This window comes from Phaeovulum molybdatiresistens, from assembly GCF_023544865.1.
Lineage (GTDB): Bacteria > Pseudomonadota > Alphaproteobacteria > Rhodobacterales > Rhodobacteraceae > Pontitalea.
Map to the genome: position 1 here is coordinate 55,334 of NZ_JAMJFX010000008.1, position 55,455 is coordinate 110,788.

At 67.0% G+C, this 55,455-nt stretch carries 56 protein-coding genes and 1 tRNA gene (2 of these 57 only partly in view); 26 read left to right on the forward strand and 31 right to left on the reverse strand.

Going from position 1 to position 55,455, the window contains the following annotated elements:
* The 3 genes in view from MXB90_RS07685 to MXB90_RS07695 are tightly spaced (each overlapping or abutting the next) and all read right to left on the reverse strand, a layout consistent with a single transcriptional unit that may run on beyond the window.
* A protein-coding gene (locus MXB90_RS07685) for a TRAP transporter large permease (protein WP_250043186.1) crosses the window boundary here: on the reverse strand, positions 1-969 show its 5' portion. The gene continues 354 nt to the left of window position 1, outside the view; the window shows 969 of its 1,323 coding nt (coding positions 1-969); it begins with the start codon at positions 967-969; its stop codon lies off the left edge, out of view.
* Complete coding sequence (locus MXB90_RS07690) at positions 969-1,475, reverse strand: TRAP transporter small permease subunit (protein ID WP_250043189.1); 507 nt, start codon at positions 1,473-1,475, stop codon at positions 969-971. The genes MXB90_RS07685 and MXB90_RS07690 overlap by 1 nt, the downstream gene beginning before the upstream one ends.
* Entirely contained in the window at positions 1,475-2,221 is a 747-nt protein-coding gene (locus tag MXB90_RS07695) for an N-formylglutamate amidohydrolase (RefSeq protein ID WP_250043191.1), read from the reverse strand. The genes MXB90_RS07690 and MXB90_RS07695 overlap by 1 nt, the downstream gene beginning before the upstream one ends.
* 196 nt (positions 2,222-2,417) lie before the next feature.
* Between MXB90_RS07695 and MXB90_RS07700 the strand changes: the two genes are divergently transcribed.
* Positions 2,418-3,281: a MurR/RpiR family transcriptional regulator gene (locus MXB90_RS07700; protein ID WP_250043194.1), complete on the forward strand. Its 864-nt coding sequence runs from the start codon at positions 2,418-2,420 to the stop codon at positions 3,279-3,281.
* Positions 3,282-3,314: 33 nt separating this feature from the next.
* Here the strand turns inward: MXB90_RS07700 and MXB90_RS07705 are convergent, their stop codons facing one another.
* Both MXB90_RS07705 and MXB90_RS07710 read right to left on the reverse strand, forming a co-directional pair.
* Positions 3,315-4,274, reverse strand: a complete 960-nt coding sequence (locus MXB90_RS07705; RefSeq protein WP_250043197.1) for an alpha/beta fold hydrolase — start codon at positions 4,272-4,274, stop codon at positions 3,315-3,317.
* Entirely contained in the window at positions 4,274-4,561 is a 288-nt protein-coding gene (locus tag MXB90_RS07710) for an SCP2 sterol-binding domain-containing protein (protein WP_250043199.1), read from the reverse strand. The genes MXB90_RS07705 and MXB90_RS07710 overlap by 1 nt, the downstream gene beginning before the upstream one ends.
* 120 nt (positions 4,562-4,681) lie before the next feature.
* Here MXB90_RS07710 and MXB90_RS07715 point away from each other — a divergent pair, with 120 nt between their 5' ends.
* From MXB90_RS07715 to MXB90_RS07735, 5 genes are all read left to right on the forward strand, one after another.
* A complete protein-coding gene (locus MXB90_RS07715; protein WP_250043200.1) occupies positions 4,682-5,185 on the forward strand; it encodes a hypothetical protein in 504 nt (167 codons plus the stop codon).
* Positions 5,186-5,198: 13 nt separating this feature from the next.
* On the forward strand, positions 5,199-8,027 hold the full coding sequence (locus MXB90_RS07720) for a helicase-related protein (RefSeq protein ID WP_462982244.1): 2,829 nt from the start codon (positions 5,199-5,201) through the stop codon (positions 8,025-8,027).
* Between the two features lie 3 nt (positions 8,028-8,030).
* Complete coding sequence (locus tag MXB90_RS07725) at positions 8,031-8,363, forward strand: RNA-binding S4 domain-containing protein (RefSeq protein ID WP_250043204.1); 333 nt, start codon at positions 8,031-8,033, stop codon at positions 8,361-8,363.
* A gap of 106 nt (positions 8,364-8,469) precedes the next feature.
* Positions 8,470-8,808: a ferredoxin FdxA gene (fdxA, locus tag MXB90_RS07730; protein ID WP_250043206.1), complete on the forward strand. Its 339-nt coding sequence runs from the start codon at positions 8,470-8,472 to the stop codon at positions 8,806-8,808.
* 309 nt (positions 8,809-9,117) lie between these two features.
* The gene (locus tag MXB90_RS07735; RefSeq protein WP_250043208.1) at positions 9,118-9,627 is read left to right on the forward strand and encodes a CarD family transcriptional regulator; all 510 of its coding nucleotides are present in this window, start codon (positions 9,118-9,120) and stop codon (positions 9,625-9,627) included.
* Positions 9,628-9,687: 60 nt separating this feature from the next.
* Here the strand turns inward: MXB90_RS07735 and MXB90_RS07740 are convergent, their stop codons facing one another.
* The 5 genes from MXB90_RS07740 to MXB90_RS07760 form a co-directional block, all read right to left on the reverse strand.
* On the reverse strand, positions 9,688-11,556 hold the full coding sequence (locus MXB90_RS07740) for a monovalent cation:proton antiporter-2 (CPA2) family protein (RefSeq protein ID WP_250043210.1): 1,869 nt from the start codon (positions 11,554-11,556) through the stop codon (positions 9,688-9,690).
* Between the two features lie 62 nt (positions 11,557-11,618).
* A complete protein-coding gene (locus MXB90_RS07745) occupies positions 11,619-14,360 on the reverse strand; it encodes a hypothetical protein (RefSeq protein ID WP_250043213.1) in 2,742 nt (913 codons plus the stop codon).
* 190 nt (positions 14,361-14,550) lie between these two features.
* Positions 14,551-15,834, reverse strand: a complete 1,284-nt coding sequence (locus MXB90_RS07750) for an O-acetylhomoserine aminocarboxypropyltransferase/cysteine synthase family protein (RefSeq protein WP_250043216.1) — start codon at positions 15,832-15,834, stop codon at positions 14,551-14,553.
* Between the two features lie 86 nt (positions 15,835-15,920).
* Complete coding sequence (locus tag MXB90_RS07755) at positions 15,921-16,907, reverse strand: hypothetical protein (protein WP_250043219.1); 987 nt, start codon at positions 16,905-16,907, stop codon at positions 15,921-15,923.
* 173 nt (positions 16,908-17,080) lie between these two features.
* Positions 17,081-17,164: transfer RNA gene (locus MXB90_RS07760), tRNA-Tyr, on the reverse strand.
* A gap of 121 nt (positions 17,165-17,285) precedes the next feature.
* On the opposite strand from MXB90_RS07760, the gene rlmB reads away from it, so the two are divergent.
* The 3 genes from rlmB (at position 17,286) to MXB90_RS07775 (ending at position 19,306) form a co-directional block, all read left to right on the forward strand.
* Positions 17,286-18,095, forward strand: a complete 810-nt coding sequence (gene rlmB, locus MXB90_RS07765; protein WP_250043223.1) for a 23S rRNA (guanosine(2251)-2'-O)-methyltransferase RlmB — start codon at positions 17,286-17,288, stop codon at positions 18,093-18,095.
* Positions 18,096-18,206: 111 nt separating this feature from the next.
* Positions 18,207-18,647, forward strand: coding sequence for a YHS domain-containing (seleno)protein (locus tag MXB90_RS07770; protein WP_250043226.1), 441 nt, complete (start codon positions 18,207-18,209; stop codon positions 18,645-18,647).
* A 227-nt stretch (positions 18,648-18,874) separates the two neighbouring features.
* Positions 18,875-19,306 carry a CoA-binding protein gene (locus MXB90_RS07775; protein WP_250043228.1) on the forward strand — a complete coding sequence of 144 codons (432 nt, stop codon included), beginning with the start codon at positions 18,875-18,877 and terminating at the stop codon, positions 19,304-19,306.
* 21 nt (positions 19,307-19,327) lie between these two features.
* Here MXB90_RS07775 and MXB90_RS07780 read toward each other — a convergent pair whose 3' ends face one another.
* The 11 genes from MXB90_RS07780 to MXB90_RS07830 form a co-directional block, all read right to left on the reverse strand.
* Complete coding sequence (locus MXB90_RS07780) at positions 19,328-20,512, reverse strand: DegT/DnrJ/EryC1/StrS family aminotransferase (RefSeq protein ID WP_250043231.1); 1,185 nt, start codon at positions 20,510-20,512, stop codon at positions 19,328-19,330.
* Between the two features lie 92 nt (positions 20,513-20,604).
* Positions 20,605-21,921: an NAD(P)/FAD-dependent oxidoreductase gene (locus MXB90_RS07785; protein ID WP_250043234.1), complete on the reverse strand. Its 1,317-nt coding sequence runs from the start codon at positions 21,919-21,921 to the stop codon at positions 20,605-20,607.
* On the reverse strand, positions 21,918-23,273 hold the full coding sequence (locus MXB90_RS07790; RefSeq protein ID WP_250043237.1) for a glutamine synthetase family protein: 1,356 nt from the start codon (positions 23,271-23,273) through the stop codon (positions 21,918-21,920). The genes MXB90_RS07785 and MXB90_RS07790 overlap by 4 nt, the downstream gene beginning before the upstream one ends.
* Positions 23,274-23,296: 23 nt before the next feature.
* Positions 23,297-24,001 (reverse strand): type 1 glutamine amidotransferase, encoded by a 705-nt coding sequence (locus MXB90_RS07795; RefSeq protein WP_250043240.1) that lies wholly within the window; start codon positions 23,999-24,001, stop codon positions 23,297-23,299.
* A gap of 170 nt (positions 24,002-24,171) precedes the next feature.
* Positions 24,172-25,503, reverse strand: a complete 1,332-nt coding sequence (locus MXB90_RS07800) for a glutamine synthetase family protein (protein ID WP_250043243.1) — start codon at positions 25,501-25,503, stop codon at positions 24,172-24,174.
* Positions 25,504-25,507: 4 nt separating this feature from the next.
* Positions 25,508-26,335, reverse strand: a complete 828-nt coding sequence (locus MXB90_RS07805; RefSeq protein WP_250043245.1) for an ABC transporter permease — start codon at positions 26,333-26,335, stop codon at positions 25,508-25,510.
* Positions 26,332-27,213, reverse strand: coding sequence for an ABC transporter permease (locus MXB90_RS07810; RefSeq protein ID WP_250043247.1), 882 nt, complete (start codon positions 27,211-27,213; stop codon positions 26,332-26,334). Before MXB90_RS07810 ends, MXB90_RS07805 begins: the two co-directional genes overlap by 4 nt.
* A gap of 39 nt (positions 27,214-27,252) precedes the next feature.
* Positions 27,253-27,975: a transporter substrate-binding domain-containing protein gene (locus MXB90_RS07815; protein ID WP_250043251.1), complete on the reverse strand. Its 723-nt coding sequence runs from the start codon at positions 27,973-27,975 to the stop codon at positions 27,253-27,255.
* A 41-nt stretch (positions 27,976-28,016) separates the two neighbouring features.
* On the reverse strand, positions 28,017-28,793 hold the full coding sequence (locus MXB90_RS07820; protein ID WP_250043254.1) for an ABC transporter ATP-binding protein: 777 nt from the start codon (positions 28,791-28,793) through the stop codon (positions 28,017-28,019).
* Positions 28,794-28,924: 131 nt separating this feature from the next.
* Complete coding sequence (locus tag MXB90_RS07825) at positions 28,925-29,368, reverse strand: tellurite resistance TerB family protein (RefSeq protein ID WP_250043256.1); 444 nt, start codon at positions 29,366-29,368, stop codon at positions 28,925-28,927.
* Between the two features lie 57 nt (positions 29,369-29,425).
* Entirely contained in the window at positions 29,426-29,728 is a 303-nt protein-coding gene (locus MXB90_RS07830) for a DUF1330 domain-containing protein (RefSeq protein WP_250043258.1), read from the reverse strand.
* 115 nt (positions 29,729-29,843) lie between these two features.
* On the opposite strand from MXB90_RS07830, the gene MXB90_RS07835 reads away from it, so the two are divergent.
* Positions 29,844-30,161, forward strand: a complete 318-nt coding sequence (locus MXB90_RS07835) for an antibiotic biosynthesis monooxygenase family protein (RefSeq protein ID WP_250043261.1) — start codon at positions 29,844-29,846, stop codon at positions 30,159-30,161.
* Positions 30,162-30,277: 116 nt separating this feature from the next.
* On the opposite strand, the gene MXB90_RS07840 is transcribed toward MXB90_RS07835, so the two are convergent.
* Positions 30,278-30,997, reverse strand: coding sequence for a Bax inhibitor-1/YccA family protein (locus tag MXB90_RS07840; RefSeq protein ID WP_250043262.1), 720 nt, complete (start codon positions 30,995-30,997; stop codon positions 30,278-30,280).
* Positions 30,998-31,080: 83 nt separating this feature from the next.
* A complete protein-coding gene (locus MXB90_RS07845) occupies positions 31,081-32,097 on the reverse strand; it encodes an NADPH:quinone oxidoreductase family protein (RefSeq protein WP_250043264.1) in 1,017 nt (338 codons plus the stop codon).
* Between the two features lie 368 nt (positions 32,098-32,465).
* Here MXB90_RS07845 and MXB90_RS07850 point away from each other — a divergent pair, with 368 nt between their 5' ends.
* The gene (locus MXB90_RS07850) at positions 32,466-32,828 is read left to right on the forward strand and encodes a helix-turn-helix domain-containing protein (RefSeq protein ID WP_250043266.1); all 363 of its coding nucleotides are present in this window, start codon (positions 32,466-32,468) and stop codon (positions 32,826-32,828) included.
* A gap of 91 nt (positions 32,829-32,919) precedes the next feature.
* Positions 32,920-33,729, forward strand: coding sequence for a histidinol-phosphatase (gene hisN, locus MXB90_RS07855; protein ID WP_250043268.1), 810 nt, complete (start codon positions 32,920-32,922; stop codon positions 33,727-33,729).
* A gap of 134 nt (positions 33,730-33,863) precedes the next feature.
* Here the strand turns inward: hisN and guaD are convergent, their stop codons facing one another.
* On the reverse strand, positions 33,864-35,150 hold the full coding sequence (guaD, locus tag MXB90_RS07860; RefSeq protein ID WP_250043269.1) for a guanine deaminase: 1,287 nt from the start codon (positions 35,148-35,150) through the stop codon (positions 33,864-33,866).
* 143 nt (positions 35,151-35,293) lie between these two features.
* Here guaD and mgtE point away from each other — a divergent pair, with 143 nt between their 5' ends.
* The 6 genes from mgtE to MXB90_RS07890 all read left to right on the forward strand — a co-directional run bounded on the left by mgtE (position 35,294) and on the right by MXB90_RS07890 (position 41,253).
* Entirely contained in the window at positions 35,294-36,679 is a 1,386-nt protein-coding gene (gene mgtE, locus MXB90_RS07865; protein ID WP_250043270.1) for a magnesium transporter, read from the forward strand.
* Entirely contained in the window at positions 36,676-37,224 is a 549-nt protein-coding gene (locus MXB90_RS07870) for a 5-formyltetrahydrofolate cyclo-ligase (protein ID WP_250043271.1), read from the forward strand. The genes mgtE and MXB90_RS07870 overlap by 4 nt, the downstream gene beginning before the upstream one ends.
* 125 nt (positions 37,225-37,349) lie before the next feature.
* Positions 37,350-38,165: a TIGR00282 family metallophosphoesterase gene (locus MXB90_RS07875; RefSeq protein ID WP_250043272.1), complete on the forward strand. Its 816-nt coding sequence runs from the start codon at positions 37,350-37,352 to the stop codon at positions 38,163-38,165.
* A 96-nt stretch (positions 38,166-38,261) separates the two neighbouring features.
* A complete protein-coding gene (locus MXB90_RS07880; RefSeq protein ID WP_250043273.1) occupies positions 38,262-40,040 on the forward strand; it encodes an SLC13 family permease in 1,779 nt (592 codons plus the stop codon).
* 41 nt (positions 40,041-40,081) lie between these two features.
* On the forward strand, positions 40,082-40,426 hold the full coding sequence (locus tag MXB90_RS07885) for a hypothetical protein (RefSeq protein ID WP_250043274.1): 345 nt from the start codon (positions 40,082-40,084) through the stop codon (positions 40,424-40,426).
* An 86-nt stretch (positions 40,427-40,512) separates the two neighbouring features.
* On the forward strand, positions 40,513-41,253 hold the full coding sequence (locus tag MXB90_RS07890) for a YebC/PmpR family DNA-binding transcriptional regulator (RefSeq protein WP_250043278.1): 741 nt from the start codon (positions 40,513-40,515) through the stop codon (positions 41,251-41,253).
* A gap of 84 nt (positions 41,254-41,337) precedes the next feature.
* Here the strand turns inward: MXB90_RS07890 and MXB90_RS07895 are convergent, their stop codons facing one another.
* The gene (locus MXB90_RS07895; RefSeq protein WP_250043280.1) at positions 41,338-42,219 is read right to left on the reverse strand and encodes a LysR family transcriptional regulator ArgP; all 882 of its coding nucleotides are present in this window, start codon (positions 42,217-42,219) and stop codon (positions 41,338-41,340) included.
* A gap of 84 nt (positions 42,220-42,303) precedes the next feature.
* On the opposite strand from MXB90_RS07895, the gene MXB90_RS07900 reads away from it, so the two are divergent.
* Positions 42,304-42,924 (forward strand): LysE/ArgO family amino acid transporter, encoded by a 621-nt coding sequence (locus tag MXB90_RS07900; RefSeq protein WP_250043284.1) that lies wholly within the window; start codon positions 42,304-42,306, stop codon positions 42,922-42,924.
* A gap of 86 nt (positions 42,925-43,010) precedes the next feature.
* Positions 43,011-43,937 carry a DMT family transporter gene (locus MXB90_RS07905; protein WP_284040770.1) on the forward strand — a complete coding sequence of 309 codons (927 nt, stop codon included), beginning with the start codon at positions 43,011-43,013 and terminating at the stop codon, positions 43,935-43,937.
* A 16-nt stretch (positions 43,938-43,953) separates the two neighbouring features.
* Here MXB90_RS07905 and choV read toward each other — a convergent pair whose 3' ends face one another.
* The 3 genes from choV to choX form a co-directional block, all read right to left on the reverse strand.
* Positions 43,954-44,991 (reverse strand): choline ABC transporter ATP-binding protein, encoded by a 1,038-nt coding sequence (gene choV, locus MXB90_RS07910; protein WP_250043287.1) that lies wholly within the window; start codon positions 44,989-44,991, stop codon positions 43,954-43,956.
* Positions 44,988-45,824, reverse strand: coding sequence for a choline ABC transporter permease subunit (choW, locus tag MXB90_RS07915; RefSeq protein WP_250043290.1), 837 nt, complete (start codon positions 45,822-45,824; stop codon positions 44,988-44,990). The genes choV and choW overlap by 4 nt, the downstream gene beginning before the upstream one ends.
* Before the next feature lie 86 nt (positions 45,825-45,910).
* Positions 45,911-46,834, reverse strand: coding sequence for a choline ABC transporter substrate-binding protein (gene choX, locus MXB90_RS07920; RefSeq protein WP_250043307.1), 924 nt, complete (start codon positions 46,832-46,834; stop codon positions 45,911-45,913).
* A 113-nt stretch (positions 46,835-46,947) separates the two neighbouring features.
* Between choX and betI the strand changes: the two genes are divergently transcribed.
* From betI to MXB90_RS07945, 5 genes are all read left to right on the forward strand, one after another.
* A complete protein-coding gene (gene betI / locus MXB90_RS07925) occupies positions 46,948-47,553 on the forward strand; it encodes a choline-binding transcriptional repressor BetI (protein WP_250043309.1) in 606 nt (201 codons plus the stop codon).
* 46 nt (positions 47,554-47,599) lie between these two features.
* Positions 47,600-49,051: a betaine-aldehyde dehydrogenase gene (gene betB, locus MXB90_RS07930; RefSeq protein WP_250043418.1), complete on the forward strand. Its 1,452-nt coding sequence runs from the start codon at positions 47,600-47,602 to the stop codon at positions 49,049-49,051.
* Positions 49,052-49,122: 71 nt separating this feature from the next.
* Complete coding sequence (gene betA / locus MXB90_RS07935; RefSeq protein WP_250043321.1) at positions 49,123-50,784, forward strand: choline dehydrogenase; 1,662 nt, start codon at positions 49,123-49,125, stop codon at positions 50,782-50,784.
* A 54-nt stretch (positions 50,785-50,838) separates the two neighbouring features.
* The gene (locus MXB90_RS07940) at positions 50,839-51,489 is read left to right on the forward strand and encodes a thermonuclease family protein (protein ID WP_250043324.1); all 651 of its coding nucleotides are present in this window, start codon (positions 50,839-50,841) and stop codon (positions 51,487-51,489) included.
* Between the two features lie 83 nt (positions 51,490-51,572).
* Positions 51,573-51,809 carry a YdcH family protein gene (locus tag MXB90_RS07945; protein WP_250043326.1) on the forward strand — a complete coding sequence of 79 codons (237 nt, stop codon included), beginning with the start codon at positions 51,573-51,575 and terminating at the stop codon, positions 51,807-51,809.
* Between the two features lie 69 nt (positions 51,810-51,878).
* Here MXB90_RS07945 and MXB90_RS07950 read toward each other — a convergent pair whose 3' ends face one another.
* The 3 genes from MXB90_RS07950 to MXB90_RS07960 form a co-directional block, all read right to left on the reverse strand.
* Positions 51,879-53,273: a helix-turn-helix domain-containing protein gene (locus MXB90_RS07950; RefSeq protein ID WP_250043328.1), complete on the reverse strand. Its 1,395-nt coding sequence runs from the start codon at positions 53,271-53,273 to the stop codon at positions 51,879-51,881.
* 48 nt (positions 53,274-53,321) lie between these two features.
* A complete protein-coding gene (locus MXB90_RS07955; RefSeq protein ID WP_250043330.1) occupies positions 53,322-54,524 on the reverse strand; it encodes a multidrug effflux MFS transporter in 1,203 nt (400 codons plus the stop codon).
* 146 nt (positions 54,525-54,670) lie between these two features.
* Positions 54,671-55,021: a DMT family protein gene (locus MXB90_RS07960; RefSeq protein WP_250043332.1), complete on the reverse strand. Its 351-nt coding sequence runs from the start codon at positions 55,019-55,021 to the stop codon at positions 54,671-54,673.
* Between the two features lie 187 nt (positions 55,022-55,208).
* Here MXB90_RS07960 and MXB90_RS07965 point away from each other — a divergent pair, with 187 nt between their 5' ends.
* Positions 55,209-55,455: the beginning of an acyl-CoA carboxylase subunit beta gene (locus tag MXB90_RS07965; protein ID WP_250043334.1), read on the forward strand. Its footprint extends 1,286 nt past the window's final position; 247 of the gene's 1,533 nt are visible here — the first part of the coding sequence; its start codon is at positions 55,209-55,211; the stop codon falls past the right edge of the window.

Below are 55,455 nucleotides of genomic sequence, written 5' to 3' on the forward strand. Positions count from 1 at the left end.
GCCAAGGCCCAGGTCCTTCAGAAAGAAATTCTCGATCGCCCGGCCCGCGCCAAGCCCGTCGAAGACCGCGCCAAAGGACAGGGCGGCGGTGATGATCAGCATGAACATCACCGTGATCGCCAGCGTGTTGCGGGTGGCGGTTTCAAAGACCGCGCGGGTGAAGCGGCGCTTGATCACCGCCGCGATCACCGAGGCCAGCGCCCCGATCACCGAGGCCTCGGTCAGGCTGGCCCAGCCCTTCAGGAAGGGCACCATCATCGCCGCGAAAATGGCCAGCGGCAAAAGGCCCGCGCGCAGCAGACGGAACCGTTCGCCCCAGGTGACGGTGGCGCGTTCCTCGGCGCTCATGGCGGGGGCCAGCATCGGGTTCAGCCCGCAGCGCACCAGGACGTAGATCACGAACAGGCTGGCCATCAGCAGCCCCGGCATCAGGCCGGCCAGCCACAGCTGGCTGACCGGCTGGCGCGCGATCAGCGAAAACAGCACCAGCACCACCGAGGGCGGGATCAGGATGCCCAGGCTGGACCCCGCCTGAATGACGCCTGAAATCATGACCTTGTCATAGCCCCGGCGCACCAGTTCGGGCAGGGCAATCGTGGCCCCGATCGCCATGCCTGCCACCGACAGCCCGTTCATCACCGAGATCATCACCATCAGGAAGATCGTCCCGATCGCAAGCCCCCCGGGCAGCGGCCCGAACCAGACGTGGAACATGCGATACAGGTCCTCGGCCAGGCGGCTTTCGGACATGACATAGCCCATGAAGATGAACATCGGCAGCGTCAGCAGCGGCGTCCATTTCATCAGCTTCATCACCGATGAAAAGCCCATGTCCGCCCCGCCCGGCCCCCAAAGCGCAAGGGCGGCCAGAACAGCGACAAAGCCGATCGCGCCGAACACCCGCTGCCCGGTGATCATCATCAGCAGCATGGTGGAAAACATCAGGATGGCGATGGTTTCGTGGGCCATCAGATTTCTTCTCCGCGGATCACCGCGATATCGCGGATCAGAAGGGCGATGGCTTGCAGCAGCATCAGGAAAAAGGCGGCGGTTATGATCACCTTGATCGGCCACAGATAGGGGCGCCAGGCGGTCGGGTTCCGCTCGCCGGTTTCAAAGGAATAGACGGTGGACCCGAAGGCGCCATACAGCATCACCCCGATGTAGAAGATCAGGAAGAACACCGTGACCGCATCCCAGATCGCCTGGGTGCGCGGGTTGAAGCGCGCATAAAGCAGGTCCATCCGCACATTGGTGCCCAGCTGCAGCGAATAGGGCGCGCCCAGAAGGTAATAGGCGACCAGCGTGAACTGGGCCATTTCCAGCGTCCAAAGCGCGGGAACCCGGCCGATCTTGGTGATCGACGACCACAGCAGGATGCCCATGATCACGAACAGCAGATACATCGCGAACCGGCCCACGCGGTAATTCACCGCCTCGACCGTGCGCACATAGGCCCTGGCCCAGCCCGGCATCACGCCCCCCCGATCCGGCTCAGCGCGCCGGTCAGCACCGGGGCAAGCGTTTCCGCCATCGCGTCCTGCGCGGCCTGGGTCGCGATCAGGTCGTTGCGGATTTCCAGCATGACATTGGCCAGCCCCATCGGCGTGGCCTGCAGGGCAAGGGTATGGGTGACCTCATCCGCGGCGGAATAGGGCTCATTCAACCGTGTCTCCAGCGTGGTGCGCGCGACCGCCTCGACCAGCACGGCCTGGGCCAGGCGGGCATCGGCATCATGGATCACGCCGAATTCCACCGCACGCGGGACGCCGTTGTATACGGGGGTAAAGCTGTGCACCGTCACCAGAACCGGGCGCTGGCCGCGCGCCAGACGCCGCGCGATTTCGGCGCGCAGGCGGGCGTGAAAGGGCAGATAGACCGCTTCGGTCCGCGCGACCCGCTGCGCCGCGGTCAGGCCCGCATTGCCCGGGACCCGATGAATTTCCGACCGTTCTGCCATGGCGCCGGGCGAATGGGGTGGGCGGTTCAGATCATAGATCAGCCGCGACAGATTGGCCGCGATCAGCGGTGCATCCAGCCGCCGCGCCAGCCCCCGCGCCAGCCCCAGCGCGCCGGGATCCCAGGCGATATGGGCGCGCTGTTGCGCGCCATCCAGCCCCAGATCGCCCCAGGGCGCGGGAAAGGCATTGGCGGCATGTTCACAGACGATGAGGAACGGGCCCGGCGCATCCGCGCGTTCGACCGTGACCGCATCGGGCAAATTCGCACCTGAAGGCACAGGCCCTGGCGCGGGCCCGGTGGCTGGTTGATCCGTCATTTCCCTGTCGATTCTGTGTGTTCTTTTGACCGAAGGGTCCAACGCGGGTGGCGTTCTGTCAAGATCATTTCACAAACCGAAAAACTGTTACAATCTGTTCTTCGGGCCCGAATCACGGCGCCAGGGCGGATGGAAAGCCATGACCAAGACGATCGAGGAACGCCTGCGCGCGGGCATCGACGGGATGACGCGGGCCGAACGCCAGCTGGCCGGCCATCTGCTGCGCCATTACCCGGTGGCGGCGCTGGGCTCGGTCACGGCGCTGGCGCGGGGGGCGGCGGTGTCCTCGCCCACGGTGGTGCGGCTGGTGCAGAAGCTGGGGTTCAAGGGCTATCCCGATTTTCAGGCCGGCATCCGCGCCGAGGTCGAAGAGCGGCTGGTTTCGCCCCTGGTCAAGCATGACCGTTGGGCGGGCGGGGTGCCCGATACGCATATCCTGAACCGCTTTGCCGATGCAGTGCTGGGCAATCTGCAGGCCACGCTGGCGCAGATCGACCACGCCGAATTCGACGCGGTGGCAGCCCTGATGGCCGACCCCGGCCGTCAGGTCTATGCCACGGGCGGGCGGATCACCCATGCGATGGCGGATTATTTCGTCACCCATATGAAGGTGATCCGGCCCGGCGTGTCGCTGATATCGGAAATGTCGAACGCCTGGCCGCCCGCGCTGATCGAGATGCGCCCGGGCGATGTGCTGCTGGCCTTCGACATCCGGCGGTATGAGAACAACGTGCTGCAGCTGGTTGAAATGGCAGCCGAACAGGGGGCCGAGGTGGTGCTGATCACCGACCCCTGGGTCAGCCCCGCCGCGGCCCATGCGCGCTATCGATTTTCGGCGCAGATCGAGGTGCCCTCGGCCTGGGATTCGACGGTGGCGATCCAGGTGCTGGTGGAAACGCTGCTGGCGGCGGTGCAAAGCCTGACCTGGCAAGAGACGGCGGCGCGGATGAAGCGGTTGGAGGAACTTTACGCCCGGGCGCGATTCTTCCGGCGGATGAAATAGGGGGCTGTCTGCCCCCTCGGCGCGTGCCGCGCCTCACCCCCGAGGATATTTCGGCAAATCCGAAGGGGGGCGGGCGGCGTCGAACAGGGCGGCGCAGGCATCGTGAAAGCGGGTGCGGATGGTGGCGGTTTCCATCATCGGTTCGTGCCGTGCATCGGGCAGCAGGTCCAGCCGGGCACCGGGCCAGCGGGCCATGCGCGCGTGGATCGCGGCTGATTGCACGACGGCCTCGCGCGTGCCAAGCACGCAAAGCGCGGGCAGGGCGGGGGAGGCGAGGGGGGCCAGCGCCGCGCATTCGGCCAGCGCGGCGGCCAGCCAACCGCAGGTGGGGCCGGCCAGTGCCAGATCGGGCACGGCGGCAAGCTGGTCGATCAGGAAGGCCCAGCCGGCGGGATCACCGGTCAGCTGGTTGGCGGCGAAGCTTTCGGCGAAGACATAGGTTGTGGCCCCGGTCGAGGGCACATAGGCCTGGGCTGGCAGGATCCGGGCCAGTTGGCGCGCGATCGGGCGCAGGGGCTTGGGCAGATTGATGTTCCACATCGGCGCCGAAAAGGCCGCGGCGGCATAGGGATGGGGCGACATCAGCCGGCGCAGGCCGATGGTGCCGCCCATCGAATGGGCCAGCAGGACCCAGGGACGCGGCAGATCCAGCGCCGTTGCCGCCTGTTCCACCGCTGCCAGGTCAAGCTGATAATCGCTGAATCGGCCGACATGACCTTTCAGCGGATCATCCAGCAGCCGGTCGGCCAGGCCCTGCCCGCGCCAGTCGATTGCCAGCAACCCGTAGCCGCGGGCGGCGAAGGCGGCGGCGGTGGGGCCGTATTTTTCCACATATTCGGTGCGCCCGGGCAGCAGGAAAACCGTGCCGCGCGGCGCCGCGGGACCGGGCCAAACCCCGATGCGCAGGCGCAGGCCATCCGCCGCCTTCAGCCAAAAGGCCCGCCCCCCGTCCGGGGCGCGGGCAATCGCGTCGTGAAGCGGCGCGCCCTGCATCAGGACAGGGCAGAGCCCAGCTGCATCGCCAGCCCCATCGCGCCGTCGATTTTCAGCTTGCCGGTCATGAAGGCCATCGTCGGGTTCACATCGCCGTCCAGAATGCCGCGGAAGGTTTCGGCCGAGGCGATCAGGGTCACGTCGGCCTCTTCATCGCCGATGCGCACACCGTCGGCATCGGCCATGATCGCGCCTTCGCCGGTAATGACGAATTTCGCCGTGGATGAAAATCCGTCGGGCAGTTTCGCCTGCAGCGCGGTCAGGGCCTTGTTCAGCACATCGCTCATGAAATCCTCCGATTGTGATCGCCGGGCTATCGCATCCGGCCAGCTTCTGCTTACATCTGCGTTATGCGTGAGCGTTCCGCCATTTCCAAATGTATCGTCACGGCACTTTGCGCCGTTTTGATGACATCGCCCCCCGCCCTGGCGGAAACCGAGGGGTTGGAGACGTATTTCGAAGAGCTGGCCGATCCGGGGTCCGGGGCCTGGGCGCGGGCCGAGGCCGATATCCGCCGGGCCTGGTCGCGGTCGGGGTCGGCGGCGATGGACCTGTTGTTGAAGCGCGGCGAAGAGGCGCTGGATGCGGGTGATACCGCCGCCGCGATCGAACATCTGACCGCGCTGACCGATCATGCGCCAGATTTCGCCGAAGGCTGGAATGCGCGCGCCACCGCCTATTTCCTGGCGGGGCTTTACGGTCCGGCCCTGTCCGACATTGCCCGCACGCTGGAACTGGAACCGCGCCATTGGGGGGCGCTGGCCGGTCTGGGGGCGATTCTGGATGAGATGGGCGATGCGCAGGGTGCGCTGCGGGCGTTCCGCGCCTCTTACGCCTTGCACCCGCATCAGCAGGATGTGAAAGACGCGATCGACAGGCTGGAACGCCAGCTGGCGGGCGTGGCGCTCTGAAGCGGGGATGACGATGGCGGATGGGCGGATCACGGCGGTCCTTGGGCCGACGAACACGGGCAAGACGCATTATGCGATCGAACGGATGCTGGCGCATCGCACCGGCATCATCGGCCTGCCGCTGCGATTGCTGGCGCGTGAGGTCTATGACCGGATCGTCAAGGCGCGCGGCCCTTCGGTCGTGGCGCTGGTCACGGGCGAGGAACGTATCGTCCCCGAGCGCACCCAGTATTGGGTCTGCACCACCGAGGCGATGCCCGAGGGGATGGGCACCGATTTCCTGGCGATCGACGAAATCCAGCTTTGTGCCGATCCTGAACGCGGGCATATCTTCACCGACCGGCTGCTGCATGCGCGCGGCCTGCATGAGACGCTGTTCCTGGGATCGGAAACGATGAAGGGCGCGATCGCGGCGCTGGTGCCGCGTGTGCAGTTCACGCGCCGTGAACGGTTTTCGGAATTGCGCTGGGCAGGTTCGAAAAAGACAAGCCGGATGCCCCCGCGCAGCGCGATCGTGGGCTTTTCGGTCGATAATGTCTATGCCATCGCCGAGCTGATCCGCCGCCAGAAGGGGGGGGCCGCTGTGGTGATGGGCGCACTGTCGCCGCGCACGCGCAATGCGCAGGTGGCGATGTATCAAAATGGCGACGTGGATTATCTGGTCGCCACCGATGCCATCGGCATGGGGTTGAACCTGGATATCGACCACGTCGCCTTTTCCGCCACCGCCAAGTTCGACGGCCGCCGGATGCGCGCGCTGTTCCCGCATGAGCTGGGCCAGATCGCGGGCCGCGCCGGGCGGCACACCGCCGACGGCACCTTTGGCGTGACCGGCGAGGCCGGCCCCCCGCCGCCCGAGGTGATCGAGGCGGTCGAGGAACATCGCTTTGCCCCGATCCAGCGCCTGCAATGGCGCAATCCGCGGCTGGAATTCGGCACCCTGCCGCGCCTGATCCAGAGCCTGGAGGAAAGCCCGAAAGACCAGTGGCTGACCCGCGGGCGCGAGGCTGATGACCTGCGCGCGCTGAAGATGCTGGCCGATACCCCCGAGATCATCGACCGCGTCGTGCACCCGTCCGATGTGCGGCTGTTGTGGGATGTCTGCCGGATCCCCGATTTCCGCTCGATCTCGGCCAGTGAACACGCCACGCTTCTGGCGCGGATCTTCGGCTTCCTGCAGACCGGCAAGGGCGTGCCCACCGACTGGCTGGCCAAGCAGATCGAACGCATCGACCGCACCGACGGCGATATCGACGCGCTGTCCAAGCGGCTGGCCTTCATCCGCACCTGGACCTATGTCGCGCAGCGCAAAGGCTGGGTCGATGATGAAAGCCATTGGCGCGGGGAAACGCGCGCTGTAGAAGATCGGCTGTCGGATGCGTTGCATGGCGCGCTGACCCAACGATTTGTGGATCGGCGCACTTCGGTGCTGTTGCGCCGGCTCAAGCAGAAGGAGACCCTCGTGGCCGAGGTGAACGACAAGGGCGAAGTGATGGTCGAGGGCGAATTCGCCGGGCGGCTTGAGGGGTTCCGCTTCCGGCAGGACACGACGTCTTCGCCCGACGAGGCGAAGATGCTGGCTCGCGCCGCCTATGAGGCGCTGCGACCGGAATTCCATCTGCGGGCGGACCGGTTCTACAATGCCCCCGATACGGAAATGGATTTCACCGAACAGGGGGGCCTTATGTGGGGCGCCTCGGCGGTGGGCAAGCTGGTGAAGGGCGCGGACCCGCTGAAACCCGTGGTCGAGGCCTTTGTCGACGAAGAGGCGGGGGCGGATGTGGCCGAAAAGGTCAAGCGCCGGCTGCAGCATTTCATTGACCGCAAGATCGCCACCCTGTTCGAGCCGCTTCTGGCCATGAGCCGGGATGAGGCGCTGACGGGGCTGGCACGCGGCTTTGCCTTCCGTCTGGTCGAAAGCCTCGGCATCCTGCCGCGCGACGGCGTGGCCACCGAGGTCAAGGACCTGGATCAGGAAGCGCGCGGCGCGCTGCGCAAGCATGGTGTGCGCTTTGGCCAACACACGATCTTCCAGCAGGCCCTGCTGAAGCCCGCGCCGACGCGGCTGCGGCTGGTGCTGGCCTCGCTTTGGGACGGTCTGGCCGAATTCCCGGAAAGCCCGCCGCCCGGTCTGGTGACGATTCCCTACCTGCCCGAGGTGCCGGTGGCGCATTACACCCAGTCGGGCTATCGCCCGGCGGGCGCGCGCGCGATCCGCATCGACATGCTGGAACGTCTGGCCGATCTGCTGCGCGGGCAGGACAGCCGCGCGGGCTTTGAGGCGTCGCCCGACATGCTGTCGATCACCGGCATGACGCTGGAACAATTCGCCGATCTGATGGGTGGGCTGGGCTACAAGGCCGAGCGGGGCGAACGTGCCAAGGTCAAGCCCGCGCCCGAACCGCAGGCGCCGACCGAAGGTGCGGAAAACCCGATCCCCGAGGAAGCCTCGCCCCTGGCCGAGGCCGAGGCGCAGGCCGAATCGGCGGCGCCGGAAACCGAAGTGTTCTTTACCTTCACCTGGGCCCCGCGCCCGCGTGGCCAGCGCCCGGAACGGGGCGGGGACCGCGGTGAACGCGCTGAACGCGGGGATCGCCCCGAACGCGGCCCCCGCCGCGAGGGTGAGGGCAAGCGCCGCGACGGCGCCAAGCCCGAGGGCCGGCGCGATGGCAAGCCCGGTGGCAAGCCGCAAGGCAAGGGCAAGCCCGAACACAAGGGCGCCAAGGGCCCCCGGCGCGACGACCAGCCCCGCAACTTTGAGGCCCGTCCCCCGCGCAAGGAACGCCCGATCGACCCCGACAGCCCCTTTGCGGTGCTGGCCGCGCTGAAGGGCAAGTCCTGACCGATGGCGGAAGGGTCCGACCGGATCCGGATCGACAAATGGCTGTGGCAGGCGCGGTTCTGCAAGACCCGCGCCCTTGCCGCCGACCTGGTGGCGGCGGGCCGGGTGCGGGTGAACGGCCAGCGCATTGACAAGCCGGGCCGCAGCGTGCGGCCGGGCGATGTTCTGACACTGGTCTGGGCGGGGCAGGGGCGCGCGCTGCGCATCCTGGCCTGCGGCACAAGGCGCGGCCCCGCCACCGAGGCCGCCACCCTTTACCAGGACATGACCCCCGATCCGGCCCCCTGCGAAACCCCTGTTCCGCACCAGGCCGATCCCCCGGAACAGCCGTCCTGAGCCACGGCCAGATCGCCGCAGCCCGGCCTTTTGGCCGATGCGCGGCTTGAATGATCGCGCGGGCAAGGCTAGGTAACGGTCAAACGATCAGCCTTCGGGGTTCTTCATGACCTATGTCGTCACCGACAACTGCATCAACTGCAAATACACCGACTGTGTCGAAGTCTGCCCGGTGGACTGTTTCTACGAGGGTGAGAATACCCTGGTGATCCACCCCGACGAATGCATCGATTGCGGCGTCTGCGAACCCGAATGCCCCGCCGATGCGATCCGCCCCGATACCGAGCCGGGGATGGAGCCTTGGGTCGAATTCAACCGGAAATATTCCGAGCTGTGGCCGGTGATCACGCAGAAGAAAGATCCGATGCCCGAGGCCGAGAAATTTGACGGCGAAACCGGCAAGCTGGACAAATACTTTAGCGAAAAGCCCGGCGCAGGGGACTGATTCCCCTGATTCGGCAGTGATTCTGCCGTATCTGCATCGAAAATGGCATCGGAAATGGTGCCAAGTCCTTGATTTCAAAGGGCGCTTGCATTGCCTGATGGCGCCGCGCTTTGAAATGCCGCTTTTTCATGCTATATATATGTGACAAAGGTCCAAGACCCCCCGCGCCGCCGCAGGCCACTCACCTGTGGGGGCTTTTTCAACGACGTTTTGCATCTGTGCGGAAACCAAGGCTTCCGTGCGGTGTGGATTGTTCGCTGAACAGGGAAAGGGGCCTTGCCTGCGGTGCCCGCTGCTCAAGGAAGCGAAATGACCAAGACCAAGAAGACCGAATTCCACCCCAACGATTTCGTCGTTTATCCCGCGCATGGCGTGGGCAAGATCATCTCGATCGAGGAACAGGAAATCGCCGGGATGCGGCTGGAGATGTTCGTGATCTCCTTCGAGAAGGACAAGATGACGCTGCGCGTCCCGACCAACAAGGCCACCGATGTGGGCATGCGCTCGCTTTCGACGCCCGAGGTTGTGTCGAAGGCGCTGGAAACGCTGAAGGGCAAGGCCAAGGTCAAGCGCGCGATGTGGTCGCGCCGCGCCCAGGAATATGAACAGAAGATCAACTCGGGCGATCTGCTGTCGATCGCCGAGGTGGTGCGTGACCTGCACCGCAATGACGACCAGCGCGAACAGTCCTATTCCGAACGTCAGCTGTATGAAGCGGCGCTGGAACGGCTGACGCGTGAGGTTGCCGCCGTTTCCGGCACGGATGAGGCCGGGGCCGCGAAAACCGTCGATGACGTGCTTTTGGGCCGCGCCGCCTGATACGGGGCCGCCTAAGAACCAATATGAACCGCGCAGGCACCGGCCCGCGCGGTTTTTCGTTCAAAGCGGCTGGTCGGGCGCGGTCGCGTCGGGGGGCACGGCAAAGCGTTCCATCAGCGCGTTTTCCAGTTCGCGGTTCAGTTCGCGCGTGCGGGCGATGTATTCGGGGTTCTCATCCAGCGGCACGCCGGGCTTCCAGACCTCGGCCTGTTCGCGCAGGGCGACGCGGTCCAGCTTGTAGAAGATCTTTTCCAGCTCGGCCGCCTCGTATTCGGAAAGGCCCGCGTTTTCCAGCACATAGCGGGCCGCCCGCAGGCTGGAATCGAACAGTTCGCGGACGATGTCATTGGCGCCCGCACGATAGAGTTCGAAGACATGGCCACGGTCGCGGGCGCGGACGATGATGTGCAGATCGGGGCGGATGCGGCGGGCATAGCTGACCAGGCGGGTCGCCGCGGCGCGATCGTCAAGGCAGACCACCAGCACCCGCGCCTTGGTGATGCCGGCGGCGGCCAGAAGCTCGGGGCGGGTGGGGTCGCCGAAATAGCTTTTGACCCCGAACTTGCGCATCAGGTTGATCGTCTTCAGGTCATTGTCCAGCACCGTCGTGCGAAAGCCCGACATCGACACCATGCGGTTCACCACCTGCCCGAAACGACCGACCCCCGCGATGATGATCGGTTGCTGATCTTCGATCGTGTCGGCATCGGGGCCGGTGCCGGGGCGCGCATGGCGCCGGGCCAGCACATCGTGCAGGATGAACAACAGCGGCGTCAGCAGCATCGACAGCGCGATCACCACCAGCGTGGCCTGCGCCACAGCCTGCGGCAGGATGCGTTGCGCCACCGCGAAAGACACCAGCACAAAGCCGAATTCCCCCGCCTGCGCCAGGCCCAGCGTGAACAGCCACTTGTCGCGCCCCTGCAGGCGGAACAGCCGCGCCAGCGGATACAGGATCGCCGCCTTCACCGCGACCAGCCCCAGCACCAGCGCCAGGATCTGCACCGGCGCCCCGGTGATTACGGCAAAATCGATGCCCGCGCCGACGGTGATGAAGAACAGCCCCATCAACAAGCCTTTGAACGGCTCGATATCGCTTTCCAGTTCGTGCTTGAATTCGCTATCGGCCAGAACCACCCCGGCCAGGAAGGTGCCAAGTGCGGGCGACAGCCCCACCAGCAGCATCAGCGAGGCGATGCCCACCACGATGACCAGCGCCATCGCGGTGTTCACCTCGCGCAGCTTCGCGGCCTGGACAAAGCGAAATAGTGGATGGATCAGATAGCGCCCGGCCAGCACGATCGCCGCCACCGCCCCCAGTGTGATCAGCGTGACCCCCCAGGCGGGCAGCGAATCGATCAGATGCGCGGCCGGGTTGGCATCGCCCTGTTCCGCCTTGGCCAGCGCCCGCGCGCCCGGCAGTGCCAGCAGCGGCAGCAGCGCCAGCATCGGGATCACCGCGATGTCCTGCATCAGCAGCACCGAAAACGCCGATCGTCCCCCCGCCGTCTGCATCAGGCGCTTTTCGTTCAGCGTTTGCAGCACGATCGCGGTAGAGGACAACGAAAAGATCATCCCCAGCGCCAGCGCCACCTGCCAGCTCTGGCCGAACAGCATGGCCAGCACCGCCACCGCCGCGATGGTCAGCACCGTTTGCAACCCGCCCAGGCCCAGCAGCTTGTCGCGCATCGCCCAAAGCGCGCGCGGCTCCAGCTCCAGCCCGATCAGGAACAGCATCATCACCACGCCGAATTCGGCGAAATGCTGCAAATCGTTCATTTCGGAACCGACAAGCCCGAAGACCGGCCCGATCAGGATGCCCGCGATCAGATAGCCCAGAACCGATCCCAGCCCCACCCGTGTGGCCAGCGGCACCGCGACCACCATGGCAAACAGGAACAGCGTTGCCTGCAGCAGGAAACTTTCCATCCGGTCTTATTCCGCCTCTTTCGTCCGGCCAGTGGCGCGCGCGTCCCGCCGGCCCGGTGCCATCAGCTGCCCTTCAGCATTTCCAGCACGTAGTTGCGACCGTTCTTCTGATAGGTCAACTGGTTCGTACCGATGGCCGTGACGCGGCCACCGTCCAGCCGGTCCCCGATGCCGACCTTGACGAACTTGCCATTGGGCATCCGCACCAGGGCGCGGCGGTTCTTGTTGGCGCCATAAAGTCCGATCAGGTTGATCTTGCCTAGGTTCAGCGCATTGGCCTGGGTCGCCTGCTTCGCCACCGAGGCGCTGGTGGGCAGTTTCGGCGCGGGCGCTGTGACCTCGGGTTCGTCGAGTTCGTCTTCTTCCTCGGGGGGCGGTGCGGGCGCCTGTGCGGCGGCGGCGCGCGGGGCCGGTGCGGGGGCTGCTGCGGGTGCGGCAACCGGGGTTGCCACGGCGGCTGCCACAGCGGCCTCGACCGCGGCGGCCTGGATGCTGGCGGCGGCAGCGGCGGCGGCGACGATGGTGCCCGGCCGGTCTGCCGGGCGGCGGGCAACGGTCACCGCCTGTGGGCTGGCGGCGCGCAGGGCGTCTTCGGTTGCCTGTTGCGCGGCCCGCGCCTCGGCGGCGGCACTGGCGACGGTGGCCGGGCGCGCCCTTGGGGCCCGTGCGGCCAGGCGCGGATCAACCGGCACCTCGGGGGCAAGGGCCGCGCCATCATCCTCGGGCGCGGCGGGCGCTGCGGACTCGGTTTCGGCCTCGGGGGGCAGGTCAGGGGCGCGGTTGGCGATGGCGGCTGGGCGGCCTTGGGGCTTGAACCCGGCCAGCGCCGGATCGGCATAGGGCGCGGTTTCGGCTTCGGCGGGGGGCGCGGTGTCGGTTTCCGCTTCGGGGGCAAGCGCGGCGCGCTGGACCGCCTCGGGCCGGGGGGCTGACGTCACGGGCGGGCGGCCCGCGAACAGCGTGAAGCCACCGGGCATCGCCACGCCCTGGGGGGTGGGGATGATTTCGCCACCGGGGCCAAGCCGGGCCAGCTGGCCAAAGGGGGCGGGCGTGGGCAACGGGTCGGGCCGGGCATCCGGCGGGGGCGGCGTCAGCGCGGCCAGATCGCCGGTTTCTTCGCTGACGGGCCGGGGATCGGCGGTCGAAATCGCGGCCAGCCGCAAGGCGGGCTCGGGCGCGCCACGATCGCCCCAGACTTCATCCGGCGGGGCCGCAGCCGCGGCCGCGGCGGTTTCGGCCAAGACGGTAGCCGGGGCGGCCGCCGCCGGTTCCGGGGCAGGGGCGGCTGCGACGGGCGCGCCTTCATCATCTGCGTCCATCGTCGCGATGACCGTGGCCGCTTCGTCCGTGGCCGCTTCGGCCAGGTCTGTTTGCGCGGCGGGCGGGACGGCGATGGCCTGCGCCTCGGGCTGCGCGGGGTCGGGGGCGGTCTGGGGTTTGGGCGGCAGGCTGTCGGCGGCCTCGGCGACCGGGGTGGGCGCATCGGGGCGCGGGCCGCCCAGGAACATCGACCAGATCGCCACGATCAGCAGGAACAGCACCAGTCCCAGCGTCAGCATCAGCCCCAGGTGGCGGTTGCGCGCGGCGGGCGGGGCCAGGCGGCGCCCGCCAAAGACGGTGCGGTCCGAGGCGGCGGGCGGCACCTTGGCCGCCGTGGGGGGCGTGGCGGGGGTTGGCGTGGCGGGGCGCGGGGTCTTGTCGGTCGCCCCAGTCGCCCCAGTCGCCCCGGTCGCCGGGCGCGCGGCAGTTGCGGCCAGGCGCGGGGCGCTGGCGGGCGTTTCGGGTGGCAGGCCGGGCGCAGGCGCGGGATCGGGCAGATCGATCGCGGGTGCCAGCACGGTGGGGCTGCCCGTATCCAGGCGCAGGCGCGGCAGGGGGGCGTCGGCATCCGCGGCGGGGGGCCGGGTTGCCGCACCAAGGCGCGGCGCGGCGGGGGCGGCGCTCGCGTCACCCTCCGGCGCGGTGCGGCGCGAAGCGAAGGTGATCACCGGCGGGGCCGAAGGGCCCGGCGCGGCGACTGGTTCCTGCGGCTGTGGCGCGGGTTCTGGCGGTGTGGGGTCTGCTGGCGCGGTTTCGGGCAGTGCGGCTTCGGGCAAGGCCGTGTCGCGTGCGGCGCCGTGCGACCCAATCACGTCTACCTCGGCCGCCTGCACCGGCACGGGGTCCGCTTCCGCTTCCGCCTCGGCGGCGGGCGGGGGCGGCGGCACGGGATCGGGGCTGGCGGCCAGATCCGCATCCGGCGCGGCAGGGGCAAGCGGGGGCGCGGGCAGGCGCACGGGGTCTTGATCGCGGTCCAGCCGCGCGCCTTCGGGCAGATGCTGCGCCGCGCCCGTGGTCAGGCCAAAGAACGGCTCGCCGCCGAACTGCCCGGGATCAGGGCTTGCCACCAGGCAGAGCGGGCAAAAGCCATAGGTTTCGGCAAAGGCCTCGGCCTCGGCCAGGGTGTCGCGCGCGACGACGGCCACCTGCACCTCATCGCCGGTGCCGGACCAGTCAAAGACCAGATCGGCCACGGCATAGGGCGTCATGCCTTCCAGCGCCTGCGCGATCCGGCTGCGGCGGCTGGCGGCATCGGGGCCGGGGGCGTGAATGCGGGTGTAAAGGATCTGCGAGGCCGGAAGGATCAGCTTGCTGGTCATCCCCTTGGGTTCCAGCGCCCGCGCGCGGGCCCGCAGCCCCGCCATCGCCGCGGTCAGGTCGGGTTCGTCCAGCGATACCGTGCCCACCGTGACCCAGCCCGACCCGGCGCGATGCAGCAGGTCGATTCCGTCATGGGCAAGATTTAGCGCAAAACTGGGTTTCATTCCGGGGGTCTAGCACAAGCATCGGTGGCATCGAAGCGGCTGTGGCGCCTGACCCCTTGCTAAAGCAGTTTTCCGCGCATGGAAAGCGCGCAGACCCCCTCCCCGCCCGCAAGCGCGTCACGCTGGCGTGAAGGGGCAGGGGAAGGCCGGGGCCCGGGCGCGCGGCCCCGGCCCCGACGGTCAGCGCGGGTCAGGCCGTGGCCTTGGTCAGCGCCTGATCCAGATCGGCGATGATATCGCGGGCATCCTCGGTCCCGATCGACAGGCGCACCACATTGGGCGCAGCACCTGCCGCCACCTGCTGTTCGGGCGTCAGCTGGCGGTGCGTGGTCGAGGCCGAATGGATGATCAGCGACCGCGTATCGCCCAGGTTCGCCACATGGCTGAACAGCTTGAGGTTGTCGACCAGCTTCACGCAGGCCTCATAGCCGCCCTTGACGCCCACGGTGAACAGCGCGCCCGCCCCCTTGGGGCAGACCGTCGCCACCCGCCCATGCCAGGGCGATGAGGGCAGGCCCGCATATGTCACGAATTCGACGCGCGGGTCACGTTCCAGCCATTCGGCCACCGCGCGGGCGTTCTGGATATGGCGTTCCATGCGCAGCGACAGGGTTTCAATCCCCATCAAGGTGTAATGCGCGCCCTGCGGGTTCATCGTCATGCCCAGATCGCGCAGGCCCACGGCGATGGAATGGAAGGTAAAGGCCATCGGCCCCAGCGCCTCATGGAATTTCAACCCGTGGTAGGCGGGCTCGGGGTCCGACAGGCTGGGGAACTTGCCCGAGGCGGACCAGTCGAACTTGCCCGAATCCACGATCGCGCCGCCGGTCACGGTGCCGTTGCCGGTCATGTATTTGGTCAGCGAATGCACCACCAGCGTCGCGCCATGTTCGATCGGACGGCACAGATAGGGGGTGGCCAGCGTGTTGTCGACGATCAGCGGCAGGCCGACCTTGTCGGCGACCTTCGCCACCGCGGGCAGGTCGGTGATATAGCCGCCGGGGTTGGAAATCGATTCGCAAAAGATCGCGCGGGTGTTGTCGTCCACCGCCGCCTCAAGCGCGGCCAGGTCGTCGAAATCGACGAATTTGGCCGACCAGCCAAAGCGCTTGATGGTCTGGCTGAACTGGGTGATCGTGCCGCCGTAAAGCCGGGTCGAGGCGATGATGTTGCAGCCCGGCCCCATCAGCGGGAACAGCGCCATGATCTGCGCGGCATGCCCCGAGGAACAGCAGACAGCGCCCGCACCCCCTTCCAGCGCGGCCACACGGTTGGCCAGCGCCGCGACCGTGGGGTTGGTCAGGCGCGAATAGATGTAGCCCACCTCTTGCAGGTTGAACAGCCGCGCGGCGTGATCGGCATCTTTGAACACATAGGCGGTGGTCTGGTAGATCGGCACCTGACGCGCGCCGGTGGCGGGGTCGGGTTCGGCCCCGGCGTGGATCTGAAGCGTGTCGAAGGAATAGTCGGACATGGGCGGCTCCTGTCAAGAAATCGGGCGGAGCCTAGCGGCGGCCCGGGGGCGCTTCAAACATATTCGTTTCACCGCATGTGGCCCCACTAGCGCAGCCAAAGCCCCTCGCGCCGGATCGCGTTGCGCAGGGCCTGTTCGCGCCGGGGCAGGTTGGCGCGGTCGAACAGGCCGCGCAAGCGTTGGCCCTTGCCCTGATAGACCAGTTTGCGGATCGGCTCGTATCCTTTCAGCACCTTTTTCACCGGATTGGGCGCGCAGATCGCCTCCAGCATCGCCACCACCGCATCGCTTTCGCGCGCATAAAGCAGCGGCAGCGCGCGCCAGTGACAGCTGACATCGCCATCCAGCCCCGCCAGCCCCGGCCCCGGCCGCCCGCCGCCCATCGAATGGATCACCAGCGGCAGGGCGATCTGGTCCAGCCAGGGGGTCAGGCTTTGGCAAGCCAGCTCATCGGGCGTGTCGTCGCGGATCGACAGCGCAAAGCGCAGGAACCGCGCGCCGAATTCGGCCGGATCGGCGCCAAAGAACCAGCCGGCGTTGAAATACAGATAGCGTTCCCAATGTTCATCGGGCTGCGACAGGTCCAGCGAGCTTGCGAAATCCAGCCCGAAGCGATCGTAAAGCGCCTTCCAGATGCCGCCATAGCCGGGGCCGTAAAGCGGCGGCTCGGGCCAGGTGCCTTCGCGCCGCATCGAGGCTGCGGGGCGGGTGAAGTCGAAATCGACCGAGGACAGCAGGCCGGTGAACAGGGTGTCGGTGTCGAAAAAGACGAAAGGGTCCCCCGCGGGCAGGGCCGACAGAACCTCGATCTTGTTGCCATGGGGATAGGACTGGCCAAAATGGCGCGTGGCAAAGGGCAGGATTTCGGCGCCACAATCCACCAGCAGCGCCCGCACCGGCCCCGAAATGCGGGTTTCGTCCTGCCACAGCGGGCCGGGCTGGGGTTCTGCCACGATCAGGCGGCCGGAAAACTTGGGATTGCTGGCGCGCAGGGACAGGGCGAACAGCGCCGCTTCATATTCCAGCCGCCCGGCCTGGGCCACGCAGACCAGGTTGAACACTTGTGCCGACACCAACCATCCCCATCACACAAAACACCCCCCGCCGGCCCAGCGGCCTTGCGGGAACGGGCGCACCATAGCGGGGCCGGGACACAAGCGGAAGCGTCAGAATTGGGCCACGCCACGGGGGCGAAATGCCACGTCACAGGGCCGAAGCCCTTGATTAAACACCAACCTTGGGGGGATGGTGGGCGACCCTGGAATCGAACCAGGCATGGGTCTCCCCGGCGGAGTTACAGTCCGCTGCCGCACCTTGCAGCACGTCGCCCGACGCTGGCGGGTGGATACCGAAGGGGTCGGGGGGCGTCAAGCGGGAAAATGCCTCTGTGCCTGCTCTTGCCAAACTGCGATGCGCGGCGCAGGAAGGGGGGAACGAAAAAGGGACCTGCGATGAAGAAACCGGCCTGGGTGATCGACAAGGAACGCGCGCGCCGGGCGGCCGCGGCCGAAACGGTGTGGCTGTTCGGCCTGCATGCGGTGCGAGATGCGCTGATGAACCCCGCGCGGGTCAAGCTGCGGCTGGTGCTGACGCGCAATGCCGCCGACAAGCTGGCCGATGCGATCGCGGCGGGCGGCCTTGCGCCCGAAATCGCCGATCCGCGCAAATTCGACAGCATCGTGCCGCTGGCGCCCGATTCCGTCCATCAGGGCGCCGCGCTGGAGGTCAAGCCCCTGGCCTGGGGCAAGCTGGAAGATGTCTGCCTGACCGGCGCGGGGGCGCCGCTGGTGGTGCTGCTGGACCGGGTGACCGATCCGCATAACGTGGGCGCCATCCTGCGGTCGGCCGAGGTGTTCGGCGCGCGCGCCGTGATCGCGCCCGCGCGCCATTCCGCGCCCGAAACCGGGGCGCTTGCGAAAACCGCCAGCGGCGCGCTGGAACGCCAGCCCTATCTGCGCGTCGGCAATCTGTCCGAGGCGATGGAGGCGCTGCGCGACATGGGCTATGTGCTGCTGGGCCTTGCGGGCGAGGCCGATCTGACGCTGGACCAGGGGCTGGCGCAGGCGGGCACCCGGCCCGTGGGCCTGGTGCTGGGGGCCGAGGGGCCGGGCCTGCGCGAAAAGACGCGCGAAACCTGCGATGCGCTGGTGCGGATCCCCTTCGGGGGCGGCTTTGGGTCGCTGAACGTGTCCAATGCGGCGGCGGTGGCGCTTTATGCGGCAACCGCGCGCCCCGGTGGCGCAGGCCCCAAGGCGGGCTGAGGTCACAACTGCGCCAGCCGGGCCGGGGCGCACTGGCCCGGGGGATGCCTTTCTGGCAGGATCGGGGCTGGCTTGGCTGAAGCTTCACCGCGAAAGGTTTTCCCCGTCGTCATGGCTTTGCGTTTTCTTGGCCCCCTCGCGATCCTGCTGGCTGCGGCGCTGCCGCTGGCCGCCGATCCGCCGCCGCCCGCGCATGCAAATTGGGCGCTGGCGGGCCATGATGCGGTGGCCATCGCGCGTGATGGCGCGGCGCAGGCGGGGCGGGCCGATCAGGCGCTGAAATGGCGCGGCCAGGTCTGGCTGTTCACCACGCCGGAAAACCGCGCCGCGTTTGAGGCCGACCCGGCCCGGTTCGCCCCGCGCTTTCGCGGCTATTGCGTGATGGCCCTGGCCGAGGGGGAACTGGCCCCCGGTTCGCCCGGCGTCTTTGTCCTGCATCAGGGGCGGCTTTATCTGATGCGATCGACCCAGGCGCGCACGCGCTTTCTGGCCGATCCTGATGGCTGGATTGCGCGCGCCGAGGCGGGCTGGGCCGCGCTCACCGCGCGCTGACGCACTCTCACAAAGGCGCGAGCCTTGCGCGAGGGGGATGCAATCGCGCCCCCGCCTTCCTATCTTGAGTATCAGAGGCATGGCACCGGAACTGCCCTGCTTCCGTTCACTGTCCCTCGTTCCGCACTTATGCGCCCGGCCCTTGGCTCGGGCGCTTTTTTCTGCAAGCCTTGTCCGCCAGACGCCGAAGGCCCGAACGCCCCAGGCGCCAACCGAAGGACAAGGCCATGCCCGATATCACCGACACCGATCTGCGACAGATCCTTTCGACCACCCGGGTGATCGCCGTGGTGGGGATTTCGCCCAAGGCCGACCGCCCCTCGCATGAGGTGGCGGCGTATTTGCAGCGCAAGGGCTATCGGATCGTGCCGGTCAATCCCGGCCATGCAGGCGAAACGATCCTGGGCGAGACGGTCTTTGCCGATCTGGCCGCGATCCCGGGCGATATCGCGGTCGACATGGTCGATATCTTTCGCCGATCCGAGGCCGTGCCCGAGGTGGTCGCCGCCGCGCTGGACCATCTGCCCGGCCTGCGCACGATCTGGATGCAGCTGGGCGTGATCCATGCCGAGGCCGCCGCCACGGCGCGCGCGCACGGCGTGCGCGTGGTCATGGATCGCTGCCCCAAGATCGACTATCCGCGCGTGATGCCCGGCTAGGAAAGGGCAGATCGGGGCAGATCAGCCCTTGATCGCCTGCGCCGCCGCGATCAGCGCATCGGCGATAAAATCCAGATCGGGCCGCGTCAGCCGCGCGGGCAGGCGCAGATCGCAGGCCCGCATCAGCATGGCGCGCGTCTTGGGCAGGTCGGGCGGATCGCCCAGAAACTGCCAGTTCCAGAAGGCGCGGGCATTGTCCCGGCTTAGCCCGAATATCTGCACATTGACCCCGCGCGCCCCGGCCACCTGTTCAAAGCGGCGCGCCTCATCATCGGTCCAGCCGCCGGTCAGGTTGAACTGCAGCGAATCGGGGGCGCGTTCTTCGGGGGGCAGGGCGGGGGGCACGGCCATCCAGGGGCTTGTCGCAAGCCGCGCGGCCACATGGTCGTGATTGGCGCGCCCGTCGCGCACCCGGCGCGCGATTTCGGGCAACTGCGGCCGGATCACCGCCGCCGACAGGTTATTCATCCGCGTGTTGTAAAGCGGCAGGCGGTTTTGCCAGTGGACAAAGCTGTTCTGCAGGCCGGGATGCTTTTTCCAGTTGTGTTCATAGGCCCCCGACATGATCACCGCGCGCGCGGCGATTTCGGGGTCATCGGTGATCAGGATGCCGCCTTCGCCCGCGTTGACCAGCTTGTAGGACTGAAAGGAAAAACAGCCGATGCGCCCGATCGTGCCGATCTTGCGCCCGTTCCACAACGTGCCCAGCGAATGGGCCGCATCCTCGATCACCGGGATGGCGCGCGCATCGGCCAGCGCCATGATCCGGTCCATGTCGGATGTGTGCCCGCGCATGTGGCTGATCATCACCGCGGCGATGGTGTCATCCAGCTTTGCCGCGAAATCGGCCAGATCGATGCGGTAATCGGCCCCCACCTCGACCAGGACCGGGGTGCAATCGGCATGCAAGATGGCCGAGGGCACGGCCGCGAAGGTGAAGGCCGGCACCAGAACCCGCGCGCCGCGTGGCAGGTCCAGCGCCTTCAGCGCCAGGAACAGCGCCGCCGAACAGGACGCCACCGCCAGCGCATAGCGCGTGCCCATCAGGGCGGCGAATTCGGCCTCAAGCAGGGCGACGGGCGCATTGTCCGAGGTGTAGCGGAACAGATCCCCTGACGCGAGCAGCCGGTCAATCTCGGCCCGGGCGGCCGCGGGGATCGGCTCGGCATCATGGACATTCGGGGCGCTGTGGCCGTCACGGGGCATCGCGGCTATCCTGATCGTTATCGCATGACTTTGGGCCCGCGCAGGAACCGGGCCAAGTGAAAGTTTCGTGTCGCACCGCGGGCCGGGGGCAGTCAGATGCCGATCCGGTCACGCATGGCATACCACGTCATCGCCGCCACCAGAAGCGGCCAGCGCAGCAGGGCGCCGCCGGGAAAGCGCGGCTGCGGCAGGCCCGCCATCAGATCGAAGCGCTCGGCCTGACCCGCGACCGCCTCGGCCATGATCTTGCCCGCCAGCGTCGCCATCGCCACGCCATGCCCCGAAAACCCCGAGGCCGACCACAGGTTCGGCCGGGGGCGCACAAAGCAGGGCATGCGGTTCATGGTGATCGCCAGCGTGCCGCCCCAGGCGTAATCGATGCGAAGATCGGCCAGATCGGGATAGACCTGCAGCATCGGTTTGCGCACGGTCCGGACGATGTCGGGAAAGCGGTAGCCATAGCTTTCGCCGCCGCCGAACAGCAGCCGGCCATCCTCGGACAGGCGCCAGTAGTTCACGACGAATTTCGTATCGGCCACCGCCACGTTTTCACGCAGCACATCGCGGGCGCGTTCGCCCAAGGGTTCGGTGGCGATGATGAAATTGTTGATCGGCATGACGCGGGCCGCAACCTTGCCCTCCAGCCCGCCCAGATAGCCATTGGCGGCCAGGATCACATGGTCCGCCTCGATCGCGCCGTGGTCGGTCTGCACCACCGTTCTGGCCGTGGCGCCCGCAGCCGGATGGCGGATCGCATGGACAACCGATCCTTCATGCAGCCGCGCGCCCGCGGCCTCGGCGGCAAGGGCCAGGCCTTGGGCAAAGTTCAGCGGATGCAGATGGCCCGCGCCGCGGTCGATGTCGCCGCCGCGATAGACGGGGCTGGGCACGATGGCGGCCAGATCGTCGCGCGATAGCGGGGTGATCTGGTCATAGCCGTAATCGTGCGCCAGCTTTTCGGCATTGGCGCGGGCATGGGCGACCTCGGCATCCTTCCAGCAGGCATGGACGATGCCGGGGTGAAAGGTGACCGGCATCTGATGCGCCGCGATCAGATCACGCACCAGCGCCTTGGCCTCTTGCCCGAAATCCCACAGCTTGCGCGCAGTGTCGCGCCCGACCATGGCCTCCAGATCGTCCTGTTCCAGCCGCTGGCCCGACCCCACCTGTCCGCCATTGCGCCCCGAGGCGCCAAAGCCCATGCGATGCGCTTCCAGCAGCACCACATCCATCCCGCGCTGCGCCAGGTGCAGCGCCGCCGACAGCCCGGTAAAGCCGCCGCCGATGATGCAGACATCGGCCCGCCCGCGCCCCTTCAGCGCGGGCCAGCGCCGGTCGCTTGCGGCGGTGGCGGCATACCAGCTGGCGGCATGTTCGCCGGGGCGGTCGTTGGCAAACAGCAGGTTCATACGTTCAACAGCAGATGTTCGCGTTCCCAGGGGCTGATGACCTGCAGGAATTCCTTGTATTCATTGCGCTTCACCGCCTCATAGACGGTGCAGAATTCCGGGCCCAGAACGTCGCGCACCGGCGCGCTGTCGGCTAGAAGATCCAGCGCATCGCCCAGGTTGAAGGGCAGGTCGGTATCGCCCATATAGGCGTCCCCCAGGCATTCGGGGCGCGGCATCTTCTGTTCCTTCAGCCCCAGATAGGCACAGGCCAGCGACGCCGCCAGCCCCAGATAGGGGTTGCAATCCATCCCCGCCAGGCGGTTTTCGATCCGCCGCGCAGCCGGCCCCGAGATCGGCACCCGAAGCCCGGTGGTGCGGTTGTCGCGGCCCCATTCCAGGTTGATGGGGGCGGCGAAATCGGGAACGTAGCGGCGGTAGCTGTTCACATAGGGCGCCAGCAGCGCGATCACCGCCGGAAGGTGGTTCTGCAGCCCCGCGATGCAATGCAGGAAGGCGATGGATTCGCCGCCATCGGGTTCGGAAAAGATGTTGCGCCCCGTTTCCACATCCACCACCGATTGGTGGATGTGCATGGCGCTGCCCGGCTCGCCCTCGATCGGTTTGGCCATGAAGGTGGCGAAACAATCGTGGCGCAGGGCGGCCTCGCGGATCAGGCGCTTGAAGAAAAAGATCTCATCGGCCAGCTTCACCGGATCGCCATGGGCCAGGTTGATTTCCACCTGCCCCGCGCCGCCTTCTTGCAAGATGCCGTCGATTTCAAAGCCCTGCGCCTCGGCAAAGTCATAGATGTCGTCGATCACCTTGCCGTATTCATCGACCGCCGACATCGAATAGGCCTGTTTTCCGGCGGCGCGGCGGCCCGACCGGCCCATCGGCGGGATGATCGGCTGGTTCGGGTCCAGGTTGCGCGCGACCAGGAAGAATTCCATCTCGGGCGCGATGATCGGGCGCCAGCCCTCGGCCTCATAGAGGCTGATGATCCGTTTGAGCACGTTGCGCGGCGCGATCGGCACCGGGTTGCCCTGCTGGTCGTTCACGTCATGGATCACCTGCAGCGTCACATCCGCCGTCCAGGGCGCGGCGGTGGCGGTGCTGAAATCGGGGGTCAGGATCATGTCGGGTTCAGTAAACGCGCCCATCGGATTGTCGGCCCATTCGCCGGTGATTGTCTGCAGGAAGATCGAATTGGGCAGGAAGAAGCGGTCCTGAAATGCGAATTTCGAGGCGGGCATGGCCTTGCCGCGGGCCACGCCCGCGATGTCGGCGACGATGCATTCCACCTCATCCAGGCGCCGGCCCGCGATATAGTCGCGCGCGGCCTGGGGGATATGTTCCATCCATTGGGTCATGGGGCTTGCCATGGGTCAGCCTTTCAAAGGTCAGTGGCCGGGCGGCCGGTGCCGCGCGGTTGAAGAAAGAAATCCGCGATCCGGTTTGCGATCGCGGCTGCGGAATTGGTCTGGCCAAGGCGGGCGCGGGCATCTGCCATGATCGTGTCGGGCACCAGGCCCTTGCCACGCGTGCGCATCAGCCCGTCGATGAAATCGTCGTGGAATTCGGGATGGGCCTGAACGGTCAGGGCGCTGTCGCCATAGACCAGGGCGGCATTTTCGCAAAAATCGCTGCAGCCGATCACCGTGGCGCCTTCGGGGCGCTGGATGACCTGATCGCGGTGCCAGGCGTTGAGCGTGATCGTTTCGCCGCCGAAATCATAGTCGGTCGGCCCCACCGACCAGCCGCCGGGGAAGCGTTCGACCTTGCCCCCCAGCGCCTGGGCGATGATCTGATGGCCAAAGCAGATGCCCACCAGCGCCACCTTTTGCGCGACCGCCTGGCGGATGAAGGCTTCGAGCCGGGGGATGAAGGGGTGGTCTTCATAGGCGCCGTGGCGTGATCCGGTGATCAGCCAGCCATCGCAGGCGTGAACATCGGTGGGAAAATCCATCGCCTCGACGTGGAAGGTGCGGAAGGTCAGTCCGCGCCCGGCCAGCAGGCGTTCGAACATGTCGGGGTAATCGCCGGACTGGCTGCGCAGCTCATCAGGGGCTGTGCCGGTTTGCAGGATGCCGATCAGCATGGGGCTCTCATGTCTTGGGTTGTCAAAGGGTAGCCGGGGGGTGCGGGCGGGCGCAAGAGGCGCTGTGGGGCGTCTCGGGGGGCGGGGTGGGGGGGGGCTGTCTGCCCCCCTCTTGGCGCGTGGCGCCAATTCACCCCCCGAGAGTATTTCGGCCAAGAAGAAGCCGAAGGTCAGACGGTGTCGAGGTAGAGTTCCGTCTGTTCCTGTTCGGAGAGTTCGGCCATGTAGTGGATTTCCTGGCGCTTGGTCATCAGGAAGTTCTGGATCAGTTCGGCCGGAAAGATCCGTGCGACCAGCGGGCAGTCGGCAAAGCGGTCGATCGCGGCGTTCCAGGTTTCGGGCAGCTGCGGCAGGCCCTGTTCATAGGCATTGCCGATGATCGGGGGGGGCGGATCGCGGCGGTCTTCCAGCCCGATCAGCGCGGCGCCAAGGATCGCGGCGATCATCAGATAGGGGTTCACATCGCCCCCCGCCACGCGGTGTTCAATCCGGCGCGCGACGGGCCCCGAGGCGGGGATGCGCAGCGCGGCGGTGCGGTTTTCATAGGCCCAGCCGATGCCGGTGGGGGCATGGGCATTGGGCACCAGCCGGTCATAGCTGTTTTCATGCGGGGCAAAGATCAGCGTGGATCCGGGCAGCGCGGCAAGGCAGCCCGCCACCGCATGGCGCAAGGCCTCGGACCCCCGTTCGGTGCCGTCGTCGAAGATGTTGCGGCCTTGCGCGTCAAGCACCGAGAAATGCGTGTGCATGCCGTTGCCCGACCAAAGGTCATAGGGTTTGGCCATGAAGCTGGCGGCAAAGCCGTGCTGGCGCGCCAGACCCTTGACCAGCATCTTGAACAGCCAGGTATCATCGGCGGCCCTCAGCGCATCGCCCTGATGCATCAGGTTGATTTCAAACTGGCCGGGGCCGGCTTCGGAAATCGCGGTATCGGCGGGGATGTCCATCGCCTCGCAGGCGTCGTAGAGCGCGGTGAAGAAATTGTCGAAGGCATCCAGCGCGCGCAGCGACAGGATTTCGCCCCCCGTGCGGCGCTTGCCGGACCGGGGGCTGGGCGGCACGCGCAGCGTCTTGCCTGAATCGTCGATCAGGAAGAATTCCAGTTCTGTCGCCACCACCGGCGTCAGGCCGCGCGCCTTGTAGCGTTCGACCACGCGGGCCAGCGCCTGGCGGGGATCGCCCTCATAGGGGCGGCCGTCCATGTGGAACATCCAGATCGGCAATAGCGCGGTGGGTGCTGCCAGCCAGGGCATCGGCAGAAAGCCGCGTTCGGTGGGCATCAACAGCCCGTCGCAATCGCCGGTTTCAAAGACCAGGGGGCTGTCCTCGATATCCTCGCCCCAGATGTCGAGGTTCATCACCGAAAAGGGAAAGCGCGTGCCTTCGGTGAACACCTTGTGGGCAAAGCGCGCGGGGATGCGTTTGCCGCGCGCCACACCGTTCAGATCCGCGGCGGCCACGCGGATCGTGCGCACCTCGGGGTGCTCTTTCAGCCAGTCCATTTCCTCACCTGATTATTTGTGGCCTGACCTTCAGACGGGCGCGTCGGGCGCCGGGCAGGTGTCGGTTCAGGCGGCGGTTGACCACCCCGAACAGGCCGATCAGGGCAAGGGTCAGCACGATGAAATAGAACGCCGCGATCGGGTAAGGGATGAAAGGGTTGAACGTCTTGTCCGCGAAGAATTTCGCGTAATACAGGGCATCGCCGCGCTGCTGGAAGGCGGGGAAGCCGGAAAAGAACACCAGCGTGGTGGCGTGGAACAGAAAGATCGCCTCATTCGTATAGGCGGGCCAGGCCAGGCGTAGCATCGTGGGCCAGACGACCCGGCGGAACTTGCGCCAGCCGGTCAGGCCATAGGCATCGGCGGCCTCAAGATCGCCCTTGGGGACGGACCGCAGCGCACCGTAAAAGATTTCGGCGGAATAGGCGGCGGTGTTCAAAAACAGCACGAACAGCGCCCCAGCCCAGGCCTTGGTGGTCCAGGCGGTCTGCACGGTGATGCCGAAGATGTCGAAGCCCGCGCGCGGTAGCAGCACCAGCGCCTCATAGGCCAGGAAAAACTGGATGAACAGCGGGCTGCCGCGGAAGATGTAGATGAACCAGTCCGCCGGCTTGCGCAGCCAGGGATTGGCCTGGGCTTTGGCCAGCGCCAGCGCCGTGGCCAGCACAAAGCCGAAGGCCAGCGCCAGAACGCCGAAGTAGATGTTCCAGATCAGCCCCGAACCGATCAGGGTGAACTGATGGCATAGCGTGAAATCGGATCGCGGCAGCAGCCGTTCGCCGATCCCGATCGAGCGCAGGCCATAGTCGGCGATGATGTCCCAGCAGCTCATGCCCGTGCCTTTCGCATCGCCTCGCCCGCCATCGTGGCCTGACCGCGCGCCAGCCGTGCCGAGACATGGCGGAAGAGGCGTTCGGACAGGCTGGTCATGCCCAGATAGAAGGCCAGCAGCACCAGGAAATACCAGACCCGCCAGTCGGGGTGGGGATAGTCGTAGATCGCCGATTTCGTGGCGCCCAGTTCGCGCGCCCAATAGACGATGTCGGTCACCCCCAGCAGGAACAGCAGCGGCGTGGCCTTGATCAGGATCATCCACAGGTTCGACAGCCCCGGCAGCGCATAGGCCCACATCTGCGGGATCAGGATGCGCCGGGTGACCTGGCGGGGCGTCATGCCATAGGCCTCGGCGGTTTCCAGCTGCGCGCGCGGCACGGCCGCCATGGCGCCATGCAGAACATTGGCCGCGAAGGCGCCAAACACCACCGCAAAGGCCACCACCGCAAGGGTGAAGCCATAGATATCATGCCAGATTTGCGGGGATGAGGACAGCGGCAGCTTGGCCTGGGCGCAGACCAGGAAATCGTTGCCCTGCCGGATCGGCGCGTCCCAATCGGGGCATTTCCACTTGTGTCGCAGCCATTCCAGCCCCTGATCCAGCGCCACCGGCACGAACAGGAAAAATACGATGTCGGGCACGCCCCGCACCATCGCGGTATAGCCCTTGCCCACCCAGCGCAGCGGCGCGGCGCGCGCGCGCGCGGCCAGCGCGCCGGCAAACCCCAAGCCAAGCGCCACCGGTGCCGTGACCGCCAGAAGCGCCAGCACGATCAGGAAGGACCAATAGAACATCATGTGCTTGCCCGAGGTCAGGTAGCACAGGAACCAGCTTAGGCCTTCAAGCGCGGCAGGATCGGCACAGGTGTCAAACATGGGGGTGCAGCGGCCCCGTTGCCGGGGCCGCCCTTTGCATCAGAAGGTGGCGGCTTCGTCGCCGAACCACTTGACGATCATCGCATTCAGGCTGCCGTCGGCCTTCATCGCGTCGATCGCGGCGTTGAACTTGTCGCGCAATTCGGTGTCGGACTTGCGCATGCCGATGCCGATGCCGCCGCCAAGCGCCACATCCTCGCCCGCCCAGATCAAATCGCCGCCCTGATCGGCCGAGAAGGGCACCAGTGCGTCCTTGTCGGCAAAGACTGCATCGGCCTCGCCGTTCTTCACCGCCGAAACGGTGTCGTCGAGATTGGCGAATTCCAGCAGCGTCGCGCCCGACTGGGCGACGTAATCGGCCTGGATCGTGCCGGTCTGCGCCGCGACCACGCCGCCGGCCAGATCGGCGCCCGCATCCAGCGCCAGATAGGCCGAGGCCGCCGGCGGATAGTAGTTGTGGCTGAAGTCGATCGATTGCTTGCGCTCGTCGGTGATGCTCATGCCGGCGATGATCGTGTCATAATTGCCCGAAAGCAGGTTGGGGATGATCGAATCCCAATCATTCGTGACCCATTCGCAGGTCAGTTCGGCCTTGGCGCACAGCGCATCGCCCAGTTCGCGTTCGAACCCGTCGATTTCGCCCTTGTCGTTGATGAAGTTGTAGGGGGGGTAGGCGCCCTCGGTGCCCATGCGCACCGTGTTTGCCGTGGCCAGACCCGCGCTGAGCGCAAGGGCCGCAGTGGCAAGAAGGACTTTCTTCATGGGGTTTCTCCGCTGTTTTGGAATATTCTTGTGATCGGGCGTCAGGCCGGGGCGGTCGCTGACAGGAACTGGCGCAGGCGTTCGGATTTCGGCGCGCCGAACAGGGTGGCGGGCGGGCCCTGTTCCTCGATCAGGCCCTGATGCAGGAACACCACGTGATCGGACACATCCGCCGCCAGCCGCATGTCATGCGTCACAAGGAACATCGTGCGATCTTCGCCCGCCAGGTCCTTGATGACGCGGACCACCTCTTGCTGCAGTTCGGGGTCCAGCGCCGAGGTGGGTTCGTCGAACAACAGCGCCTTGGGTTCCATGCACAGCGCCCGCGCGATCGCGGCGCGCTGCTGCTGGCCACCCGACAGTTGCGCAGGCCAGGCATCGGCCTTGTCGCCGATACCCACCTTGTCCAGAAGCGCGCGGGCGCGCGGTTCCACCTTGGCGGGCGACTGGCCCAGCACGGTCACCGGCGCCTCCATCACGTTTTGCAGGATGGTCATGTGCGACCACAGGTTGAACTGCTGAAACACCATCGACAGGTTGGTGCGGATGCGCGTCACCTGGGCGCGGTCGGCGGGGTGGCGGGCCAGGCCTTCGCCGGCCCATTTCACCGCCTCGCCCTCAAACAGCACCTCGCCCGCCTGGCTGTCCTCCAGCAGGTTGCAGCAGCGCAGCAGCGTCGACTTGCCCGATCCGGATGATCCGATCAGGCTGATCACCTGTCCGCGGCGCGCAGCGACAGAGACGCCGCGCAGCACCTCCAGCGGGCCGTAACTCTTGTGCAGATTGCGGATTTCGATGACGGGCGGGCTATCGGTCACTTGGGGCTTCTCTTTGTCCGTTCAGGTCAGTTGGCGCGATTTTCCGGCGGAATGCAACGCCTGTGTAACGCTTTACGCAGGGGCGCTGCGCAGATTGTCCTGTCAGGTTGGCCAATTTGGCAAGCCGCGCGCTAGCCCAGCCGCGCGGCGACCCGTTGCCGTGCCAGCGCCGAATCGCGGTCGCTGATGCCCAGCAGGCTGCTGACCAGCCGGATCAACGCATCCTCGGCCGCGGCGCGCGCGCCATCGGCCAGCGCCACATCCCACAGCGCCTCGATGATGCTGATGCGGTCGTCATGCGCAATCATGGCTTTCAATGCGCGGGTGAAGCGCACGGTATCGGGGGCCTCGGCCTCGACCTGTTCGGCCTCATGGCGCAGGCGGGTGGCTTCGGGCAGGCTCAGGCCGCGATGGGCGGCCAGAACGCGGTCGATGCGGATCTGTTCGGCGGCCTCATAATGATCATCGGCGCGCGCAAGACGCACCAGAAGCGCGGCCAGCGCCAGTTCGGCGTCGGGCGCGCTTAGCGGGTCGGGGGTGGGGGCGCGCAGGCGCCGAAGAAGCGTGCTCAGCATGCCCCGACTATAGGGCGCGTGGCGGCAGGGGCAAGCGGGGGCGGCAAGCGGTGCCGTTCAGCCCGCCCAACCCTCGACGATGCACAGATCCGCCAGGCTGACCGGCGCGCGCAGCGCCAGGGCCGCGCGATATTCGGGGCTGTCGTAACAGGCCCGCGCCGCCGCGACCGAGGGGAATTCGATCACCACCGCGCGCGGGCGCAGGCTGCCCTCGACCACGTCCTGGGCACCGCCGCGGACCAGAAAGCGCGCGCCGTATTTGGCAAAGGCGGCCGCATTGGCCTGTCGATAGGCGTCGTAGGCCTGCGGGTCGCTGACCGTGACATGGCCGATCCAGTAGCCCTTCGGGGGGGTGGTCATCGTGATGCTCCGTGCTTTTGGGGCAAGTGTGGCGCGCCGGGGCCGGGGGTGCAAGTCGCCGCAAGGGATGATTTTCCCGCCCGCCTGTGGCATCCTTGCGGCAGGAGGACCCGCCATGCCCCAGATTACCCCCGATTTCAGCGGCCAGACCGTGATCTGCACCTTCGAGATGACACCCGCCACCGCCGCCGACCTGATGGAGGCGCTGCAGGATGCCTATGACCAGTGCATCCGCCATCAGCCCGGGTTCATCGGCGCGGGCCTGCACATGAATGATGCCCAGACCCGCATCGCCACCTATTCCAAATGGCGCGGGCGCGAGGATTACAAGGCCATGCTGCGCACCCCCGAAATGCGCGAACGCAACCGCCACATCGCCACGCTCTGCCGCAGCTTTGAGCCGGTGATGTATGAGGTGACGGCCGCCTATTGACCCGCCGGGGCCGCCACCATCCCGGTGGCCACCCGCGCAACGAAAAACCCCGCCAGCGGGGCTGGCGGGGTCAAGGGTCAGTGTTGGTCCGACCGTCCGGGTCTGGCCGGGTCAGATCATTCGCGGTTGCCCAGGAACTGCAGCAGGAACATGAACATGTTCAGGAAATCCAGATACAGCTGCAGCGCGCCCATGATGGCGGCCTTGCCCAGGAAATCCTCATCCGTCTGCGCCAGTTGCAGATAGGTGTTCTTGATGTTCTGCGTGTCATAGGCGGTCAGGCCGGCAAAGATCAGCACGCCGATCACCGAAATCGCGAAGGCCATCGCCGAAGAGGCGAGGAAGATGTTCACGATCGAGGCGACGATCAGCCCGATCAGGCCCATCATCAGGAAGGTGCCCATGCCCGACAGGTCGCGCTTGGTCGTGTAGCCGTAAAGCGACAGGCCCGCGAAGGCGATCGCGGTCACCAGGAAGGTCTGCGCGATCGACACGCCGGTATAGGCGGCGAAGATGAAGCTGATCGACAGGCCCATCAGCGCGGCATAGCCAAAGAACACCAGCTGCGCGGTGGCCGCCGACATGCGGTGCAGCATCGCGGAAAAGGCAAAGACCACGGCCAGGGGGGCGAACATCACCACCCATTTCAGCCCCGATCCCCAGATCGCGGCCAGAAGCTGGTCGTTGGTGCCCACGAACCATGCAACGGCGCCGGTCACCAGCATGCCGATGGACATCAGCCCATAGACCTTGTTCATGTGCGCGCGCAGACCCTCATCGATCAGGGCGGCGCGGGCGCCGGCCTGGCTGGCGCGCAAAGTGTTGTAGTCAGCCATCAAAGCCTCCAGTTGAACGTCTCCCTTGTGGCGGGCAGGCCACCACACGTCACCGCTTCATATTGGGGGCTTGTTCCCGGATTTCAAGCGTTTCCGGTCCGATTTCCGACGGTTTTACCGGCCTGATCCGACCCGTCTCCTGCAATCGTGACCACGACCTTGCCGGTGGACCGGCGGCTGCGCAGCAGCTCCAGCGCCTCATCCACGCGATCAAGCGGCATCGTTGCACTGACATGGGGGCGCAGGCCGCCTTCGGCATACCAGCCAAACAGCGTTTCCATCGACTGGCGCAGCACGGCGGGGTCCAGCTTCAGATAGCCGCCCCAATACAGCCCATGCACCGTGATGTTCTTGACCAGCAGGTGATTGAGCGGAATGTCCGGCGCGCTGCCCGAAGCAAAGCCGATCACCAGAAACCGCCCGCCCGGGCGCAGCGCGCGCGCCGCCGCCGTGCCCGCCGCCCCGCCGATCGCATCATAGACCACATCCGCCCCGCCCAGCGCCCGCAGGGCCGCGCGCAGATCGGGGGTTTCGCTGTCCAGCACCTCATCCGCACCGGCCGCGCGCGCCACCGCCAGCTTGTTTGCACCGCGCGCGCAGGCGATCACGCGCGCGCCCATCCGCTTGCCGATTTCCACCGCCGTCAGCCCGACCCCGCCCGCAGCCCCCAACACCACCAGCGTCTCGCCCGGGCGCAGCCCGGCGCGGTGATCCAGCGCCAGATGCGAGGTGCCATAGGCGATCTGAAAGGCGGCGGCGTCGACAAAGCCCATGTCCCGGGGCAGGGGGGTGCAGCGGTCGGCCGGGAAGTTCCCCGCCTCGGCCAGACCGCCCTGACCGGCGAACACCGCCACGCGGGTGCCCGGCGCCGGCGCGACCACGCCCGGCCCGCAGGCCTCAACGGTGCCGGCCAGTTCCATCCCCATCACGAAGGGGGCGGCGGGTGTATCCTGATAGCGCCCCTCGATCATCAGCAGATCGGCAAAGTTCAGCCCGCAGGCCACGATCCGCACACGCACCTCGCCCGGGCCCGGGGCGGGCAGGTCGATCCGGGTCAGTTCCGGCGGCTGGCCGGCGGCGGCGATCTGATAGGCGCGCATGTCATTGCCTCCTGTTGCGGCAGGCGGCGCCCGCGGCGCCCGCCCCCGGGCGGTCCTTTGGCGTGACAATAGCCGCAGCGCAGCAACCCTGCCAGAGGCCGCGCGCGGGCCGATCCTGGCGACCTGCGGTATTGTTGTCGGACGCCGATGCAACCGTTGCCGGGTGTGAAACACGCAGAGGGTGATTCTGTCGCGGCCCGGACGCCCGGACGCTGTTTTTTGCAGGGCAGGTATGAAAAACCTTACCTTCAATTGCGGCAAAAGGGTGGGTTGCCCTGTATATTTGGACAGGTTGGTCAGATTTCACGGGCTTGCTGCCAAGATCACATGGTATTTCTTGGGCGAAAACCGTGCCTTGGGAGTAACGAATGAAACACCCCGTTGACGTACATGTCGGCAAGCGAATCCGACACCGCCGCTGGATGATCGGCATGACCCAGCAGCAATTGGCAGACAAGGTCGGCATCAAGTTCCAGCAGATCCAGAAATACGAAACCGGGATGAACCGCGTCTCGGCTTCGCGTCTTTGGGACATCGCCGATGCGCTCGAAGTCCAGATCTCGTTCTTCTTCGAAGGTCTGGCCGATCCGGTCGGGGCATCGTCCGAAGTGTCGGGCGACATCCTCGCCGATAAAGAGGCGCTGGCGCTGGTGCGGTCCTACTATGCCATCCCCGAGGCGCAGCGCCGCCGGCTGTTCGAACTGGCCAAGGTGCTCTCGGACGCGGCCTGATCGCCGCCCGGCCAGGTCCCGGCTGCAACCGGGCTTGACCCACGACGGGGGGGCGGATACCGCTCCCCCCATCGTTTTTCCGGAGCCCGCGATGACCCCTGCCGATCCCCTCACGCTGGCCGAACAGGCCGAGCTGCGCGCCGTCGCCTATGCGCTGGCCGATGCCGCCCGTGTCGAGACGCTGCGCCATTTCCGCAGCGATGGGTTGACGGCGGATACCAAGGAAACCACCCATTTCGATCCCGTCACCGTCGCCGACCGCGCCGCCGAGGCCGCGATGCGCGCGATCCTGGCCGAACGCCGCCCGCAGGATGCGATCCTGGGCGAGGAATTCGGCACCACCCAGGGCCGCAGCGGCCTGACCTGGGTGCTTGACCCGATCGACGGTACCCGCGGTTACCTGTCGGGCACGCCGACCTGGGGCGTGCTGATCGCGCTCTCGGATGCGCGCGGGCCGCTGCTGGGCGTGATCGACCAGCCCTATATCGGCGAACGCTTCACCGGCGGCTTCGGCCTGGCGCAGGTGGACGGGCCCATGGGCCACAAGCCGCTGGCCACCCGCGGCCCGCGCCCGCTGGCCGAGGCGATCCTGTTCACGACCTTCCCCGAAATCGGCACGCCCGCCGAAGCCGCCGCCTTCCAGCGCCTGTCAAGCCGCGTGAAACTGACCCGTTATGGCACCGATTGCTATGCCTATGCGCTGGTCGCCGCGGGCCAGGTCGATCTGGTCGTCGAAGCCGGTCTGCAGGCCTATGACGTGCAGGCACCGATCGCGGTGATCGAGGCGGCGGGCGGTGTCGTCACCGACTGGCAAGGCCGTCCCGCCCATCACGGCGGGCGCATCCTGGCCGCAGCCAATGCCGAAATCCATGCCGCGGCGCTGGCGCTGCTGCAGGGGTGAAGGGGGCTCTGCCCCCGTCGCCTGCGGCGACCCCCCCGGAGTATTTCGGCCAAGAAGAAGCCGCCCGTTTCATCTTGCCCGAAATACCTTCGGGGGGTGCGGGGGGCAGACAGCCCCCCGTTTCGCGCGGGCCGTCAGATCAGCTTCCGGCCATTGGCCCAGACGGCCGCCACGGCGCGGTCATCGCCCATCATGATTGTGGGGAACAGTTCTTCCCAGAAATCCCCGGCCCGTTCGGCGCGCTGCGCGATGGCAGGGGTTGAGGCGAGGTCGATCACCACCAGATCGGCCTCGATCCCGGGGGCGATGTTGCCCACGCGATCCTCCAGACGCAGGCTGCGGGCCGCGCCCTGGGTGGCCAGCCACCACAGCTGCGCGGGGTGCAGCGCGGTGTGACGCAGTTGCGCGATTTCATAGGCGGCGGCCATGGTGCGCAGCATGGAAAAGCTGGACCCGCCCCCGGTATCGGTGGCCAGTCCGATGCGCTGGCCTTCGGCCATCAGCCCGGCCATGTCGAACAGCCCCGATCCGATGAAGGTGTTCGAGGTCGGGCAATGCACCAGCGCCGCGCCCACCTCGGCCAGGCGCGCGCGTTCGCGTGGTTCCAGGTGGATCGCATGGCCGAAGACGGCGCGCGGGCCCAGCAATCCGTGGCGTTCATAGACGTCCAGATAGTCGCGGGCCTGCGGGTAAAGCCCCTTGACCCAGGCGATTTCGTCGACCTGCTCGCTCAGATGCGTTTGCATCAGGCAATCGGGATGCGCAGCCCAGAGCGCCCCCAGCGCCTCAAGCTGCGCCTCGGTCGAGGTGGGCGCGAAGCGCGGCGTGATGACATAGGACAGCCGATCCACCCCGTGCCAGCGATCCAGCAGGCGCTTGCTGTCGTCATGCGCCGTCTGGGCGGTGTCGCGCAGAAAAGGGGGCGCCGTGTCGCGGTCCATGCAGGTCTTGCCCGCCAGCGCGCGCAGCCCCCTGGCCTGCGCCTGGGCAAAGAAGGCCTCAACGCTGGCGGGGTGGATCGTGCAATAGCTGCACATCGTCGTCGTGCCATGCGCAAGCGCCAGGTCGAAATAGCGCGCGGCCACCCCGGCGGCATGGTCGGGATCAGCAAAGCGCGCCTCTTCGGGGAAGGTGTAGCTGTTCAGCCAGTCGATCAGCCGCTTGCCCCAGCTGGCGATGATCCCGGTCTGGGGATAGTGGACATGGGCGTCGATGAACCCTGCCGAGATCAGCTTGCGGCCGTGGTCATGCACCCGGGCGTGCGGATGGGCGGCGCGCAAGTGATCGGCCTCGCCCACGGCCGCGATCCGCCCTCCCTCGATCAGCACGGCGCCATGCGACAGGTGGCGCGCGGCCCCAAGGCCCTCGGCGAAGGGGTCGCCCGCATAGCTGATCACCTGACCCAGAAGCAGTTCCGCCATTATCCGTCCTTTCCGCTTTGTCCCATGCTAGGCCCGCCGCGGGCCAAGGTAAATTCCCCGCGGCCCCTGCCGCACATCCCCTTTGCCCCCTGTATTCCGGCCCGGTTCGCCGCTATGGTGCGCGCAACAACGACGGGGGCATCATGGCGGAAGACCGGGCAGAGGACGAGGCGCGCGAGGAACAGGATTACCGGCTTGACCGCGCGCTTGTCGATCTGGTCCTCGATGCCGTCGAGGCGGGCGATGCCGCGCGCCTGACCGAACTGCTTGAACCGCTGCATGCCGCCGATATCGCCGACCTGCTGGAACAGGTGGGCGGGGCCGACCGGCGCGCCTTCCTGCGCCTGTGGGGCCGAAAGATCGACGGCGAGATCCTGTCGGAAATCGACGAATCGATCCGCGAAGAGGTGATCGGGGCGCTCCCGCGCGAGGTTCTGGCCGAAGCCGTGCGCGACCTGGATTCCGACGATGTGGTCGATCTGATCGAGGATCTGCAAGAGCCCCAGCAAGAGGCGATCCTGGACGCCCTGGATGAGGCCGACCGCGCCGCTGTCGAACAGTCGCTGACCTATCCCGAATATTCCGCCGGCCGCCTGATGCAGCGCGAGGTGGTGACCGCGCCCGAACACTGGACCGTGGGCGAGGCGATCGATTTCCTGCGCGCCGAGGATTGGCTGCCCGATCAGTTCTACCACGTGATCCTGGTCGATCCGCGGATGCATCCGGTGGGCTATGTGACGCTGGGCAAGCTTTTGTCCTCGCGCCGCGACGTGGCCCTGCGCACCATCATCGAAGACAGTTTCCGCACCATTTCCGTTTACCAGGAAGAGGCCGACGTGGCCTATGCCTTCAACCAGTATCACCTGATCTCGGCCCCGGTGGTGGATGACGATGACCGGCTGGTGGGGGTGATCACCATTGATGACGCCATGTCGGTGCTGGACGAAGAGCATGAGGAAGACATCCTGCGTCTGGCCGGTGTGGGCGAGGAAAGCTCGCTGTCCGATACGGTGCTGGAAACCACGCGCCAGCGGCTGCCCTGGCTGTTCGTCAACCTGCTGACGGCGATCCTGGCCTCGGGCGTGATCGCGCTGTTTGAGGGCACGATCGAACAGCTGGTGGCTCTGGCGGTGCTGATGCCGATCGTCGCCTCGATGGGGGGCAATGCGGGCACCCAGACGCTGACGGTGGCGGTGCGGGCGCTGGCCACCAAAAGCCTGACGGAATCGAATGTCTGGCGCGTCGTGCGGCGCGAGGCGGTGGTGGGCCTGTTGAACGGCGCGGCCTTTGCGGTGGTGATGGGGCTGGTTGCGATGGTCTGGTTCGGCGAACCGCATCTGGGACTTGTCATCGCGGCGGCGATGGTCATCAACCTGCTGGTCGCGGCGTTGGCGGGCATTCTGGTGCCGCTTACGCTGGAACGGCTGGGCGCCGATCCGGCGCTGGCCTCGGGCACCTTCGTCACTACGGTAACCGATGTGGTGGGCTTCTTCGCCTTCCTGGGGCTGGCTGCAGCGGTGCTTTTGTGACCATGGCCGGATCGAAGGCCCAGGCGCGCCGCGACGCGGCGGCGCGGCGCAAGGCCGCCTTTGCCCGGGGCCAGGGCGATGCGGTGCGGCGGCTTTCGCGCGAACTGGCGCCCTGGTCGGGCGCGGTGCTGGCCGGCTACATGCCGATGCGGACCGAAATCGACCCCTTGCCCGCAATGGCGGCCCATGACGGCCCGGTCTGTGTGCCGGTAATCGAGGGACCGGGCCTGCCGCTGACCTTCCGCCGCTGGACCCCGCAGGCCCGCATGATCCCCGGGGCCTTTGGCGCCGAAATTCCCGAAACCGGCGAAAGCCTGATCCCGCGGGTGCTGATCGTGCCGCTGCTGGCGTTTGACCGCCGCGGCTTCCGGCTGGGCTATGGCGGCGGGTTCTATGACCGCACCCTGGCCGGGCTGCGCGCATTGGGCCCCGTCACCGCGATCGGCTTTGCCTTCGCCGCCCAGGAAGTCGACACCGTCCCGACCGAGCCGACCGATCAGCCGCTCGACCTGATCGTGACCGAGGCCGAAACCATCCGGCCCTGATCGCAGCCCCCTTCATCTTGCCCAAAATACCTCGGGGGTCCGGGGGCGGCGCCCCCGGCGCGCGCCATCCGCATCCGGCGCGCTTGCTCTTGCGCTTTGCCTGGTCAGGGCCTAAGCGTCGGCGCATGAAGATCCTTTTTCTGGGCGATGTCGTGGGGCGCGCGGGGCGCGCGGCGATCAGCGGGCAGCTGGCGAAGCTGCGGGCCGATTGGGGCCTGGATTTCGTCGTGGTCAATGGTGAAAACGCCTCGTCCGGCATGGGGCTGACGGCGGAACACGCCAAGCTGCTGCTTGACGCCGGGGCCGATTGCATCACGCTGGGCGATCACGCCTTCGACCAGAAGGACATGCTGCGCTTCATCGACACCGAGCCGCGGATCATCCGCCCGCTGAACTATGCCAAGGAAGCGCCGGGCCGCGGCGCGCGGCTGTTTTCGGATGCGCGCGGGCGCAAGATCCTGGTGGCGCAGGTGCTGGGCCAGGTCTTCATGAAGCGTCCCTTCGACGATCCCTTCTCGGCGGTGGATGCGGTGCTGCGCAAGCACCCGCTGGGCGGTCTGGCGCAGGCCGCGCTGGTCGACATGCATTGCGAGGCGACCAGCGAGAAGATGGCGATGGGCCATTGGTGCGACGGGCGCGCCAGCGTCGTGGTGGGCACCCATACCCATGTGCCGACCGCCGATGCGATGGTGCTGCCGGGCGGCACCGCCTATATGACCGACGCGGGCATGTGCGGCGACTATCATTCCGTGATCGGCATGGACAAGGCCGAACCGATGCGCCGCTTCATAACCGGCATGGGTAAGGAACGCTTCACCCCGGCCAATGGCGAGGCGACTCTGTCCGGCCTTTACACCGAAACCGATGACCGCACCGGCAAGGCGCGGCTGTGTGTGCCGGTGCGGGTGGGTGGCCGGCTGATCCCGGCCCGGCCGGTCTGATCGGGCGGGGCCTGCCGTGATCCCTGTCATGGTCCTTGCCTGTGCGCCGCCGTGCCGTAAGATCGCCTTCCCGTTGCACTGCCCCAAAGAGGGATCATGACAGAGCCGCTGCTTTCGCCAGACATCGCGCCCTTTGCCGCCCTGCTGATCGTCCTTGGCATGTTCGTCATGTTCCTGCGCGAACGTGTCCCGCCCGAGGTGGTGGCGATGGGGGGCGCGGCGGTGATGCTGGCGCTGGGGCTGGCGCCGGTGGATCAGGCCACGCGTACCCTGGCCAATCCCGCGCCCTGGACCATTGCCTTCATGTTCCTGATCATGGGCGCGATGGTGCGCACCGGCACGCTGGATTGGGTGACCCAGCGCGCGGCGCGCCATGTGACCGACCGGCCGCGCCTGACGTTGGCGGCGATCGGGGTGCTGGTGGTGGCGCTGTCGGCCTTCATGAACAACACGCCCATCGTCATCGTGATGATGCCGGTCTTCATCGCGCTGGCGCGTTCGCTGGGCAAGGCGCCCTCGAAGCTCTTGATCCCGCTCAGCTATCTGTCGATCTTTGGCGGCACGGTCACGATGATCGGCACCTCGACCAACCTGCTGGTCGACGGGGTGGCGCGTCAGGCGGGGCTTGCGCATTTCGGCATCTTTGAAATCGCGCCGCTGGGGCTTGTGGTTTCGGCGGTCGGGGTTGCGTACCTGACGCTGCTGGGCCCGCGGCTGCTGCCGGAGCGCTATTCGATGTCCAACCTTCTGGGTGGCCGGTCGCAGATGAAATTCTTCACCGAGGTCGCCGTCCCCGAGGATTCGGCCCTGATCGGCAAACGCCTGGAAGAGGTCGACCTGTTCAAGCGCGACAACATGCGCGTGATCGACGTGCTGCGCGGCGATGCCTCGTTGCGGCGCGATCTGGCGGGGGTGACCATCGCGCCGGGCGACCGGGTGGTGCTGCGCACCCCCATGTCCGAGGTGCTGGGCCTGGCCAACAACAAGGAAATCCGGCTGATCGACAAGCTCAGCTCGGTCCAGACCAACACGGTCGAGGTGCTGATCACCCCGGGCTGCCGCATGATCGGGCGGCGCCTGGGCGAAATGCGCCTGCGCCGGCGCTATGGCGTCTATGTTCTGGCCGCGCATCGGCGCAACCAGAACATCGGCCGCCAGCTGGATGATCTGGAGGTGCGGGTGGGCGATACCCTGCTGCTGGAAGGCGCGCCCGCCGATATCCAGCGCCTGGCGGCCGACATGGAAATGGCCGATATCTCGCAACCCTCGGAACGGGCCTATCGGCGCGCCCATGCGCCCATCGTGATCGCGGTGCTGGCGGCGGTGGTGGGGCTGGCGGCGCTGGATCTGGCGCCGATTCTGGTGCTGGCCTTCCTGGGGGTGGCGGTGGTGCTGCTGACCGGCTGCATCGACGCCGATGAGGCATTCGGCTTTGTCGAGGGCCGCCTGCTGGCGCTGATCTTTGCCATGCTGGTCGTGGGGGCGGGGCTGGATGCCAGCGGTGCGGTGCGCCTGATCGTCGAGGTGATCAGCCCCGCGCTGGATGAGCTGTCACCGCGGCTTCTGGTGCTGGTCGTGTTCCTGATGGCATCCGTCATGACCGAACTGGTGACCAACAACGCCGTCGGCGTGATCCTGACGCCCATCGCCATCGGTCTGGCCACGCAGCTGGGGGTCGATCCGCGCGGCCTGGTCGTGGCGGTGATGTTCGGCGCGTCAGCCAGCTTTTCAACGCCGATCGGCTATCAGACCAACACCCTGGTCTATGCGCCGGGCGGCTATCGCTTTACCGACTTCCTGCGCATCGGTGTGCCGCTGAACCTGATCATGGCGGTGACGGTCAGCCTTGTGATCCCGTTGCTATGGCCGCTCTAGGCGCGCTATGCTGTAAGCCCCATGCTGCCCGGAGCCGTGCCATGACCCGCCTGATCCCCCGCCTTGCCCTTGCGCTGCTTGTCCCGCTGCTGGCGGCCTGCGCCTGGCCGCAGCCCCATGCCGTGCCCGACCGCATCAGCCTGTCGGCGCGGGTGCTGACGGTGGTCTTCACCGACGGCACCACCTGCCGGGCCGATATAGCCGTGCTGCCCGCGGGGCGGCTGACCGATTGCGCCTATCCGATCCGCTACGAGGTGGTGATCGAACGGCAAAGCCACCTGCGCGCGCTGGACCCGCTGTTTTCGCCCTATGCCACGGTGCTGCTGCGCGATGATCGCGGCCGGCGCTGGACCTGGCGCACCCCGCACCGGCGCATCGACCGCTGAGTCCCCGCACCTGCCTGCCCCCGCTTGCGGGCAGGCCCGTCGCTGGCATATAGAGGCGGCGATCAACACATACCGATGGGGGGCTCATGGCCGGGCATTCGAAATGGGCGAACATCCAGCACCGTAAGGGCAAGCAGGACAAGCTTCGTTCGAAACTGTTTTCTAAGCTGGCGAAGGAAATCACCGTTGCCGCGAAAATGGGCGATCCTGACCCCGAAAAGAACCCGCGCCTGCGTCTGGCGGTAAAGGCGGCCAAGTCGCAATCCATGCCCAAGGACGTGATCGACCGCGCGATCAAGAAATCGCAAGGCGGCGATGCGGCCGACTATACCGAAATCCGCTATGAAGGTTACGGCCCCAATGGCATCGCGGTGATCGTCGAGGCGATGACCGACAACCTGAACCGTACCGCGTCGAACGTGCGGTCCTATTTCACCAAGCATGGCGGCAATCTGGGCACCACCGGATCGGTCAGCTTCATGTTCGACCGGGTGGGCGAAATCACCTATCCCGCCAGCGCGGGCGACGCCGACACCGTGATGATGGCCGCGATCGAGGCGGGCGCGGATGACGTGGAATCCGATGACGAGGGGCACTGGATCTATTGCGCTGACACCGCGCTGAATGAGGTGTCCGAGGCGCTGGAAAAGGTGCTGGGCGAATCGACTGAATCGAAACTGGTCTGGAAACCGCAGAACCGCACCGATGTCGATCTGGACACTGCGCAAAAGCTGATGAAGCTGATCGACGCGCTGGAAGAAGATGACGATGTGCAGACCGTGACCGCGAATTTCGACGTTCCCGAGGATGTCGCGGCGCAGCTGTAATCCCGGTATTTCGGCCCCTGCCGGGCCTGCCGCGTAAGTTCTTTGGCCCCGCCCGATGGCGGGGCCTTTGCATTTGCGGGGCCCTCAGGGGGGCAGCAGAACCTGGGCCGCGGCGGCGCGGATCGCGCGCGTCAACGGCGCCAGCGGCCCGCGCATCCGGCGCAGCGCCTGCCAGTGCAGCGATACATCCAGCGGCGCGGGCGCAAGCGCCACCAGCCGGCCCGCCGCCAGATGATCGCGGATCAGCGGTTCGGGGTTCATCCCCCATCCCAGGCCCAGCAGGGCGGCTTCGACAAAACCCTGGGATGAGGCGATCTGATGCGTGGGCGGTGCGATCGGCGGCCCGGCTGTGCCGCCGCTGATCTGGCGGGCCCAGTCGATCTGCAGCCGGTCTTTGTGGTTGAAGGTGATCGCCGGTGCCTGCATCAGCGCCTGGGCCGTGGGGCCGTCGGGGAAATGGCGCGCGACAAAGGCGGGGCTTGCGGTGGCGATATAGCGCAGCCGACCCAGGGGCAGGCTGTCGCAGCCCGCCACCGGGCCGGGGGCGGCGGTCACGGCGGCCAGAACCTCGCCCCGGCGCAGCCAGTCGTCGGAATGGTCCTGATCGTCGATCACCAGATCGAACAGCATCCCCGCACAGGCGGCCAGTGCGGGCAGAACCCAGGTCGCCAGGCTGTCGGCATTGACCGCCAGGCGGATCACCGGGGTGGTCGCCGCCGCGTCCGGCGCGGCCAGATCGCGTTCCAGCAGGCGCACCTGCTGCAGGTGGCGGGCCAGCCGCAGCCCGGTTTCGGTGCCGGTGCAGGGCGTGCCGCGCCGCACCAGAACACAGCCCATCCGGTCTTCCAGCGCGCGGATGCGCTGGGATATGGCCGAGGGCGTGACATGCAGCGCCGCCGCCGCCGCCTCAAACGAACCGCGGCGCAGCACCTCGGCCAGGGCGGCCAGCGCGGGATAGTCCAGCATAAGTTTTCCTTAATCCACATAACCCAAATGAATTTGCCATGAACCGTCCCGCCCGGCTAGATCCGGCGCAAAAGGGGGGCGATCATGGTGGCCTATTGGGCGGGACTGAAGCTGGCGCTGGGGCTGATCATGGCGATCGGGGCGCAGAATGCCTTTGTGCTGCGCCAGGGGCTGCGGCGCGAACATGTGCTGGCGGTGGTGCTGTTCTGCGCGGCCTCGGACGCGGTGCTGATCGTGCTGGGCGTCACCGGCTTTGCCCGGATCAGCGCGCTGGCGCCGGGGTTCGGGCAGGCGATGCTGTGGGGCGGCGTGGCGTTTCTGATCTGGTATGGCGCGCGGGCCTTTCTGTCGGCCTGGCGCGGCGGTGGGGCGCTGGCGGCGGCGCGGGGCGGCGGGGCCAGCCTGGGCGCGACGCTGGGGATGCTGGCGGTGATCACCTGGGCCAATCCGCATGTCTGGCTGGATACGGTGGTGTTGCTGGGCGCGATTTCGGCGCAGTTTCCGGGGCAGGGGGCGGCCTTTGCGGCCGGTGCGGTCAGCGCCTCGTTCACCTTCTTCTTCGCGCTGGGCTTTGGCGCGCGGGGGCTGGCGCCGTTCTTCGCCCGGCCCTGGGCCTGGCGGGCGGTGGATGGGGTGATCGGGGTGATGATGTGGTCGATCGCCTGGCGGCTGGCGCAGGGCGCGCTGCAGGGCGCCACCGCCTGAGGCCTTGGCCATGGGCGCGCAATCGCCCGTGTGTCCGATACAATTCAGCCCTTGAACCCGCGGCCCGGCTGGGGCCTTGTGCGGGCATGAGCCGTTTGACAACCGATATTTCCCTGCAGGGGCTTTCCGGCCCGGTGATTGGCGTGCTGTGGATGCTGGCCTCGGGGCTGTGTTTCGTGGCCGTCACCGGGATCGTGCGCTATCTGGGCACCGATCTGCCTGCGGTGCAGGGGGCGTTTCTGCGGTTCGTCTTTGGCCTGGCCTTTCTGGGCCCGGCGCTGGTGGTGACGCTGCGGCGCGGGGTTCCGGCCGGGACGATGCCACTGTTTCTGGGGCGGGGGGCGCTGCATGCGGTGGCGGTGACGCTGTGGTTCTTTGCGATGGCGCGCCTGCCCGTGGCCGAGGTTACGGCGATCGGCTATATCAACCCGATCGTGGTGACGCTGGGCGGCGCGTTGTTGCTGGGCGAACGTCTGGCGACGCGGCGGTTGGTGGCGATCGCGGTCGCGGTGGTGGGTGCGCTGATCATCCTGCGCCCCGGGATGCGTGAGATTTCGGTGGGCCATCTGGCACAGCTTGGTGCCGCGGTGTCCTTCGGGCTAAGCTATCTGATCGCCAAGCGCCTGTCCGATCGCGTGCCTGCGGGCGCGGTGGTTGCGATGATGTCGCTGACCGTGGCCATCGCGCTGGCGCCGTTCGCGGTGGCGGTCTGGGTGCCGGTTGGCCTTGTGGCGCTGGCCTGGCTGGCGCTGGTGGCGTTCTTCGGGACCGTGGGGCATTACTGTATGACCCGGGCCTTTGCGGTCGCCCCGGTCACGGTGACCCAGCCGGTGACCTTCCTGCAACTGGTCTGGGCGATGTTGCTGGGCATGGCGGTGTTTGGCGAACCGGCGGACCCCTGGGTCTTTGCGGGCGGGGCGCTGATCATCGCCGCGATCAGCTACATGACCTGGCGCGAGGCGCAGCTGAAGCGCCGTGTCCTGACCCCCACGGCCCCGCAGACCAAGGTCTGAACGCGGGGCCGTTGCGCTAGCCGCGCGGGGCGATCAGCCGGGCCAGCACACCTTCGCGCGTGACGCGCCGCCCGTCGGCCAGCGGCAAGGCTGCCGCCCCGCGCAGCCGGTCCATCACCACCCGGATCGGGGTGTCGGGCGGCAGAGGCGGGCCCGGGGTCGCGCCCGGGGCGGGGTCGGGTTCGGCGGCATCGGCGGCGGTCAGCACACCCAGCGGGTTCATATGCGCTACGAAATCCGCCACATAATCGTTGACGGGGGCGGCGATGATGTCGCGCGCGCATCCGGTCTGGACGATCCGCCCCCCGTCCATCAGCGCGATGCGGTTGCCCAGCTTGAACGCCTCATCCAGATCATGGCTGACAAACAGGATCGTGCGTTTCAGCCGCGCCTGAAGTTCCAGCAGCTCATCTTGCAGGCGGGCGCGGATCAGCGGGTCCAGCGCCGAGAAGGGTTCATCCATCAAAAGAATCGGCGCGTCGGTGACAAAGGCCCGGGCAAGGCCCACGCGCTGCTGCATCCCCCCCGACAGATCGCCGACCTTCCGATCGGCCCAGTCCGACAGGCCGACCAGCGCCAGCTGTTCATCCACGCGTTCGCGCCGCGCCGCCGGGCCGAGCCCCGCCAGTTCCAGCCCCAGCCCCACATTGTCGCGCACGCTGCGCCAGGGCAGCAGGCCGAAGTGCTGAAACACCATCGCCACCTGTCGCAGCCGCAGGTTGCGCAGCGTCGCGCCATCGGCATGGGTGACCGAGGTCATCGCCCCGTCCACCCGCAGCCGCACCTCGCCCCGGCAGACGGGGTTCAACCCGTTGACCGCGCGCAAAAGCGTGGACTTGCCCGACCCCGACAGCCCCATCAGCACGACGATCTCGCCCTGATTGACGCTTAGCGAACAGTCATGCACCCCCAGCACCTGGCCGGTGGCCTGCTTCACCTCGGCCCGGCTGGCCCCCGCATCCATCAGCGGCAGGGCGCGGCCGGGATGGTCGCCAAAGACGATGCTGACCCGGTCGAATTCGATCGCGGCGGCGGGGGTCGGTTGCGGTGTCATGGCTTTCTGCGCACCTCCAGCATTACGCGCAGCACGGTCGCAAGCGCCACGATCACCAGCCCCGATTCAAAGCCCAGATCGGGCCGCATCCGGTTCAGCCCGTTCAGAACCGGCTTGCCCAGGCCATCGGCGCCCACCAGCGTTGCCACCACCACCATCGACAGCGACAGCATGATCGTCTGGTTCAGCCCCACCATGATCTGGGGAAAGGCCCAGGGCAGTTCCACCTTGATCAGCCGCTGGCCCGGGGTGGCGCCAAAGGCGGTGGCGGCCTCGACCAGCGCGGTGGGGGTCGAGGAGATGCCCAGATGGGTCAGCCGGATCGAGGCGGGCAGCGCAAAGATCACCGTGGCAATCAGCCCCGGCACCATGCCCAGCCCGAAAAAGATCACCGCCGGGATCAGGTAGACAAAGGTCGGCAGCGTCTGCATCAGATCCAGCACCGGCTCGATCACGCCATAGACCCAGCGCTTGCGCGCCGCCAGAATGCCCACAGGCACCCCCAGCCCCATGCACAGCGCGCAGGACACCAGGATCAGCGTCAGCGATTCGGTGGTGGCCTTCCAGTAGCCCTGATTAAGGATGAACAGCATCCCCAGCGCCACGATCAGGCATTTCTTCCAGCTGCGCTGCAATGCCCATGTCAGGCCTGCGAACACCGCGATCAGGATCAGCGGATGGGGCGCCTGCAACAGCCACAGCGTGCCCTCGATCAGCCAGCCCATCGCCTTTGACAGGGCGTCGAACGGGCCCTGGGCATGCGCCTTGAGCCAGTTCACCACGGCCTGTGCCGCGGCGCCCACGGGTATCTTGCTGGCAATCAGCCAATCCATCCTGTCGCCCTTGCCTCGCTGCAAAAACCCGATGGGGCAATCCGGCCCGGCGCCGGGGCCAAGGCCCGGCGCCGGTGGCACCCGGATCAGTTCAGCGCGGCGCTGACCGCGGCCATCGCATCGCCGCCCTCGCGCGTGGTCACGCCGGCAAGCCAGGGCGCGATCGCATCGGGGTTGGCGGCAAGCCAGGCGCGGGCGGCCGCATCGGGTTCGGCCCCGTCATTCAGGATCGCGCCCATGATCTCATTTTCCAGCGCCAGCGAAAATTCCAGGTTCTGCAGGAACTGGCCCACATTGGGGCAATCCGTGGCAAAGCCCTTGCGCACATTGGTCGCGACCGTCGCCCCGCCGAAATCGGGGCCGAACCAGTCATCGCCCCCCGCCAGATAGGTGATCTGATAGGTGCTGTTCATTGGATGGGGTTCCCAGGCCAGAAAGATCACCGGCGCATTGGCACCATCGGCGCGTTCGACCTGCGACAGCATCCCCGGTTCCGAACTTTCCACCAGGCTGAAGCCGGACAGGCCAAAGGCATCGGCGGCGATCATGTCCTCGATCAGGCGGTTGCCGTCATTGCCCGGCTCGATCCCGTAGATCCGGCCGTCCAGCGCGTCCTTATGCGCGGCGATGGCGGCGAAATCGGTGATGCCCAGGGCCGCGCCCGCGGCATTGGTGGCCAGCGTGTATTTCGCGCCCACAAGGTTGGTGCGCAGGGTTTCCACGCTGCCCGCCTCGCGGTAGGGGGCGATGTCGGCCTCCATCGTCGGCATCCAGTTGCCCAGGAACACATCCACATCGCCCGTGGACAGCGCCGAATAGGTCACCGGCACCGACAGCGTCTTGACATCGGTCTCATATCCCAGCGCGCCCAGGATCGTGGTGGCCACCGCGGTGGTCGCGGTGATGTCGGTCCAGCCGACATCCGAAAAGGTGACCTTGTCGCACTGGGCCTGGGCTGCGCCTGTGGCGGCCAGCAGGGCAAGGGTCGAAAGGGTCGCGGTCAGTTTCATCGGGCACTCCCTGTGTCTGTTCCATGGCGGTCCGCGCGGGCGCGGCCGGTTTCTTGATTGACGAGTCAATTAACTCACGCCAAAATCCTTGGCGTAATCATTTCCGGGGAAACATGGCCAGGATCTCTGCAGAACCTAAACGACGGGCGGACATTGTGAAAGCGACGATCGTCGAGATCGGCGCGCGCGGCTCGCTTGAGGTGACGGTGGCCCAGATCGCGCGGCGCGCGGGCGTCAGCTCGGCGCTGGCACATCACTACTTCGGCTCGAAAGAGGCGATCTTTGCCGCCACCATGCGCCATGTGCTGACGCTGTTCGGCGCCGAGGTGCGCGGCGCACTGGCCAGCGCCCGGGGCCCGCGCGCGCGCCTTGAGGCGATCATCCGCGCCTCTTTCGCGGCCGGCTCGTTCCGGCGCGAGGTGGTGTCCGCCTGGCTCAACTTCTACGTCCTGGCCCAGACCGACCCCGAGGCGCGGCGCCTGCTGCGCGTCTATCACCACCGCCTGCGATCCAACCTGATCCATGACCTGCGCCCTCTGGCAGGCCCGCGCGCGGCGCGTATCGCCGATGGCCTGGGCGCCTTGATCGACGGGCTTTACCTGCGCGCGGCGCTGTCCGCCCCCGGGCAGGGCACCCCCGACCGCGACGGGGCCATCGCCCTGGTGCTCGACACGCTGGGGCGCGAACTGGCCCCCCGCGACCCGGGGCAAAATCGCTGACTGCCGCTTCTTCTTGGACCAAATACTCCCGCCGGAGGCCTTGATGCTGACCGCCCAACCGACCGCCAGCCATTTCGTCGATGGCCGTTACCACGAAGACGCCACCGGCGCGGCGATTGCGGTGACCTATCCCCATACCGGCGCGGTGATCGCGCGGCTGCACACGGCCACGCCCGCGGTGATTGAACTGGCCTTGGCCAGCGCGGCGCGCGCGCAGGTCGAATGGGCCGCCCTGCGTCCGGTCGAACGCGGCCGCATCCTGCGCCGCGCGGCCGATCTGATCCGCGACCGGGGGGCGGAACTGGCGCGGCTGGAAACGCTCGATACCGGCAAGCCGATCCAGGAAACCGAGGTGGCCGACTGGCCCTCGGGCGCGGATGCGCTGGAATATTTCGCGGGCCTTGCGCCCACCGTGACCGGGGAAACCATCCCGCTGGGCGGCGATTTCGCCTATACCTTGCGCGAGCCGCTGGGCGTTTGCGTGGGCATTGGCGCCTGGAACTACCCCAGCCAGATCGCCTGCTGGAAGGCCGCGCCCGCGCTGGCGATGGGCAATGCGATGGTGTTCAAACCCTCCGAGGTCACGCCCCTGGGCGCGCTGAAGCTGGCCGAGATCCTGCATCAGGCGGGCCTGCCGGCGGGGCTGTTCAACGTGGTGCAGGGCGGCGGTGCGGTGGGGGGGCAGCTGACCCGCGATCCGCGGGTGGCCAAGGTGTCGCTGACCGGCTCGGTGCCCACGGGCGCGCGGGTCTATGCGGCGGCGGCCGAGGGGATGAAGCATGTCACCATGGAACTGGGCGGCAAGTCGCCGCTGATCGTCTTTGACGATGCCAACCTTGAAGATGCGGTAGGGGCGGCGATGCTGGGGAATTTCTATTCCTCGGGGCAGGTCTGTTCCAATGGCACGCGGGTCTTCGTGCAGCGCGGGATCAAGGCGCGGTTTCTGGCGCGACTGGCCGAACGGACGGCACTGATCCGCGCGGGCGACCCGCTGGACCGCGAGACGCAATTCGGCCCGCTGGTCAGCCCCGCCCAGCACGCGAAGGTCATGGACTATATCCGGATCGCGCAGGCCGAGGGCGCGCGGCTGGTCTGCGGCGGGGCGGCGGGCCGGGAAGGCGCGAATTTCGTGCAGCCCACGGTCTTTGCCGAGGTCACCGACACCATGACCCTGGCCCGCGAAGAGGTCTTTGGCCCGGTGATGGCGGTGCTGGATTTCGACACCGAGGATGAGGTGATCGCGCGGGCCAATGCCACGCAATTCGGGCTGGCCGCGGGGGTCTTTACCGCCGATCTGGCCCGCGGGCACCGGGTGATCGGGCGGCTGCAGGCGGGCACCTGCTGGATCAACGCCTATAACCTGACGCCGGTGGAAATGCCCTTCGGGGGTGTCAAGGCGTCGGGGCTTGGGCGGGAAAATTCCCGCGCGGCGATTGAACATTACAGCCAGCTGAAGGCGGTCTATGTGGGAATGGGGCCGGTCGCGGCCCCCTACTGAGGCGCCGGGCGGCACAGGCCGGGGGCTGTCTGCCCCCGGACCCCCGAAGGTATTTGGCGCAAGGTGAGACGATGGACGCGGATTATGTGATCGTAGGCGCAGGCTCGGCCGGGGCGGCGCTGGGCTATCGGCTGGCGCAGGCCGGGCGCCGGGTCATCATCATCGAGCACGGGGGCAGCGATGCGGGCCCCTTTATCCAGATGCCTGCGGCGCTGTCCTATCCGATGAATATGGGGATCTATGACTGGGGGTTCCGGACCGAGCCTGAGCCGCATCTGGGCGGGCGTCGGCTGGCCACCCCCCGGGGCAAGGTGATCGGGGGGTCGTCCTCGATCAACGGGATGGTCTATGTGCGTGGTCATGCCCGCGATTTCGACCAGTGGGCCGAACTGGGGGCGGCGGGTTGGGCCTATGCCGATGTGCTGCCCTATTTTCGGCGGATGGAACATTGGCATGGCGCGCGTGATGGCGCCGATCCGGTCTGGCGCGGGCAGGCCGGGCCGCTGCATGTGACCCGCGGGCCGCGGGCGAACCCGTTGTTCGGTGCCTTCATCGCGGCGGGGCAGCAGGCGGGCTATCCGGTGACGGCGGATTACAATGGCCATCAGCAGGAAGGCTTCGGCCCGATGGAGGCCACGATCTGGCGCGGGCGGCGCTGGTCGGCGGCCAATGCCTATCTGCGCCCCGCGCTGAAGGGCGGCAACCTGACCATCCGGCGCGGATTTGCACGGCGCGTGGTGATCGAGGGGGGCCGGGCGGTGGGGGTCGAGATCGCGCGGGGCAGCGGCGCGGTGGAGGTGGTGCGCGCCCGCGCCGAGGTCATTCTGGCCGCCAGCGCGATCAACACGCCCAAGCTGCTGATGCTGTCGGGGATCGGTCCTGCGGCGCATCTGGCCGAACACGGGATCGGGGTGCTGGCCGACCGGCCCGGGGTCGGAGCCAATCTGCAGGACCATCTGGAAATCTACATGCAGTTTGCCGCGGCGCAGCCGGTGACGCTTTATAAATACTGGAACCTGTGGGGCAAGGCGCTGATCGGGGCGCAATGGCTGTTCACAGGGCGGGGGCTGGGGGCGTCGAACCAGTTTGAGGCCTGTGGCTTCATCCGGTCGGCTGCCGGGGTGGATTATCCCGACATCCAGTATCATTTCCTGCCGATCGCCGTGCGCTATGATGGCCGGGCCGCAGCCGAGGGGCATGGCTTTCAGGCCCATGTCGGGCCGATGCGGTCGAAATCGCGCGGGGCGGTGACGCTGCGCAGTGCCGATGCGGGCGCGGCGCCGGTGATCCGCTTCAACTACATGTCCCATCCCGATGACTGGGAGGAGTTTCGCCGCTGTGTGCGCCTGACGCGCGAGATCTTTGCCCAGCCTGCGATGGCCGCCCATGTCCGGCGGGAAATCCAGCCCGGCGTGGATGTGCAGACCGATGACCAGATCGACGCCTTCATCCGCGAACATGCCGAAAGCGCCTATCACCCCTGCGGCACGGCGCGGATCGGTCGGGCCGACGACCCGATGGCCGTGGTCGACCCCGAGTTGCGCGTGATCGGGGTTGCGGGGCTGCGCGTGGCCGACAGTTCGGTCTTTCCGCGCATCACCAACGGCAATCTGAATGCGCCCTCGATCATGGTGGGGGAAAAAGCGGCGGATCATATTCTAGGGCGGGGCATGCTGCCGCCGGACCCTGCCGAACCCTGGCTGCACCCGCGTTGGCAGATCGCGCAGCGTTAAGGTTGCCCCACAAAATCGCTTGCCCGAACGTGGCCGATCCACCATATCTTGGGCATGTTAAGGATATGTTCACTTCTCGTTCTGCTGGCGGCGCCGGTTGCGGCGCAAAGCCTTTCGGGCCCCGCGCGGGTGATTGATGGCGATACGCTGGATATCGCGGGCGAGCGCATTCGCCTGTTCGGCATCGATGCGCCCGAGGCCGGGCAGGCCTGTCAGGATGGGGCCGGGCGCGCCTGGGATTGCGGCGGCCATGCCACCGCGCGGCTGCAGGCGCTGGCCGTGGGCCAGGTGCGGTGCGAGCTGCGCGATCAGGATCGCTATGGCCGACTGGTGGCGCGCTGCACCGCGGGCGGGATCGATCTGGCCGGGGCGCTGGTCGCGGAAGGCGCGGCCTTTGCCTATGAACGCTATTCGCGCGACTATCTGGACGCCGAGGCGCGCGTGCGGGCCGCGGGGCGGGGCATCTGGTCGGGCCCGGCCGAACGCCCGCATCTGGCGCGTGCGCGCGCAGGGACCGATCCGGGCGCCGCCGCTGCCACCGGGGGCTGTGCGATCAAGGGCAATATCTCGGAACGCGGGCGGATCTACCACCTGCCGGGCACCCGCGCCTATGCCGCGACCCGCATCAACGAGGCACGGGGTGAACGTTGGTTCTGTTCGCAGGCCGAAGCGCGCGCCGCGGGCTGGCGTCCGGCGGGCGGGTGAATTACAGGACGGTTTGATCCGGGTCAAAGTCGGTGGCGATTCCCGCCGCTAGGCTTTGGCCGAACAGTGAAAGGGAGACAGACATGTCCAATACGCCGCATACGCTTCAGGATGAATTTCCGACCCAGATGGACAAGATCCATGAGATGAAAGTGTCCAACGCGCATTTCGCCCGCCTTCTGGAAGAATATGACGAGCTGAACGACAAGGTTCACCGCGCCGAAACCCTGGTCGAGCCGATGGAACAGCTGGCCGAGGTCGAGCTGCGCAAGAAGCGCGCCCTTGTGAAGGATGAAATCGCGCGGATGCTGTCGGCCTGAACGGCCCCGTCGCGCAGATCGTCGCAAAGATGAAGATCGCCGATCAAGCCCCCGAAACCGGGGGCTTTTTCATGCAATGTCATAGGGCAGGGTGCCGCGATGGTCGGGGTCCACGTGCAGCCGGCGTTCCAGCGGCGGCACCGCACGCTGATGGCAATCCTTGCGCTCGCAGATGCGGCAGGAAATGCCGATCGGCTGATAGGCGCGCGGGTTGGTCACGTCCAGATCGTCGGCATAGACCAGACCCTTGGCATGGCTGATCTCACACCCCAGGCAAATCGCAAAGCGGCGCACGGGGGCGTGGAATGACCCCCCGGATTTCGACACATCGCGCGATATGCACAGATAGCGCACCCCATCAGGGGTCTCGGCCAGCTGGCGCAGGAACCGGCCCGGCATTTCAAAGGCCTGATGCACGTTCCACAGCGGGCAGGCGCCGCCGAAGCGGGCGAATTGCAGCCGCGTGGCGGAATGGCGCTTGGTGATGGTGCCGGCCTGATCGACGCGGACGAAGAAGAAGGGAATGCCCTTGGCCCCGGGCCGCTGCAGCGTGGACAGGCGATGCGCCACCTGTTCGTAGGAGGCGCCGAACAGGTCGGTCAGCCGTTCCAGATCGTGGCGGGTGTCCAGCGCGGCCTGCTGGAACGCGCGATAGGGCAGCAGAGCCGCGCCCGCGAAATAATTGGCCAACCCGATCTTGGCGATGGCGCGCGCGGTGTCGGATTGAAACCGCGCCAGGTCCAGCGTCGCCTCCAGCAGGTCGTTCTGGGTCAGCAGCGCGACCTGATGCAACAGCTGGAATGACTGGGTCGCGCGGTCGGCGCGGGCGGAAATGCGGATCTGCTTGCCGTCGCGCGCGCGCAGCCCGTCGATGTTGGAAAACTGCACCTCATAGCCACGCGCCAGCAACGCCTCGGTGGCGCGCTGAACCGGGTCAAGCCGTTGACCGCCCGGGCAGGAAAAATGTTCCGCCGCGCGGTCGACCGCATCGATGTAATTGTCGCAATAGTGAAAGAAGTCGCGCACCTCTTCCCAGGGGCTGACGATCGTTTGCGCGCCTTCGCGGCCCAGGGCCTCATCCAGGGATGCCAGCCGTTCATGCGCCTGGCTATAGGCCCGGTGCAGTTCCAGAAAGGCCCGCGCCAGCGCCGGCGCGTTCGAGGCTGCCAGCCGCAGATCCGCCAGCGGCGGGGCCGCATCGGCAAAGACCGGATCGGCCAGCGCCTCGCGCATGTCCGACACCAGCCGCTCGGCATCGCCCGTGGACAGTTCGGTCACATCCAGCCCGAATTCCCCCGCCAGCGCCAGAACGACCGCCGCGGAAACGGGGCGGTGGTTGTTCTCCATCTGGTTCAGATAGGGCAGTGATACACCCAGCCGGTCGGCAAAGACCTTTTGCGTCAGCCCAAGGCGCGCCCGCGTTTCCCGCAGTTTCACCCCGGCATACAATTTCTGCGTGGCCATGATGCGCCCCCTTTGCAAAGCGCATCTAATCTTTGCAAAGCGCGCGCGTCAAACCCCCAGTTGCGCGCGCCGCCGCATCACCCACAGAATTGCCAGCACCGAGGCCGCCGAAGACAGCGTCATCAGAACGATCAACACCATCGCCCCGCTGCCCGGCCCCAGCATCGCGCCCGCCAGCGCCGAAAGCGCCGCGCCGCCGCCGATCGTCAGCGTCCCCGCCAGCCCCGAGGCCGTGCCTGCCAATTCCGGCCGTATCGCCATCAGTCCCGCATTGGCTGAAGGCAGCGCCAGCCCGTTGCCGATCCCGGTCACTCCCACAGCACCGAAAAAGATCAGCGGATGTGACATGCCCAAGGTCTCCAATCCTATCGCCAAACTCAGGGCCAAGGTTGCCACCAGCGTGCCCGCCAACACCATCTTGTCGGTGCCGACGTGCTTGGCAAATCGCCCCGACAAGAAACTGCCCATTGCGTAACCCAGCGCCGGCAGCGCAAAGTAATAGCCCACCTGCGCCGGGCTCAGCCCGAAGACCTGCGTACCGACAAAGGGCGCGCCCCCCAGATAGGCAAAGAACAGCCCCGAGGCGAAAACCGATGACAGGCAATAGCCCCAGAACCGCCGCGATCGCAGCAGGATTGGATATTGCCGCGCCTGTTCGGCAAAGGACACGCCGCCGCGACGTGTCGTCTCGCCCATATCGCCCCAGACAAGACCCAGCGTCGCGCAACCGAATAACAACAGAAATACGAAATTCGCCTGCCATCCGATTGCCTCATCCAACGCCCCGCCGATTACCGGGCCGACCATCGGCACCATCGCTATTCCCATTGTGACATAGCCGATCATCGAGGCCGCCTCGGCCTCCGGCACCATGTCGCGTACCACCGCGCGTGACAGCACGAAGGTCGTGGCCACCACCGCCTGCATCAGTCGGAACCCCAAAAACATCCCCGCACTGGGCGCCAGCAAGGTGCCCAGCGTTGCCAGCAAAAAGACCACTAGGGCGGCCATCACCACACGCCGCCGCCCGAAGCGGTCCGAAATTGGCCCGACCAGCAGCTGCATCACCGCCGACACCGCCAGATAGGCCGACACCGACAGCTGCATCAGCGCATAATCCACGCCGAAATGCGCTGCCATCCCCGGCAGCGAGGGCAAGAACATGTTCAGCGACAGTGCCGCCAGCCCCGCGATCAGCACCAGGGTCACGATATGGGGCGGGCTCTGCCGGTCAAGAAAGGTCGTATGCATGCAAAATCGCTAGGCCCGCGACGCGGCCTTGTCTACAAAGAAATGTATCGGTGGCATTTTCCCCGCCCGCTCCCCTTCGGCTTTGCGAAAATATCCCGGGGGTGAGGCGCGGCACGCGCCGAGGGGGCAGCGCCCCCTTGGCCCGCTTAGCCCCAGTCGTGAAAGATGAACCAGGCCCCGGCGGCGATCAGCGCGAAACCCACGCCATGCTGCCAGGTGATCGGCTCTTTCAGATAGGCCCAGGAAAACACCGCAAAGACCGACAGGGTGATCACTTCCTGGATCGTCTTCAGCTGCACGGCGGAAAAATGCCCGTGTCCGATCCGGTTCGCGGGCACCTGCAGCATGTATTCGAAAAAGGCGATGCCCCAGCTGACCAGGATCACCGTGATCAGCGGCGCGGTCTTGAATTTCAGGTGCCCATACCAGGCGAAGGTCATGAAGATGTTCGAGGCAACCAGCAGCAGGATGGTCAGAATCGGGGCAGAAATCGGCATGGCGAACTCCGTGACGCGCCCTGCCTGCCTAGCGCCGCCGGGTCCGGCGATCCAGCGTGATCCTGGCTGGAATTTGCAGTGTTGCAATTCGCACTGCGCGCCTTGCCAACTATTTGCAAATTTACGCAAATCCGCTTTGTAACAATCTTGCGTGGGTATAGGGTGCCCCAAACCGTCGGAGGGGACCATGAAAGACATCCTGAACGAGCTTGAAGACCGTCGCGCCCAGGCGCGCCTTGGTGGCGGTCAGCGCCGGATCGATGCGCAGCATGCCCGCGGCAAGCTGACCGCGCGCGAACGCATCGAACTCTTGCTCGACGAAGGCTCGTTCGAGGAATTCGACATGTTCGTCGCCCATCGCTGCACCGATTTCGGGATGCAGGATGATCGCCCCTCGGGCGACGGGGTGGTGACGGGCTGGGGCACGATCAACG

Excerpts from the sequence above, each read along its gene's own strand:
- MXB90_RS07775 (WP_250043228.1), top strand. The coding sequence starts at position 18,875 with ATGCCCGATATCACCGACACCGATCTGCGACAGATCCTTTCGACCACC.
- MXB90_RS07950 (WP_250043328.1), bottom strand. The coding sequence starts at position 53,273 with ATGGCCACGCAGAAATTGTATGCCGGGGTGAAACTGCGGGAAACGCGG.
- MXB90_RS07835 (WP_250043261.1), top strand. The coding sequence starts at position 29,844 with ATGCCCCAGATTACCCCCGATTTCAGCGGCCAGACCGTGATCTGCACC.
- MXB90_RS07800 (WP_250043243.1), bottom strand. The coding sequence starts at position 25,503 with ATGGACTGGCTGAAAGAGCACCCCGAGGTGCGCACGATCCGCGTGGCC.
- MXB90_RS07890 (WP_250043278.1), top strand. The coding sequence starts at position 40,513 with ATGGCCGGGCATTCGAAATGGGCGAACATCCAGCACCGTAAGGGCAAG.
- MXB90_RS07900 (WP_250043284.1), top strand. The coding sequence starts at position 42,304 with ATGGTGGCCTATTGGGCGGGACTGAAGCTGGCGCTGGGGCTGATCATG.
- MXB90_RS07945 (WP_250043326.1), top strand. The coding sequence starts at position 51,573 with ATGTCCAATACGCCGCATACGCTTCAGGATGAATTTCCGACCCAGATG.
- MXB90_RS07825 (WP_250043256.1), bottom strand. The coding sequence starts at position 29,368 with ATGCTGAGCACGCTTCTTCGGCGCCTGCGCGCCCCCACCCCCGACCCG.
- MXB90_RS07780 (WP_250043231.1), bottom strand. The coding sequence starts at position 20,512 with ATGCCCCGTGACGGCCACAGCGCCCCGAATGTCCATGATGCCGAGCCG.
- mgtE (WP_250043270.1), top strand. The coding sequence starts at position 35,294 with ATGGCGGAAGACCGGGCAGAGGACGAGGCGCGCGAGGAACAGGATTAC.
- betI (WP_250043309.1), top strand. The coding sequence starts at position 46,948 with ATGGCCAGGATCTCTGCAGAACCTAAACGACGGGCGGACATTGTGAAA.
- guaD (WP_250043269.1), bottom strand. The coding sequence starts at position 35,150 with ATGGCGGAACTGCTTCTGGGTCAGGTGATCAGCTATGCGGGCGACCCC.
- MXB90_RS07845 (WP_250043264.1), bottom strand. The coding sequence starts at position 32,097 with ATGCGCGCCTATCAGATCGCCGCCGCCGGCCAGCCGCCGGAACTGACC.
- MXB90_RS07955 (WP_250043330.1), bottom strand. The coding sequence starts at position 54,524 with ATGCATACGACCTTTCTTGACCGGCAGAGCCCGCCCCATATCGTGACC.
- MXB90_RS07815 (WP_250043251.1), bottom strand. The coding sequence starts at position 27,975 with ATGAAGAAAGTCCTTCTTGCCACTGCGGCCCTTGCGCTCAGCGCGGGT.
- betA (WP_250043321.1), top strand. The coding sequence starts at position 49,123 with ATGGACGCGGATTATGTGATCGTAGGCGCAGGCTCGGCCGGGGCGGCG.
- MXB90_RS07895 (WP_250043280.1), bottom strand. The coding sequence starts at position 42,219 with ATGCTGGACTATCCCGCGCTGGCCGCCCTGGCCGAGGTGCTGCGCCGC.
- MXB90_RS07720 (WP_462982244.1), top strand. The coding sequence starts at position 5,199 with ATGGCGGATGGGCGGATCACGGCGGTCCTTGGGCCGACGAACACGGGC.
- MXB90_RS07745 (WP_250043213.1), bottom strand. The coding sequence starts at position 14,360 with ATGAAACCCAGTTTTGCGCTAAATCTTGCCCATGACGGAATCGACCTG.
- MXB90_RS07705 (WP_250043197.1), bottom strand. The coding sequence starts at position 4,274 with ATGCAGGGCGCGCCGCTTCACGACGCGATTGCCCGCGCCCCGGACGGG.
- MXB90_RS07795 (WP_250043240.1), bottom strand. The coding sequence starts at position 24,001 with ATGCTGATCGGCATCCTGCAAACCGGCACAGCCCCTGATGAGCTGCGC.
- MXB90_RS07875 (WP_250043272.1), top strand. The coding sequence starts at position 37,350 with ATGAAGATCCTTTTTCTGGGCGATGTCGTGGGGCGCGCGGGGCGCGCG.
- fdxA (WP_250043206.1), top strand. The coding sequence starts at position 8,470 with ATGACCTATGTCGTCACCGACAACTGCATCAACTGCAAATACACCGAC.
- MXB90_RS07700 (WP_250043194.1), top strand. The coding sequence starts at position 2,418 with ATGACCAAGACGATCGAGGAACGCCTGCGCGCGGGCATCGACGGGATG.
- MXB90_RS07885 (WP_250043274.1), top strand. The coding sequence starts at position 40,082 with ATGACCCGCCTGATCCCCCGCCTTGCCCTTGCGCTGCTTGTCCCGCTG.
- MXB90_RS07785 (WP_250043234.1), bottom strand. The coding sequence starts at position 21,921 with ATGAACCTGCTGTTTGCCAACGACCGCCCCGGCGAACATGCCGCCAGC.
- rlmB (WP_250043223.1), top strand. The coding sequence starts at position 17,286 with ATGAAGAAACCGGCCTGGGTGATCGACAAGGAACGCGCGCGCCGGGCG.
- choV (WP_250043287.1), bottom strand. The coding sequence starts at position 44,991 with ATGACACCGCAACCGACCCCCGCCGCCGCGATCGAATTCGACCGGGTC.
- MXB90_RS07810 (WP_250043247.1), bottom strand. The coding sequence starts at position 27,213 with ATGTTTGACACCTGTGCCGATCCTGCCGCGCTTGAAGGCCTAAGCTGG.
- hisN (WP_250043268.1), top strand. The coding sequence starts at position 32,920 with ATGACCCCTGCCGATCCCCTCACGCTGGCCGAACAGGCCGAGCTGCGC.
- MXB90_RS07710 (WP_250043199.1), bottom strand. The coding sequence starts at position 4,561 with ATGAGCGATGTGCTGAACAAGGCCCTGACCGCGCTGCAGGCGAAACTG.
- MXB90_RS07750 (WP_250043216.1), bottom strand. The coding sequence starts at position 15,834 with ATGTCCGACTATTCCTTCGACACGCTTCAGATCCACGCCGGGGCCGAA.
- MXB90_RS07840 (WP_250043262.1), bottom strand. The coding sequence starts at position 30,997 with ATGGCTGACTACAACACTTTGCGCGCCAGCCAGGCCGGCGCCCGCGCC.
- choX (WP_250043307.1), bottom strand. The coding sequence starts at position 46,834 with ATGAAACTGACCGCGACCCTTTCGACCCTTGCCCTGCTGGCCGCCACA.
- MXB90_RS07830 (WP_250043258.1), bottom strand. The coding sequence starts at position 29,728 with ATGACCACCCCCCCGAAGGGCTACTGGATCGGCCATGTCACGGTCAGC.
- MXB90_RS07905 (WP_284040770.1), top strand. The coding sequence starts at position 43,011 with ATGAGCCGTTTGACAACCGATATTTCCCTGCAGGGGCTTTCCGGCCCG.
- MXB90_RS07725 (WP_250043204.1), top strand. The coding sequence starts at position 8,031 with ATGGCGGAAGGGTCCGACCGGATCCGGATCGACAAATGGCTGTGGCAG.
- MXB90_RS07735 (WP_250043208.1), top strand. The coding sequence starts at position 9,118 with ATGACCAAGACCAAGAAGACCGAATTCCACCCCAACGATTTCGTCGTT.
- MXB90_RS07880 (WP_250043273.1), top strand. The coding sequence starts at position 38,262 with ATGACAGAGCCGCTGCTTTCGCCAGACATCGCGCCCTTTGCCGCCCTG.
- MXB90_RS07770 (WP_250043226.1), top strand. The coding sequence starts at position 18,207 with ATGGCTTTGCGTTTTCTTGGCCCCCTCGCGATCCTGCTGGCTGCGGCG.
- MXB90_RS07940 (WP_250043324.1), top strand. The coding sequence starts at position 50,839 with ATGTTAAGGATATGTTCACTTCTCGTTCTGCTGGCGGCGCCGGTTGCG.
- MXB90_RS07690 (WP_250043189.1), bottom strand. The coding sequence starts at position 1,475 with ATGCCGGGCTGGGCCAGGGCCTATGTGCGCACGGTCGAGGCGGTGAAT.
- MXB90_RS07790 (WP_250043237.1), bottom strand. The coding sequence starts at position 23,273 with ATGACCCAATGGATGGAACATATCCCCCAGGCCGCGCGCGACTATATC.
- choW (WP_250043290.1), bottom strand. The coding sequence starts at position 45,824 with ATGGATTGGCTGATTGCCAGCAAGATACCCGTGGGCGCCGCGGCACAG.
- MXB90_RS07960 (WP_250043332.1), bottom strand. The coding sequence starts at position 55,021 with ATGCCGATTTCTGCCCCGATTCTGACCATCCTGCTGCTGGTTGCCTCG.
- MXB90_RS07715 (WP_250043200.1), top strand. The coding sequence starts at position 4,682 with ATGACATCGCCCCCCGCCCTGGCGGAAACCGAGGGGTTGGAGACGTAT.
- MXB90_RS07805 (WP_250043245.1), bottom strand. The coding sequence starts at position 26,335 with ATGAGCTGCTGGGACATCATCGCCGACTATGGCCTGCGCTCGATCGGG.
- MXB90_RS07850 (WP_250043266.1), top strand. The coding sequence starts at position 32,466 with ATGAAACACCCCGTTGACGTACATGTCGGCAAGCGAATCCGACACCGC.
- MXB90_RS07740 (WP_250043210.1), bottom strand. The coding sequence starts at position 11,556 with ATGGAAAGTTTCCTGCTGCAGGCAACGCTGTTCCTGTTTGCCATGGTG.